We start from the raw sequence: 43,294 nt of genomic DNA on the forward strand, positions 1-43,294 counted from the left end.
CTGCCCCATGCTCGATCGGTGCTTTCAAACTGGCGCAGCGACTACAACGACCACCGACCACACTCAGGCCTTGCTTGGCTGACACAAGCCGAGTTCGCCCAGACCATCAAGCCGCGACGTGATGCCGTGCTGCGCAGCCGAAATGGCTCCGCACCGCAACCCGCAGCTACCGCCCAAAATACAGCAATCAAAAACCGCTGGAGCGAATTCAAAACTGGATAAACTTGGGGGCAAGGTCATTCATCGCAGACTTGAGGGTAGCAAATGGTGAGCCGGCAAAATGCTTCGCTTGCAATATGGTCGTTTCGCCGGCCTTCGAATGCCGGCCATCAATTCCCTGGTCTGGGCTGGCAGAAAACGCCTCGAATGTTACGCCGAAGTGTTTCCCTATTAAGTCGCGGACAAGATCCCTGAAATCTGGATGCGAAAGCGTTTTAAAATCGTAGGTCATCGTCCAGCGTTATTCTCGCAGATACAGAGCCTTGGTTAAGTTGGACGGTGCAAAATGAGATATCCAAGATCAACGGGAAATATCAATGTAAGCAACAGTTTAAAGGTATCGTTCCAGGGGCTTGGGTTCGTATCCCTTCAAGGCGCGCAAACTGATGTCGGAGCCATGCGAGCAATAAATCCACTAAAGTACTGAGATCGTATAATGCCGCAGCAGCCCCTCATGCCACGCCAGTGAAATGGCCAGGATAGAGAGGGCGATCAGGCGGCATATACGATGTGGGTGAAAGGTCCTGCGCTCGCGAGGGTATTGGTCAGCGCACCCAGATTACCAAGATCAGCTCCAAGCCACCTGGCGTGTGTTGCAAAGTTCGGCTCCTTCCGCGAGAGAACGCTGACATCCCAGTTGTCGTCGCTCTCATAGATCTCCAATGCAGCGCGCCCAACAACACCCGTTGCGCCGACGAAGAGGACGGATCCCCCGCCATCCTGATGCAATGCTATCCCTCGCAGTTTAATCTTCGTTCAGGTTTCGAAACTACTCTTCGGCTGCGAGTTCAACAGTCGTTCAAGGCGTTCGCAGGCAATCTGCAACGCCTCGACCGATGGCGGCGAGCCGATGCACAGGCGCACCGCGTGCGGCATGGAGCGTCGCCCCACCACAAAACTATGCGTTGGAGCGATCGTGATGCCCTGCGCGGCGGCTGCATCGACGAAATCTTCGGCGCGCCATTGCTCAGGCAGGGGAAGCCAGACATGGGGACTGGTGACATCCGTGCGGGCACCACCAAGTAGGGGATACGTTGTAAGCAGTGAAAGCCGCCGAATATTCTCAGCCTGCTGCCAGCGGATCATGCCTTCCAGTTGGTTGCCCGTAATCCAGCGCGAGACGATTTCAGCGGCAATCAAGGTCGCGGATCCCGTCGACATGCCAACGCCGGCCTGCGTCGTTGCAACATCCGCAGGTGGGGAGACAAGACATCCAACTTTGATGCCTGGCCCGATGATGCGACCGAAGCTGGTCAGGAAATGCGTTCGTTCCGGAGCGATGGAGAAAATCGGCGGCAGTGGATCGGCCATGGTTGTGCCGTAGATATCGCTTTCGATGATCGGCAGGTCGTGACGCCGCGCGATTTCCGCTATCTCTTTCCGGCGGTGCAGCGGCAGTGTTGCATTGGTCGGATTTTGTCCCCGTGTCGTGACATAGACGGCGCCAATTGATTGCCTCTGGCAGAGCGCTTCGAGCGAGGATGGTATCATGCCATCCCCGTCCATCTCGACGCCGATGAGCTTTCTGTCGAGATAGCTGGCGACGGACTTCATCTTCGGATCGGTGAATTCCTCCGTCGCAATCGTCTCGCCCGCATGCGTCAGTGTCGAGATGGCAGCCATTACGGCATGCTGCCCGCCATTGGTGATGATGATTTGTCCCGCCGAGGCATCCACACCGTAGCGTTTCAGCCAGCCGGCAACAGCCTGTCTGTGACTGAGTTGACCGGCCGCTGGCGATGAACCCAGAATCTGCTGCGGGTGATGTTCTGCGATAATAGCCTTGAGAGTGTCTGACAGTGCGCTGTCAAGGTCCGCCACGGGCACACGGTAGATTGAAAGATCAATCGTTTCCGCATCCGCTTGGTCTAGTGCTCCGTCCGCTCGTCGCCGTCCGCCGGCGATAAACGTCCCGCGACCGACATGGCTCTCCACGAAGCCCTGAAGCTCAAGTTGAGAATAGGCACGCCCCACGGTCGCAATTGCCACACCGAGTTTGTGTGCAAGCTCTCGTTGCGGTGGGAGCCGTTCGCCGGCGACGAGAAGGCGCCGCGCAATGGCATCCACGATCGTCGACACGATGGTCGCATAGCCCGGCTTTTCGCCAAATTGTATTACATTGTTCAGCATTTTTGTATGTCAATATATTGATTGTCATATTCCAATAACATGCTTAGGGTCACTTCGAAAGCTCAATTTGTCCACCGGCAGAGAATAAGGAGGCTCTGGCGAAAGAAGCGGCAGGTTGGCGGGAGAGTGTCATCTGGGAGGAGACCACACATGCATCTGCTTAACAGACGTCCGAAAACGGTCGAGCGCGATCTCGACGTTCTATCCAGCATCGATACGAAAGGCCTGATCTCGCGACGCGAACTGATGCGACGCAGTGCCCTGTTCGGGGCGGCCGCAACCCTTTCCACCTTCGGCGGCGTGCTGTCGGCAGCGGGACAGGAAGCCAGCGGCAAGGTCACAGTTGGCCTCGACAGCGGCGCGTTCACACCGATCCTTAAAACCTTCGCCCCCGAATTTAAGGCTGCCTCCGGAATTGACGTCGATTTTGCATCCTATCCACTCGGCAACATGTACGACCAGAACCTGCTGGCGCTGCGTCAGGGCACGGCGCGCTTTGATGTCTTCAACTTCTGGCCGAATTTCGTCGGCGATTTCGGCCCGTTCCTGACCCCGCTCGACGAGGTCGGCACGCTGGACGAGCTGAATTTCTCCGATATCGCCAAGCCGTTCCAGCAGCTCAATATTTATGAGAACAAGATCGTCGGTGTCATGATCGACGGCGACATGTTCATCAATACCTACCGGACCGACCTGTTCGAGAATGAACAGGAGATGGCGACTTTCAAGGCGAAGTACGGCTACGATCTGGCACCGCCGAAGGGCTACAAGGAGTACCGCGATACGGCGGAGTTCTTCACACGCCCCGACCAAAATCTCTACGGCCACGTCGAAGTGACCAGCTTCTTCGTCTATGCTTTCTTCATCAATCAGTTGGTGCAGCTCGGCTCAGAAAAGGGCGTGCGCTATGGCGAACTGTTCGATGAGCAGATGAAGCCGAAGCTGGTGAACGAGATCGGCGAGGAGGCTATCCGCCGCTATACCGAAATGTCGACCTTCATGCCAAAGGACCTCGCCCAGGCGATGCCGTGGGATGTGGGACGGCAGATCTTCTTCGACGGCCGCGTCGCCCAGGCGAACTGGTGGACCGACATGCCGAAGGGGGCTGCCGATCCGAAGATTTCCAAGGTCGCCGGCAAGATCAAATGTGCCCGCAGTTTTGGGGACGTGACGATCCTGCCCTACGGCCGCGCCATGGGGATTGCGGCCAACTCGAAGAACAAGGAAGGCGCGTTCAAGGTGATCGCGTGGATGCAGCAGTCGGCCAACGCCAACCGCTGGGTGGCCGAGACCTTCGAGCAGTCGCTGATGGATCCCTGGCGCAACAGCATGTTCGATGATCCGAAGAGCACCTTCCCACTGCAGTCGGAATCCGGCTTTGCCGACAACTTTGCCAGCGTCAGCAAGGAACTGCTTGCCGCCCCCAAGGCCTATCTCGATATCTCGATCCCCGGCACCAACCGCTATCTGAGCTCGATCATGCAGCATGTACCGCGCGCCATCACCGGCCAGGCAACGGCGAAGGAGGCGTTGGAGGCGATGGCGGCCGAGTTCGAGGAAACCACCGAGACCTACGGACGCGACCGACAGATCGCACATTATGACGAGTATCGTCAGCGGATGATCAAGCAGGGCTACTGGTCCTGATCCTCCCCTGTCGCTGCCGGCTTTTCCGGCGGCGACAGCCCCACCGCTGCGGCACCACCGCCGGGCGGAGAAGATTTTTCGACACAGAATCCGGATGACCTGATGACCGCGACACCTGTTCAGGGCGAAGCATTGCCGCCTGCAAAGACGATGAGAGACGACAGGGGGGAACGGCGGGCGACGCTGTTTCTGCTGGGGCCGGCACTGACCTTTCTGGGCGTGTTGTCCATCTGGCCGTTCGTCTATCTGATCTATGCGTCCTTCACGTCCTATCAGTTGGCCATTCCGATCCCGATCGAGTGGGTAGGGATCGATAACTTCACCAGGATGATGTCGAATCCACGCTTCTGGCGAAGCCTCGGCATCACCTCGATCTTCGCGCTGGTGGCGGTGCCGCTACAGATCGCAGCCGGCCTCGGCATGGCGCTGCTCCTGAACGGCGTGACGCGCGGGCGCGAATTCTATGCGTCACTGTTCCTGATCCCGATGATGGTGGCGCCGATTGTCGTCGGCTTCTCGTGGAATCTCTTTCTCAATCCGATCTACGGGCCCCTCAACAATTTCCTCAAAGCCATCGGCTTCAATCCGCCGGCCTGGGCGCAATCGCCCGACTGGGCTTTGCCGACGCTGGTGATGGTCGATACCTGGCAGTGGACGCCGTTCGTGATGATCGTCCTGCTCGCCGGTCTCAATTCCATTCCACAACGTGTCTACGAAGCCGCCAAGGTGGACGGGTCGAACCGCTGGCAGACCTTCGTCAACATCGTCCTGCCGATGCTGTTTCCCTACATGATGGTCGCCTTCGTGCTGCGCTTCATCGACAGCTTCCGGGTGTTCGACATCATCTACATCCTGACGCGCGGCGGCCCCGGCACGGCAACGCAGAACCTAGCCTACTACACCTATGACATGGGCTTCGGCCGGTTCGAATTTTCGACAGCAGGTGCGCTCAGCATCATCCAGTTAGTGCTTCTGACCGGCGGCACCATGGCGATCCTTGGCTTTGCAAAGCGCCTCGACAAGGCGCCGGTTTCCGACGCGCCGCTGCCACCGACCGTAATCAACGCCACTGCGGTGAACAATCAGGGACTGAAAGCATGACCATGCCGATCTCACTTGCACCGGCCGAAGAACCGGTCGTTGAAAAAGAGGCTCTGTCCGCGCGGTTCTCCGTCGTCATCAAGCACGTCGTGCTGGTACTGGTTCTGGCTCTCTTCCTGCTGCCGCTCGCCTGGCTGCTTCTGACCGCCTTCAAGCCCTATGCGGAGCTGTTCACCAGCCCGCCATCGGTGCTGCCGGTCAACGGCACATTGATCAATTTCAGCGACGGCTGGGCAATCGGCGGCGGCAAGGGCATCGGCGACAGCCTGATCGTCGCCTCCGTCTCGACGGTGCTGTGCCTCCTGCTCGGCTACCCTGCGGCCTATGCGCTGGCCCGACGCTTTTCCGCCCATGGGCAGCTGAGCTTCACCATCCTGTCGCTCAGGATGATGCCCCCGATCGTTCCGGTGATTGGTTTCTATCTGCTGTTCCAGCAGTTGTCGCTATTTGATACCTATACCGGCCTGATCATCGTCTACACCTTCATGAACCTGCCGCTGGTCATCTGGTTGCTGGCCGAGTTCATCCGCCAGATCCCCAAGACCTATGAGGAGGCGGCCCGGATCGACGGGGCACCGTGGTACCGCCTGTTCTGGGACGTGCTGTTGCCGCTGTCGGCCCCCGGCATTTTGACGGCCGGCATCCTGGCGATGATCTTTGCCTGGAACGAGTTCCTGTTCGCTCTCGTGCTGACCGGCGAAAAGGTCATCACCTTGCCGAAGGCTCTTGCCAGCTTCTTCCTGTTCCAGCAGCCGAACTGGGGCCAGCTCGGCGCCATCGGCATTGTCGCAATCGCTCCGCTGCTCGTGCTTTCCTACTACATGCAGCGCTTTCTCATTCGCAGTTTTTCCGTCGGCAGCGGCGGACGGTAAGGAGACCAGTCATGGCATCAGTCACCCTTTCGGGTATCAACAAATGGTATGGCGGCGCCGTTCATGCGGTGCGGGATATCTCCTTCAAGATCGAGGACGGCGAGTTTTTCGGCCTGCTTGGGCCCTCCGGCTCCGGCAAGACATCGGTGTTGCGTATGCTGGCGGGGCTGGAACGCCCGACCTCCGGCACGATCTCCTTCGATGGCCTGTCGGTCGAGGCGAAGACACCGCAGGAGCGCAACGTCGCGATGGTGTTCGAGCAGAATGCCCTCTATCCGCATATGAGTGCACGCCAGAACATCAGCTATCCGTTGAAGATCCGCGGCCTGTCCAAGCCCGACATCGAGGCGAAAGTGGCCGAAGTGGCGACCCTGCTCAATATCGGCCATCTGATCGACCGGCGGGCCTCGCAGATGTCTGGCGGTCAGCAGCAGCGTGTCGCGATCGCCCGCGCCCTGGTGAGGCGCCCCAATCTTCTCTGCCTCGACGAGCCGATTGCCCATCTCGATACGCTGTTGCGCGCCCGGCTTCGCGGCGAGCTGAAGCGCCTGCAACGGGCGCTCGGCACCACATCCGTCATCGTCACCCATGACCCGATCGAGGCCATGACGATGACCGACCGCATCGCCGTTATGCGCGACGGGTTGATGCAGCAGATCGGCACGGCTGACGAGATTTACATGCGCCCGGTCAACGCCTTCGTCGCCCAGTTCTTCGGCTTGCATTCGATGAACGTCTTCACCGTCAGCGACGTGTGCGACACGCCGGACCTGTCGGGCCAGTGCGGCACGCACAAGGTCATGCTGCCCGACTGTGTCAAGTCGCATGTCGGCAGCCAGAGTCGCAAAGTTCAAGTGGGCAGCCGCCCAAGTGGTGTCTCGGTCTATAAGCAGGGTGAGGCGCCGCGGGGCGGAGATGCGCTGACCCTGTCCGGCCGGGTCTATGTTGCCGAGCAGCTCGGCGACGCCATCCTTGTCACGGTCCAGGCCGGCGATACGACGATCCAGGCGATGACCTCGCCGAGCTACCGTTTCGGCATCGACGAACCTGTCGATATCGTTATCCGAGACGACGCGCTCTATGTCTTCGACGGCGATGACCAGCGCACGTTGCGGTTCGCCTCCGGCCAGTCTGCTCTGCAGATCGACCGTCTGGCCTCCTACGCTTGAGGCATCACGATGAGCTTTCTCCTCGGCATCGACAAAGGAACGTCCGTCATCAAGGCGGTGGTGTTCGACACATCAGGCACGGCGTGCGGCGTGGCCCAGCGCCGCGTCCAAGTTCTGCAGCCGAAGGCCGGCTGGCATGAAGAAGACCCGCGCGCCACTTGGGCGCTGTGCGTCGCGGTGGTGCAGGACGCCCTCGCCGAGGCGGGGATTTCCGGGGCCGACATCGCGGCCATCGGCATTGCCGGTCATATGGGCGGCGCCTGGCTGATCGACGCGGAGGGACAACCGGTGCGCAACGCCATTTGCTGGCCGGACAACCGCGCCCAGTCGGACCAGGTGGCGATGGAAGAGGTCGGTCTGCTCAAGGAGGTCTTTGCTCTTTCCGGCAACGGGCTCATGCCCGGGATTACCGCCATGCTACTCGGCTGGCTGTCCAGACACGAACCGGAAACGTTGGCGCAGGCACGATCGGTACTGTGCGCCAAGGACTATCTGCGGTTCTGCCTGACGGGCGTTGTCGCCACCGATCCATCTGATGTCTCCTTCGTTCCCGGCGACATCGATGGTCGGATGCATTCTCCCCGCGTCATGGAACTGTGCGGTGCGTCGGCCTGGATCGGCAAGCTACCGCAGATCCTGCCGTCTGGCGATATCGCCGGCACGATCACCGCCGCTGCAGCGGCAGAGACAGGGTTGCGGGAGGGAACGCCCGTCGTCACCGGGCTTGGGGATGCGTGTGCCAATGCGATCGGCGTCGGCGCCATCCGTCCAGGGGCGGCATTGACGGTGCTGGGGACCAGCTGCCTTAACAGCCAGGTCATGACGAGCCCCGAACGGGCTCCGGAAGGTCTCGGCTTTCTTTTTGCGATGCCGCTCGATCGCTATTTGCGGATTCTGCCCAACACCTCCGGCACCATCGCCTTCGACTGGTTTCTGGAGCGCTTTGGCGCACCGGTGACGGAACATGGGACAACTGATTTTGCCGCGCTCGAGCGGCAGGCCGCTGCCGTTTCGCGTGGTGCCGAAGGGGTGATCTTCATACCCTATGTCAATGGCAGCGGCGTGCTCGCGCCCTTCTTCGACACGCTTGCCCGCGGTAGCTTTTTCGGTGTCGGCAGCCATACCGGCTACGACCATCTGCTGCGCGCCGTCTATGAAGCATTGTGCTTTGCCACGCGTGACTGCTTTGAAGCGATGAGCACCCGGCCCCGGTCGCTTGTACTGACGGGCGGCGGCGCCAAGAGTGCTTTCTGGGCACAGATGTTTGCCGATATCTGCGGCGTGCCGATCGAGATTGCCTCCGTCGAAGAGTCCGGTGCTCTCGGTGTAGCTCTCCTTGCCGGCATGGCGGCTGGTCTCTGGCCGGATCTCGAAACCGCTGCTGCCGCAACCACGCACGTTGCGGCACGCTATGAGCCGAACCCCGGCGCCAGCAGCGATTATGATGGCTGGTTCGACCTCTACCGGCAGTCGCGCGACGTCTATCGCACCTACTCGTCCGCTCGAGCCGCTCTGGCGGCGGAAGGCGAGGTGGCGGCATGAGCTATATCCTCGGCATTGACAAGGGAACCACTACAACCAAGGCCGCGATTTTCGATGCCGCCAACGGCCGTGTGCTGGCAACCGCCCGTCGCCCTACCAAAAGCTTCCGGCCGCATCCGGATTGGCACGAAGAGGACATGGACGGCACCTATGCCGGTGTCGCGGCGGCCATCCGCGAGGCGATCACCAATGCCGGCATCGACGCGAACGACATTGCTGCGGTCGGTGTCAGTGGCCACATGGGCGGGCTTTGGACGCTCGACAGCAAAGGCCGTCCGGCCGGTCCCGCCATCGCATGGCCGGATGGGCGCACGGCGACCATGCTGGAGCAGTGGAAGGCCGAAGGTCGGGTACAGCGATTGTTCGAGATCTCCGGCAATGCCCCGATCCCCGGTCTGCCTCTGGTGCTGCTCGGCTGGTTGAAGCACAATGATCCGGAATTCTATGGCCGCATCGCCACCGTCTTCTGCGCCAAGGACTACGTGAACTACCGACTGACCGATGTCATCGCCACAGACGAATCGGACCTGTCCTTCTTTCCCTGCGACATCCGCCGGCGCCTGCCCTCCGATGAATTGTTTGAACTCGCAGGCGTTCCGGAGATGCGGACGAGGCTGGCTCCGGTTTTGGAAATCGGCGCCGTCGTCGGCAGGGTTACCACGATGGCGGCCAGCGAGACGGGGCTGGCCGAAGGAACGCTCGTGGTCACTGGTGCCGGTGATGCGGTTGCCGCCGCCATCGGCGTCGGCGCGCTGGAAAGCGGGCAGGCGGTCACGGTCATCGGCACCAGCTTCATGAACAACCTCACCGTCGACGAACCGCTTCTGGAGCCCGCGGGTGTGGGCTTCCTGTTTCTGATGCCGGAGGGGCGCTGGCAGCGTTTGATGTCGAACACCGGCGGCGGCTCGCTCTGCCTTGACTGGATCGTCTCCGCGTTCTGCGGTAAGGCGCTTGGTCCGGATTGCGGCGACCTCTTCGACCGGATCGAGAAAGAGGCGCGTGCCATCCCGCCTTTGAGCAACGGCTTGCTAATCCATCCCTATTTCAACACGTCCGGCATGACGGCACCTCGTCATGAGCCGCTCGCCAGGGGCTCGATCTTCGGCCTCGACATGGCAACCACGCCGATGGCGCTGGTGCGCGGTGTCATGGAAGGCGTCGCCTTTTCGATGATCGATTGTTACGGCGCCTTGAATGCACCCGTGCACGAAATCCGCATCACCGGCGGTGGCGCTCGTTCGCCGCTGTGGCGGGACATCTGCGCGGCAGCGATGAACCGGCCGCTCAAGGTTCCCGAAGCCGAGGAAACGGGGGCGCTTGGCGTTGCCCTGCTTGCTGCAAGGGCTGCCGGTTTCTATGCGAGCTTGCCGGATGCCGCCAGTGCCATGGTGCGGATCGCCAGTACGGTCGAGCCAGATCCGGTCCTCGCCGCCCGCTACGCCGCCGCCTATCCGCTGTTTCGCGATCTCGGCCGCGATCTTGCCCCTCTCTGGAAACTTCGTGCTGCACTTGTGGAGCGCACCCACCGCAAAAAGGACGCGCCATGACGCCGACACCCAAGAAGCATGTTTTCTTCGATCTCGATGGGACGCTGGTCGATACCCGTGCGGCCGTCGTCGGTTGTTACACGCGGGTGTTCCGCGAAAAGCTGAACAGCGATTTCCCGCCGGCGCATTTTCCGGTCGCCGATCTGTTCGCCATGCGGCCGGCCGAGGTGTTCGCGGTCGTCGCGCCGGATCGGATAGACGAGTTGCATGCCGCCTATCGCGACGCCTATCCGCTTTGCACCGGGCTGGTGAAGGTGTTCGATGGTATCCGTGATCTGATATTCGCACTTGTTCGCGATGGCCGCCAGCCGAGCGTTGTCACCAACAAGGGGCTAGAGCGCACCCTCATTGATCTCGGCGTCGCCGGCATCGCGCCGGAGACCTTCGCGGTCATCGTCACGGCTGAGGATACCGTGGATCGAAAGCCGCACCCGGCGCCTATCCTGCTCGGTCTCAAGCGGGCGGGCGCCCACGCCGCCGAGGCAATCTATGTCGGCGACGGCCCGCAGGACATTCTCGCCGCCCGTGCCGCCAGCATGGAGATGGTTGCCGTCAGCTACGGCTTTTATGACCGGACGATGCTCCAGCCGCACAGACCAGACACCCTGGTCGACAGCGTCGAGGCACTATCCGCGGCCCTCGGCATCATCCAGACGGCAGGAACGCAATCGTGAGGGCGTTCAGGGAAATAACCGCGGATCTCGCCTTTCCCGAAGGGCCGGTGCTGATGCTCGATGGCAGCATCATCCTCGGCGAAATCGCCGCCGGCCGGCTGACGCGGATCACCATGGATGGCCGGAAGACAGTTGTCGCGGAGACAGGCGGCGGACCCAACGGTCTGGCGCTTGGACCGGACGGGCATCTCTATATTTGCAACAATGGCGGCTTTTCGTGGGATCGCGGCGGCGGCAATTGGCGTCCGGTTGCGAAGGCGGCCGACAATGAAGGCGGCAGCATCCAGAAAGTGCATCCCGAAACCGGCAAGGTCGAACGGCTCTACGACCGCTGTGGCGACATCGCCCTGTCGGCACCCAACGACATCGTTTTCGACCGGTTCGGTGGTTTTTATTTTACCGATCACGGTCACCGTCAGGGCCGCAAGGTTGATTTCGGCGCTGTCTATTATGCAAGGGCCGACGGCAGCTTCATCCAGGAGGTGGCCTATCCGCTGGTCGGCCCCAATGGCATTGGTCTCTCGCCGGACGGCAAGACGCTTTATGTGGCGGAAACCTCCTCCGGGCGATTGTGGTCGTGGCGGGTGGACGCACCGGGGGTGCTTGCCAAAGCCGACTGGCCGTCACCGACCGGTGGCGATCTTGCCGCCGGCCTTCCCGGCTTCCAGCGCTACGATTCACTCGCTGTGGAGGCCGGCGGCAACATCTGCATCGCCACCTTGCGTCTCGGCGGCGTCGTCGTCGTTTCACCGGAAGGAAGAGAAGTCGAGCGCATCCGTACACCCGATCCCTACACCACCAATCTTTGCTTTGGCGGCCCCGGCATGAAGACCGCCTTCATCACCCTGTCGGGGAGCGGCCGGCTGGTCTCCATGGACTGGATGCGTCCCGGCCTGCCTGTCTGAACCGATTTCATTTTCTGCTGCATAAGGAAAATCGATTATGAGCATATTGAACCATCCGCCGTCCGAGGTTGACCTGCCGGCACTCAGGGGGCATGCGCTCAATCTGCGCCGCAAGATGATGAGCATGGCAACGGGCAAGGGCGAAGGGTACATTGCCCAGGGTCTCGGCATGGCCGATTGCCTGGCCAGCCTCTACTTCCACGAGATGCGCTACGATCCGCAGGATCCCGAATGGAACGGGCGTGACCGTTTCGTACTGTCGACGGGGCATTATTCGATCGCCATGTATGCGGTGCTGGCGGAAGCCGGGATCATCTCTCCGACCGAGCTGGCCAGCTATGGTCTCAATGGTTCGCGTCTGCCGATGAGCACCTTCGACGAAACGCCGGGCGTCGAGATGGTTGGCGGATCGCTTGGCCATGGGCTTGGTCAGGCGGTGGGCATGGCCATGGGCCTGAAGCTCGATGGTTCATCGGCGCGCGTCTTCTGCGAATTTTCCGACGGCGAACTGCAGGAGGGGTCCACCTGGGAGGCGGCCATGGCCGGCGCCACGTTCAAGTGCGACAACCTCGTTGTAATGATCGATTGCAACGGCATCCAGGCCGACGGGCCGGTAACGGTGAAGATCGAGCCCGTGGCCGACAAGATGACGGCCTTCGGCTACGAGACCGTCGAAATCAACGGCAACAGCGTAGAGGAATTGACGACGGCGCTGGCCAGTTCGCGCAGCCCCAACGGCAAGCCCAAGGCCATCGTCATGCGCACCACACCGGGCTTCGGTGTCCCCACGATCATGGCCCGAGACCGCGCCCATTTTGTGCGCATCGACAATTCGGAATGGACCGCTCTTACCGAGGAACTGGAGACACACAATGGCTGATACCCAAACCGTATCCGGCCGCACGCGCGGCATGGGCGAACTCATCGACATCGCCGGTAAGGTGACGGAAATCGCACCGTTCGGGCACACACTTGCAGCGCTTGCAAACGAACGGCCAGAGATCGTCGGGCTGACCGCCGACATGGGCCGCTACAGCGACATCCTGCCGTTTCGAGACGCGCACCCAAACCGATTCTTCAATGTCGGCATGGCGGAGCAGAGTCTCATCATGACGGCGGCAGGCCTAGCCAAAACCGGCAAGATTGCCTATTGCACCACCTATTCAGTGTTCATTACCCGCCGTGCCTATGATTTCGTGGCGCTCGCCTGCGCCCACTCGATGGCGAACGTGAAGATCTTTGCCGGCATGCCGGGTCTGGTCAATGGCTATGGTGCCACCCACCAGGCGACCGAAGACTTGAACATGATGCGCGGCATCGCCGACCTGACCATCATCGACCCCTGCGATGCCACGGAATTGAAGCAGGTGGTGCGCGCCGTCGCCGATATTCCCGGAACCGTGTATGTCCGCAGCCTGCGTGGCAAGGTGCCGGTCGAGCTGGGAGCCGACTACACATTCGAGGTCGGCAAGGCCAAGGTGCTACGGCCCGGCCGCGATGTCGGCATCATTTCAACCGGCTACATGACTTCGCGGGCCCTGGATGCAGCCAAGGTGGCACAGGATGCGGGCGTCGATGCCGGCGTCCTGCATGTCGGCACCATCAAGCCGTTCGATGCGACGTCGGTGATCGAGTTCGCCAGTCGCTTCGAACGTCTGATCGTTGCCGAAAACCACAAGACGTCCGGCGGTCTCGCCTCACTGGTGGTCGAGGCGCTCTATGAGGCCGGGATCGTCAAGCCGATGATCAAGATCGGCCTTGCCGACAGCTTCTTCGAATGTGGCTCTCAGGAGTATCTCGAAGCCAAATACGGTGTCGATCTGCCGCGGTTCACCCGCGCCATCATCGACGCGCAATAGGAGAAAACACATGTTGCTGAAAGACAGGATCGCGCTCGTCACGGGCGGCGCGAGCGGGCTAGGCTATGCCACCGCGACGGCCTTTGGCCGCGAAGGCGCCACCGTCGTCATCAATGATCTGCGTGCCGATGCGGCCAGGGAAGCGGCCGCCCGGCTTGGCGACAAACATTTTTCCGTTGGCGGTGACGTCTCCAGCGAGACGGATGTCGGCGCGATGGTCGAGACGGTGCTGGAACGGTATGGCCGCATCGACATCCTGGTCAATAACGCAGGCATGCCCGACAGTTTCACCCCGACAGTGGATCAGACGCTGACCCACTGGCAGCGGCTGATCGACGTGCACCTGACGGGCACCTATCTGGTCTCGAAGACGGTGGCGCCATCGATGATCGCGCAGAGATCCGGCGTCATTCTCAACCTGAACTCGATCGCCGGCCTGCTGGGTCTGCCGGTGCGCACAGCCTATAGCGCAGCGAAAGCCGGTATCGGCATGCTGACCCAAGTGCTCGGTTGCGAATGGGGGCCGCACAATGTCCGCGTCAATGCTGTTGCGCCCGGCTACATGCTGACGCCACTCACCGAAAAGCTGATTGCCGAGGGCAAGATCGACGAAAAGCGCATTCGCCGCCGCACACCGATGGGAACGCTCGGCTTTGCCGAGGATATCGCCGAAGCCATGGTGTTCCTTGCCTCCGACAAGGCGAAGTTCATCACCGCCATCACCTTGCCGGTCGACGGGGGCTACTGCGCCTGGGGTGCGCCCAGCGACGCATTCCCGCTCGATTGAGGCACTAGGAGGACACCATGCTCGATGCAGTTCGGGATCGCCGCGACAACACCAAGGTCGCTTACCGAAAACCACAGCCATTCGGCATGATGCCGGATACCTTCATGCCCGGCGCCCTGGATCTGGATGCCGACGAACATCTCTGGGTGCCGCAGGCCGCTGGCGTCTGGTTCAAGCCTCTCGTTCTCTGTGTCAGCCAGGGCTACTACGTCAACCTATTGCGGGTCCGCAACTCCGGTGTGCTGTCGCGTCATCGCCATGCCGGCCCGGTCCACGCCTTCACGCTGCGAGGCCGCTGGTCCTATCTCGAGCATGACTGGGAGGCTGTGCCATTGAGCTACGCCTTCGAGCCGCCCGGCGAAACCCATACGCTGGTGGTGCCTGACGACGTGCCGGAGATGATCACACTGTTCCATGTCACCGGTGGTTACGTTTATGTCGATCCGGATGGCGTTGCACTTGGCTACGAGGATGTCTTCACCAAGCTGGCGGCCGCCCGTGATCATTACGAAGCGATCGGTCTCGGCGCTGATTTTGCCGAGGGAATTACCCGATGAGCCCGCTGCGCAAGATTTTCGGTGCTCCTCACCGCTATATCCAGGGTCCGGATGCGCTGGATGAACTGGGCAAGGTCGCGGCCACCTTCGGGCCCTCTCCGGTGGTGATTGCCGATGCGTTCATCCTCGAAAAAATGGGCTCCCGCATAGAGACCATCCTGCGCGAGGCGGAGTTGACGCCGGTGATCCGCGCCTTTGGCGGCGAGATCACCTATGCGGCAATCGATGCGTTGGAGGAATCGTTGGACGGCGCCGTTCCCGGCGTCGCCATTGGTATCGGTGGCGGAAAGTCACTGGATGCCGCCAAGGGCCTGGCGCTGAAACTCGACATCGACGTCATCACCGTGCCGACCATCGCCTCCAATGACAGCCCGACCAGTGCCTCGATCGCGATGTATGATGATCATCACGTAATGATCTCGGTCGACCGGCTGAAGCGCAGCCCCGAGGCGGTGATCGTCGATACAAACCTAATTGCGGCAGCGCCGGCGCTGTTCCTGCGCGCCGGCATCGGCGACGCGCTATCCAAGAAATTCGAGGCGGACGCTTGCCTTGCGGGGACCGGGATCACTCCCTTCGGAACACGGCCACTGCTCACGGGTATCGTCATCGCCGATGCTTGTTACCGCGTCCTGCGCCAGCATTCCGCCGCCGCGCTGCAATCGGTGGAACGGGGTGAAGTCAGCGAAGCGCTCGAGGCAACCGTCGAAGCAGTGATCTTGATGAGCGGACTTGGTTTTGAGAATGGCGGATTGTCGCTGTCCCATTCGCTGACACGCGGCCTGGTCAAAGCGCGCGGTGCGAAAAATGCCATTCACGGTCAGCACGTCGCCTGGGGGGTTCTGGTTCAACTCGCCGCGGAAGGCCGTCCTGATGCCGAACTCGTGGACATGATCGCATTCCATCGCTCCCTCGAACTTGCAACGACGCTGCAGCAGCTTGGCATGGAAAACCCAACGGGACCGGAAATCGCCGAGATCGCCGATTGGACGACGACCGCGCCGCATCTCAAGAACCTGCCGTTCGCGATCACCGCTGCCGATGTCGCCGCTGCGATCAATCGCGTCGAGAGGCTGGCGGCATGACCCCGGTCAATGGCGCCCGAATACCGGGAGTTCTCCTTGGTTCCGCGCGATGTGTGATGAGACTTGGAAAAACAATGGCTGGAGACCTATGAGATGACCACAGAAAACAGGCAAACGATCGCCAGCATCATGAGCATGGGTGGCCGGCCGGCCAACAGCCGACGCGAGATCAAGATTATCGACACCACCTTGCGGGATGGGCACCAGAGCCTGTGGGCGACACGCATGCGCACGGAACACATTCTTTCCATGGCAGACGAATTCGATCATGGCGGTTTCGAACAGGTCGACCTGATGGCACCGATCCAGTTCGATGTCGCGGTTCGCTATCTGAAGGAAGACCCCTGGGAACGGGTGAGACTGGCCCACGCGAGCGCACCAAGTACCCGGTTTCGGGCGTTGATCCGTTCCAAAAACATAGCCTCATTCGACTTTCTGGCTGACGATGTCATCACGGCCTGGGTCGAGCGGCTTTACGCCAATGGCTTTCGCATCATCGGTTCATTCGACGGCCTGAACGACATCGACAATATCGCGCCAGGTCTCATCAGAGCCAAGCAACTCGGGGCCTCTACTTTCGGTGCCCTGTCATTTTGTGAAAGCCCGATCCACACGGACGAACTTTACATCGCCAAGGCCCGCGAGCTGATAGACAAGACCGACGTCGACGCCGTCATGCTCAAGGATGCGGGCGGTCTGCTGACGCCGGAACGGATTCGTACTCTGGTTCCTGCGATCAAGAATGTCATCGGCGACCGTCCACTCGAGCTTCACAGTCATTGCCTGACAGCCCTGGCACCATTGGTCTATCTCGAGGCAGTCGAACTCGGTTGCGATGCCCTGCACACGTCGATCGCGCCACTTGCCAACGGTGCCGGTCAGCCTTCGACGCAGCGCATCGTTCGAGATCTGCGGGCACTGGGATACAGGGTGAACGTCAACGACGATGCCATCGATGCCATTTCACAAAAACTGAAAACAATTGCAGAGGACGAAGGCAAGCCTCTGGGTATCCCGGTTGAATATGACGGCCTTCATTACATGCACCAGCTTCCCGGCGGTATGCTTTCAAATTTCCGGTCCCAACTGGAAACGGCAGGTCTCTCGCATCGATTTGATGAGCTTCTCCACGAAGTTGCCAGGGTCCGCGCCGAGCTGGCCTTTCCGATCATGATCACGCCCTTTGCCCAGTTCGTCGGAACCCAGGCCGTCATGAACATGATTTCCGGTGACCGGTACGGCGTGGTGCCGAACGAGATCAAGAAATATGCGCTCGGTTACTACGGCAAACTTCTCGCTCCGATCGCGCCAGAGCTGCATGAGCGGATCATTGCCAATGGGGCATCCAACATTGCGCACGAGCCGACACCGATCGCGCCGATGCTGCCGGACATCCAGGCGCGTCATCCTGACGACAGCATCGATCATGTGCTCCTGCGGGCCATGTTTGCCGGCACGCAGGTCGACGACATGAAGAAGGTCGTGGAATCCGCGGGTAGGGCTGACAATGTGCCGTCCTCTCTTCTGGACCTGATCAAAGGCCTTCACAGGAAAAAGAGCACCGGAACCATCGTCTTGAAGACTGCTGATGTGCACATCAGCCTAGAAAAGGGAGAACGTGAAAATGTCGCTTAAAGCTATCGATCTGAAAGAAGTAAAGGCGATCGTCGACTGGGTAAACGTTACTGAGGATGTGCGCGAATTCTCGCTGAAGCTCGGCGAACTGGAGCTGTTCATCTCGCGTAACAAGCAGGCAGCAACACAGCAGCCGGCTCAGCAGGCTGCGCCCTCGTCCGTGGCAACGGTGTTCGCAGCGCCTCCCGCGATCGACACGGCAGCGGTGGTGGTTGCCCCTGCTGGCGTTCCGAAAAGTGAGCTGGCCGCCGACGAGGTCCTTATTAAGGCACCGATGGTCGGTACCTTCTATGCTGGACCCAATCCCGGAGCGCCGAATTTTGTGAGGACAGGCGACGCGGTTGATGCGCAAACCGTGCTGTGCATCGTCGAGGTCATGAAGTTGATGAACAGCATCGAGGCCGGTGTCGCGGGGACCGTTACCAAGATCTTTGTCGATAACGAACGGCCTGTCGAATACGGCCAACCGCTGATGATCATCAAGAAACACGGATGACCGCCGACATCGGAGACGAACAATGCCAGTACTCATGAAGAGCGTTCTGATCGCCAATCGCGGCGAAATCGCTCTGCGGATCATTCGCGCGTGCAAGGAGCTTGGTATCCGCAGCGTGATTGCCTACTCCGAAGCGGATGCCGGCTCCCTGCCGGTCAGGCTTGCCGATCAGTCCATTTGCATCGGACCTGCTCAAGCGAAGTTCAGCTATCGCAACCAGCAGGCCATCATCGGCGCGGCTTTGGCTTTCAAAGTTGAGGCTATTCATCCCGGCTATGGGTTCCTGGCGGAGAATGCGGAGTTCGCCGAGAGATGTGAAAAGGAGGGCCTCATCTTCGTTGGCCCTTCCGGGCACGTCATTCGCCAGATGGGCGACAAGATAGAGGCGAAGAAGATCGCTCGCCAGGCGGGGGTTCCGAATGTTCCGGGCTCGATCGGGGCGATTTCGGACGCTGCGGAAGCCCTTGCCGTCGCAGACGAGGTCGGCTTCCCATTGCTGATCAAGGCGGCTGCAGGCGGCGGCGGGCGCGGAATGCGTGTCGTGCAGCGGCGCGAGACCCTCGAACGCGATCTCTCGGAAATCATGTCCGAAGCGGAGGTCGCCTTCGGTGATGCTTCCGTCTATATCGAGCGTTATCTGACCGACATCAGGCACATCGAAATTCAGGTGATTTCTGACGGCACTCGGACGCTCCATCTGGGGGAGCGTGACTGCTCGGCACAAAGGCGCAATCAGAAGCTCATCGAAGAAGCGCCGTCGCCCGTTCTCGACGAGACCTTGCGAAGCGCACTCGCCGATGCGGCCATAGCACTTTGCAATGCTGTCCAATACAAGAACGCCGGAACGGTGGAATTCGTCTTCGATAACCGCGAACGAAAATTCCATTTCATCGAGATGAACACCCGCATTCAGGTCGAACATCCGGTCTCGGAAATGGTGACCGGCATCGATCTGATCAAGATGCAGCTCCAAATCGCAAGCGGAATGCCGATCGAGTTGCGTCAAGAGGACATCCGCATTTCAGGGCATGCCATTGAATGCCGCATCAACGCGGAAAATCCCGAGCGGGATTTTGCGCCGAGTCCCGGGAAAGTGGGTCGCTATTATCCGCCGGGCGGCTTCGGCATTCGGATGGAAACCCACATCGAGACCGGCTACGTGATCCCGCCATTCTACGATTCCATGGTCGGCAAGCTGATTTGCTGGGGCAAGGATCGCGACGAGGCCATTGCGAGGATGCTCCGGGCGCTGGACGAAGTCGTAATCGAGGGCGTGACCACCACTGCCAGCTTCCATAAAGCGGTGTTGAGCCATCCGAAATTTCAGTCGAGTGATTTCAATACCGCGTTTGTAAGCGAACTCATGGAAACTGCAAAACATGGTGTGTAGTTGACCACGTATTGCAAAGACGCTGCGCAATGATCTTTGTCTTTATCAGATAGATAGCGCACCCAGTCAGGCGCGCTATCTATCTGTGTGAAGCTCGAACAGCGCCGCGGAGAGGTCCGGCCGCACGACCGCGGTCGGAGGGAGCGTGCGGTCAGATCATGCCCGCGGCCATTTGCTGGGAGATGTGTTCAGCCTGTCTGATCGCAAGGGACACGATCGTCAATGTCGGATTCTCGGCGCCGCCCGTGGTGAACTGGCTACCGTCAGAGACGAACAGGTTTTTGATGTCGTGGGTCTGACCCCACTTGTTCACCACGCCATCCGAAGCCTTGGCGCTCATCCGGTTGGTGCCGAGATTGTGGGTAGACGGGTACGGTGGTGTTGGGAAGGCGCGGTTCGCACCGACCGCCTCATAAAGCGCGATGCCCTGCTTGTAAGCATGGTTGCGCATGGCCTCGTCGTTCGGATGGTCGGTAAACCATACGTCCGGAATTGCCATTCCGTACTGGTCCTTGAGTTCGGCATGCAGTTTGACGGCGTTCTGCTCCTGCGGCATGTCTTCGCCCACGATCCACATGCCCGCCATGTGCGAGTAGCTGTCGAGCGCTGACGAGAACGAGCGGCCCCAGCCGCCGGGATCGAGGAACGCCGCCATGAATGGCAGGCCGAGCGCCAGCGTTTCCAACTCGTAGCCGCCGACAAAACCCCGTGAGGGATCGTGCTTCGCCTCGTCGCGGATGATGCCGGCCATGGTCGTGCCGCGATACATATGGACGGGCTTTTCGAACACACCGTAGACCGAACCGGTCGTATGACGCATGTAGTTCTTGCCGACCTGGCCGGAGGAATTGGCGAGGCCGTCGGGGAACATCGCGGAGTGCGAATTCAGGAGCAGGCGCGGGCTTTCGATCGAATTTCCGGCGACGGCGACGATGCGTGCCTTCTGCTCGTGCAGCTTCCCATCCTTGTCGGCATAGACGACGCCCGTGACCTTGCCTGTCTTGTCATGCTCGATCTTTACGACATGCGAATTGGGTCGGACCTCAAGCTTGCCCGTCGCCTCTCCTTTGGGGATTTCCGTGTAGAGCGTCGACCATTTTGCGCCCCACTTGCATCCCTGGAAGCAGAAGCCCGTCTGCTGACAGCCCATCCGGTCATCGCGGTCGGCGGAGTTGATCGCCATCTGTCCGGTGTGACATTCCGTGTAACCGAGCTTGTCGGCGCCGGCCTTCAGGACCTTGAAGTTGTTGTTGCCAGGTAGGCCCGCGATCCCGTTGGTGCGGGTCACACCCATCTTGTCCTCAGCCTTGGCGTAGAATGGCTCGAGGTCTGCAAGCGTGATCGGCCAGTCCAGCAGGTTTGCGCCCTCGACCTTGCCGTAGTGGGTAAGGCCCTGGAACTCGTGTTCCTGAAAGCGCAGTGACGCGCCAGCCCAGTGGGTGGTGGTGCCGCCGACAGCCTTGACGATCCAGGCAGGCAGGTTCGGAAAATCCTTATGGACCCGCCAACCGCCTCCCGTCGTCCTGTGGTCGAGCCAGGCGAGCTGGGCGAAGCTCTCCCATTCGTCATTGATGAAATCCTCGTACTCGATGCGGCTACCTGCCTCGAGTATCACGACGTCGACGCCCTTCTGGGCGAGTTCATTGCCCAGCGTGCCGCCGCCGGCGCCGGACCCGATGATGACGACAACGCTGTCGTCGTTGAGCTGATATGGAGCTGCCATTGTTTCCTCCCGGAATTGCAAAGTCGTCCTTCTTGGCCAGCGCCTCCTCCGGCACGGCCCGTATTTTTGTCATAGCCACTCGATATCGTCGAAGCCGCGCGCGATGTAGCCGCCCTTGGAATAGGACTCGCCCTCGTAGCCGAAGACAGGCCAAATCTCCTTCTGATTATAGAGGCTGACCACTAGGTCGCTGCGAACGGCTTGGAAGAAGGCGCTCTTCTCGACGTCACGAAGGATGGCGACGCGATCGTCTTCCCACTTCAGTCCGCGATAGCCTCCGGTCCCTGCGCGTTTGTCGAGATCGGCAACGCCGTCTTCGAGCAGGGTCTTGTAGGCGGCGTCCTTGCCGGCCTTGGCGTCATGGCCCTTGATGGCGATGGCGTAGTAGCGGTCGGCCAGTTGATCATGCGGGTAGGTGTCGCGCGCCATCTGGATGAGGGTCGCCATCGTGTCGGGCTTGAGCGTGGTGGTTTCCAGGGCCCAGGCATTATCGGGGCTGATGACCGCTCTTCCAGAGACGATGAGCGCAGCACCGATCGTGCCGCGTTTCAGAAGCTCGCGGCGTGACAGGCCGCGCTGTTGGTAGATCGTCGTCATTTCGGTTCCTCCCTTGGGTCGAATGCCTGCGTCAGGCAGGCACGTGGTCGTGCGCTCCTCCTCAGGCGCGCTCGGTTACTTGTAGCGGCCCCCACGTTGCAGGACCTCGATCTTGTAGCCGTCCGGATCGGTTACGAAGAAGAAGCGGGCGAGCAGGCCGCCGTCGCGATTGAACTCTACGATCTTGTTCGGGTTGAGCCCGGCTTCCGTCATGCGGGCGTGCTCGGCATCGAGATCGGAAACCGATACGGCGAGATGTCCGTACCCATCTCCAAGAGTGTACGGTTCGGTGCGACCTTTGTTGATTGTCAGCTCGACTTCGAATTCGCATTCGCCATTGCTCATGTAGACAAGGGTGAAGGTCTCGAAATCGAACCGCTGGGCAACCTTGAGGCCGAATGCCCTATTGTAGAACTCGACGGAGCGGGCGTCGTCGAGAACCCGGATCATGGAGTGAATTGCTTTCGCCAAAACTACGTCTCCCATTGCTGGAACGAATCTAGATCAGGCGAAGCGAGTGTGGGTAGCAACCGATTACCGCATGCGAAAATGTGTACGGAATCCACGACAGTACGGCCTTGAAACGCGCCTTGAGCGTCAAGATCGTTTGACGATCTGCGCGCGTCCGGGCATTCTCACAGAAAATAATAAGAGGTGGATTCAATGTGTGAAATTTATGCAGGCCAGAACCCGGAACGGTATCGTCCGATAAACCGATCGGTCCGGATCGGAGGCCACTCCACCAGCATCCAGCTCGAAGCGGCCTTCTGGGTCTTGATCGATGAGATCGCCGATGGCCAGTCCATGTCGACGGCGCGGTTCCTGTCGACGATGTACGACGAGGTGCTGGAGATCAACGGTTCGATCTCGAACTTCACTTCGCTCCTCCGCACGAGCTGTCTTATCTACCTGATGAACGCGGACAAATCAGAGACCGCTCCACGCTTCCGCATCGTCGCCGCCGCCGAGTAGACTGAAGGTGGACGCTGGGGAACGAGACCCATCCCCGGTACACCACTTCGCTGTCTGTCCAACGAGCGGATTGAAGCATCTGCAGGGAACCAGCGCGCGATAGTGAGCGGACACCGCTTCTTCCGCTCTATAGAGGCGTCCGACGGTGTGTTCGGGGCGGTATCTTACCTTGCGCCCGTCCTGCACCCCAAGGATTTTATGCTCCGTCTCCAACCAGTTCACGCCCTTGGCGATCATGCAATCCTGGTGGAAGACGCGGCAGAAGAAGTGCCGTGGAGCTATGCCTCACCGGTCGTTCGCACATGCTTGTAGACCGTGGTGCGCGATAGCCCGAGTTCCCGCGCCGTGCGAGAAATGTTCTGGTGGGTCTTTTCATACACCGAACGGATTTCCTGGCATTTGGCGCGGCTGAGCGGGCGGTCCTGGCATTCTTCGCAGCAATCGCACGCAAGGTCGGGGCCGAGGTTGACCTCGTCAAAGCAGCTTTCATCAATGTAGTCGGCGCTCCGACGCACCAAAGCGCGCTGCAGGGTGGTCCTGAGTTCGCGGATATTGCCCGGCCATTTCTTTAGAGAGAGCGTGGCGATCGCCGCATCGGTCACCGGTGTTCCGGGCGCCATCTTGTCCATGAGGTGGCGCACGATGCTTGCAAAATCGGTCCGGCTGCGCAGCGGCGGCAAGCGGATGGAGAAGGCGTTCAGGCGGTAGTAGAGGTCAGCGCGGAACTGCCGTTGCGACACCATGCTTTCCAGATCGCGATTGGTGGCCGAGATGATCTGAACGTCCACTTTCTGCGTCTTCTGTGCGCCGACGGCGCGGATTTCCATGCTGTCGAGAAACCGCAGCAACGAGGTCTGCGCTGCGAGCGGAATATCGGCGACCTCGTCGAAGAAAAGCGTGCCACGATCAGCCACGCGTGCCAGCCCGATAGAACCTTCGGCGCGCGCATTGGTGAAGGCGCCGCGTTCGTGGCCAAAGATTTCCGCGATGAACAACTCTTCCGGCACAGCGCCGCAATTGAGGGCGACGAACTCGCCCTTGCGTGCGCTGACCTTGTGAACATGCTGCGCCATCAGTTCCTTGCCGGTGCCCGTCTCGCCGGTGATGTGAACGGGCATGCAGAGTGTCGCCGCCTCGGCAAGGTCGTCGAGCGACCGCTTGATGGCCGGGTCGTGTGAGATGAAGTCCGGCGCACTTTCCCGTCGGATCAGCGCTGGCATGGATGGGGACGCGTGTTTGCGCACCGGGGCGTGGTGTTCACCGATCTGCCGGCAGACCATGAAGACGCCGCTGCCCGCCCGATCGCGGATCCGGATGACGCCACCCTTCAGGAGGCCGTCGACCGCTTGGCTGAAGCCTGCTTCGAACAGCATGTCGAAATGGTTGCCCAGCAGCGCGGGCAAGCCGTCCAGCAAGGTCTTACCCGGGCGGTTGATCGACAGGATCTCGCCGTCGAGCGAGACGGAAACCAGGCCGGCGGAGAGCGTGTCGAGATATTCCACGCGCGGATGGAAGGCGAAGACGAAGCTTTTGGAATGGTTTTGGTAGAGGAGGCCGTTTTCGATCTGGGCCGCGGCCATGCGGACAAGGGCATGGGTGTGCTCTTGGCGGGCTTCATTGGCGCAGGATGCGTCGAGCAGGCCAAGAACCCTGCCATCCGAATTGAAGATCGGGGCTGCCATGCAGCTCAGATGGCCGTGGCAGGTAAAGTAGTGCTCCCGGCCATAGATCGCCACCGGCTTTTCGACGAGGGCGGCAAGCCCCAGCGCATTGGTACCGCGCTCGCTTTCGTTCCAGATACTGCCGGGAATGATGGCGCGGCCGGCATCGCTGTCGGCGAAGTGCTGGTCGCTGATCGTGTCCAGCACGACGCCGTTCGCATCGCCGAGCGCGATCATGAAATTGGAGCCGGCGATCTGGGAATGCAGGAGTTGCATCTCGGCCAGCGCCAGCAGGCGCATGGCGGCATTGACCTCACGCCGCTGTTTCACGTCGGTGAAGGCAATGACGTTGTGGCGTGGCGTGCCGCGTGGATCGAGGTCGAAATCGCGGCATCGCTGCCAGCTGTCGGCAACGATCGGTTGCAGGGTGCCGATTAGAAAACGCTCGCCCTTTTCGAGCGCGTTGCGAGCGCGGTCCATTCCGGATAGATGCTGCATGTCTCCTCCTCAAGCAGGATAACTGCTTTCAGCGCGCTTGCGCAATGAACAGAAACTGGACAGGTCCACTGTCCGCACCGTTCAGTCGGTGAACAGTCGCCGCGCGGCGTACTCTGCTTATCATGTTGGTATCGCTTGTATTTTCTGTATGGCATGGCGCTTGCTGCTTATCCCCGGCAACGGGCACTCGCCCGCCGAAGGAGGAGACACCAGCATGAAGGCGCAAGTTCTGACGCAATATGACGATAAGCTCGAAACGGGACAGTGGGTCTCGCTTCAGGATGTCCCCGACCCGACGATCAAGAAATCGACCGACGTGATCGTGCGGATCGGTGGGGCCGGGGTGTGCCGCACGGACCTGCACATCATTGAAGGCATCTGGCGCCCGCACATGGACCCGAACGGTAACGCGCTGCTGCCGCTGATCATGGGCCATGAAAATGCCGGCTGGGTCGAAGCCATCGGCAAGGAAGTCGAGGGCATCAAGGTCGGTGATCCGGTGATTGTGCATCCGAAGATCTCCGGGGGCACCTGCCTTGCCTGCCGTCGTGGTTTTGACATGCATGGTCCCGGAAAATTCCCCGGGCTCGATTGTGACGGCGGCTATTCCGAATACCTCTGCACCTCCGAGCGCAACATCGTGCCGCTGCCGAAGACGCTGGCGCCCAAGGAGGTCGCGCCTTACGCCGACGCCGGCCTCACCGCCTATCGCGCGGTCAAGAAGGCGACCCGCCATCTGCTGCCCGGTGAATCGGTCGTCGTCATCGGCGCCGGCGGGCTCGGACATATCGGCATCCAGTGCCTGAAGGCCATGTGCGCGGCCGATGTGATTGTCGTCGATATCTCCGACGCTTCGCTGGCGCTTGCCGGCAGGATCGGCGCGGACAAGCTGGTCAAGGCCGACGGCAATGAGGTGGAGGCCGTGCTCGAACTGACCGGCGGGCAGGGGGCTGAAGCCGTCATCGACTTCGTCGGCGAGAAGGGGACGACGCTCAAGGGCCTGAAGATGACCCGGCCGATGGGGAGCTATTATGTCGTCGGCTATGGCGAGGATATCCGCATTCCGACGGTCGACATGGTGATTTCCGAAAAGAACATCATCGGCAATCTGGTCGGCACGTGGGCGGAATTGACCGAACTGATGGCGCTCGCTGACCGAGGGCTCGTGGATCTGACGACCGTCGAATACCGGCTCGCCGATGCCAACCAGGCGCTCAAGGATCTGCGCGACGGCAAGATCCACGGGCGCGCCGTGCTCATTCCCTGAAATGCCGATCAGTCGCAAACCTTCTGCCACTCCCTGCCGAAACAAACGGCGGGGAGTGTTTGTTGACGGTGCGAGGAACCGAAGGAACAGACCATGATGTGCAGGGTATTGACAGACCAGAGCCCGCGACGGTTCGCGAAGGTCAGCCGGTCGGTGCGGATCTCGGGACATTCGACCAGTGTCCGGCTCGAGACGGCGTTCTGGCAGGTTCTGGAAGGCATAGCGAAGACGGAAGGGCTGACCACCTCCAAGCTGATTTCGCAGCTTTACGCCGAGGCGATGGACTTGCCCGGCGGCATCTCCAATCTGGCGTCCATGCTGCGGACCGTCTGTCTCCTCTATCAGGAGGAATGCCGGGACGGGATCCAGGCGGCAAACCGGGCCTGAAGGCCGGTATCGGCAGACGGGCAACATCTGCTGATACCGGCCTCGCCGGATGCTGTCCGCGAGATGGTGTTGCGCGGCGCTCAATTGTCCTTGCGCTCGGGTTCGACGCGGCCTTCGGCGATCCAGCGCGCGCCGAGCACCAGCGCGCCCATGCTGAAGTCCTTGCCATGCACGGCGATCATTTCTTCCGACAGTTTGGCGATCCGCTCGAAAAAGGCGTCCTTGCTGGTGTCGTCCGTTGTGCGTTGTTCTGCTTGCATGATGTCCTCCTGCTGTTTGCTATTTGAAGATTTCATTGGGGAAGGTGATGATGGCAGTGTTGCCCAATGCATCGCCCGCCGCGAGATAGCGGCCGCTTGCTGACCATTCCAGCGCCGTGACGGGTCCGCCGATGTCCCGGATGGTCAACTCCTCCGGTGATCCGATCTCGGCGACGGCAATCCGGCCGTTTGCATAGCCTGCCGCAACCAGTGCCTTCACCGGATGCGCGGCCACGGCCTCCACCGGGACGAAGCCCGCGCGTCCCGTTGCTAGCGGCTTGGCAAGCGCCGCCGTCATCGACCAGCCGGCGATGCGATAGGCGCCGGATGCAAGAATGGTGTTGGTCGCCTCACTCCAGTCCACCGACCCGACCTGGCCTGGAAAATCGCCGAACACGATGCTCTCGCCGGTTTCAACATCCAGCAGACAGAGGACGCCGGCGTGTTGCCCGCAGCCGAGCCATCTGCCGTCCGCGCTCCATTTCAGCGACAGCGGCGGTGATGAAAGGCCGGTTTCCCATAGCGGGCCGGAATCGTCGCCGATGCGCCGAACGCTCAACTTGTCCGGGCCGGCAAGGGCGATCAGGCTGCCATCGTCCGATAGCGAGATGAGCACGGGCGCCAGATCGCCAAGATCGATCTCTCGGATCGAGGTGGGTTCGCCGGATTGCAGGCGCAACCGCCGTCTGACGACCGCCGTTGTCAGGCCTGCCGCATGGTTGTGGGCAAAAGCCGAAATCGGAGTTCTATCGGACAGGACTTTTCCCGAAATCTCGCCGGAACGCGTGACGTGGAGAAGTTCGCCGCTGGCGGTCGAGACAAGGAAGGTGCCGTCCCGATAGGCCGAAAGGGTAGCGCCTTCCTGGATGCGGGTGCTGATTAACGGCGAGGGATTGCCCTGGCGCGGTGAGATCGTCGTCTGCCCGTTGTCGATCACGATGCGTGATTCCGGCGGTTCGTTGTCGCCGATGCGGGCAAGGGCCACCGCGCCATCGGTGGAACCAATCGCCAGGATTGTGTCGTCCTCGTTGAAACAGAGCTGGCGGACTGGCGCCGGGCGCTGCCAGTTGCGCGCCAGGAGATCGAACAGGGTGACGTTGGGAATGGTCTGCTGGTTCATTTCATCCTCCCTTTGCGGCCGCGATCAGCGCATCCAGTGCGGCGACCTCCCGGTCTGCCGCTGCGATGTCTTGCGCGCAGCCGGTCTGTTCCTCGCGGATCGCGGCGGCGCTCTCCTCCCGGTCATGCAATTCCTGCACCAGTTGCTCGTTTGCGGGATCGCGGCCGATTTCCAGCTCGAGGCGCAGGATGTCCATCTCGGCCCCGGAGACCGCCTGGGTCAGCTTCAGGGCCTTCGCGGTCAGGGCCGATACGGCACCGACGAGATCGACGCGGTGGCGCATGAGATCGAGAGCGGAACGGTTTTGAATGGACATCGAAATCCTCCTGACTATGACGGCGTGTTCAGCGGCGGGTGCTGCCGCCGGTCTTCGGCGCTTTCCAGGCTTCCAGGATGGTCGGCAGGTCCGGCAGTTGCGTTCTGAACTGCCGTTCCGCCATGGAAACGTGACTGCGCAACTGATCCCAGACATCGACCCGGATCATCGTGTCGCCGGTCAGTTGCTCCATCTCTTCGACGCGGAATTGCCGGGAAAGCGAGACGCCGGAGAAGACAAAGTCGCGCAGCATGAGCGCGTGTTTTTCCGCAAAGATATGAAGCATCGGATGGGTTTCGGGGGTGATACTGGCCATCGCCAGTTCCTGGAGAATGAACTGCTGGAAGTGGGCCTGCATCAGGTGCTGCCTCTCCCCCACGAAGCGCATTGCGAAAACCAGATCCCGCTGCATGAGCCGTGCGAGTGCGGTGCTGACATCCTCGCCGGCGCTCATTCCTGCGGCCGGATCATCGTCGTCTGCCATGGCTGTCTTCCGAATTGAGAATGAAGTGGTTTATATAGGTAAAGAATAAATTCATGTCCAATGGTGTTTTATTTTCGATTCAAATGAATTTATGCTGCATGTGCTAAGTATTTAATGCGTTACATGTTGTAATTTACGATTGTAAAATAACGTTACACTTTTGATTGTCCAATTGTTGCGAGACGTGGATTGTCGGGCGTTTTTAAACTGGCACGGGCTTTGCAACGTCTATTTCACAAGAAGCCATCGCGCTTGAAGCGACGCCAGAAGAACGAAGGAGTGGGGGTACAGGTTCGCAACAGTCCGTGTTCGGAGTGACTGGGCCTTTCCCCCAAAAACCTTTGCCGTGATCCACTTGAATGGTCGGACCTTGGTCGCGCCCCGGGCGCCACCCTTTGCCGTGCCATGTCAACTTTCGCTCGCGGTGCTGATGGCGCCGTTCCAGCCGGAGCCGGGAGGCTCGCGGTTCAAACACAGTGGAGGCAAATAACGATGTCGTCTTTGACGCTCAACAAGATTACTTCGCAGCGCGGCATATCCGTCGGCGAGGCGACGAAGAAGATTTCCGACCTCGGTTGGAACCCGACCTATGTCCAGGAAGCCATGACGTTTCCGACGGACTACAAGATCACCAAGGCGCCGCGCGATCCGATGAAGCAGGTCCTGCGGTCCTATTTCCCGATGCAGGAGGAAAAGGACAACCGCGTCTATGGCGCGCTCGATGCCGCCCTTCGCGGCGACATGTTCCGTAACGTCCAGCCGCGCTGGGTGGAGTGGATGAAGCTGTTCCTCGCCATCATCCCCTTCCCGGAAATCTCGGCCGCCCGCTCCATGGCGATGGTGGCGCGCATCGCGCCCGGCGAAGACCTGCGCACCGGCTTCACCATGCAGATGGTCGACGAGTTTCGTCACTCGACCATCCAGATGAACCTCAAGAAATGGTACATGGAGAACTACATCGACCCGGCGGGCTTCGACATCACCGAGGAAGCCTTCGGCAAGTGCTACGCCACGACCATCGGCCGCCAGTTCGGCGAAGGCTTCATCACCGGCGACGTGATGACGTCGGCCTGCATGTACCTGACCGTGGTCGCCGAAACGGCGTTCACCAACACCCTGTTCGTAGCCATGCCTTCGGAAGCCGCGCGTAACGGCGACTACGCGCTGCCGACCGTGTTCCTGTCGGTCCAGTCCGATGAAAGCCGCCATATCGGCAACGGCCACTCGCTGCTGATGGCCGCCCTGAAGGAGCCGGAAAACCACCTGCTTCTGGAGCGCGACCTGCGCTACGCCTTCTGGCAGAACCACGCGATCGTCGATGCCGCCATCGGTACGCTGATCGAATACGGCACCACCAACCGCGACAAGAACAAGGAATCCTACGCGGAGATGTGGCACCGCTGGATCTTCGAGGACTACTATCGCACCTACATGCTGCCGCTCGAAAAATACGGCATCAAGGTTCATCATGATGACGTCCACGAAGCCTGGAACCGCATCACCAAGAAGAACTACGTCCATAAGGTCGCCCAGTTCTTCACGGTCGGCTGGCCGCTGAACTTCTGGCGCATCGAAGCCCAGACCGACAAGGACTTCGAGTGGTTCGAGCACAAGTATCCTGGCTGGTATGCCGAATTCGGCGACTTCTGGAAGTGGCATGCCAAGCTTAGCAAGCGCGGCGAGAAGATCATCACCTTCAACGAGGATGTCGGCTACGTCTATCCGCATCGCTGCTGGAGCTGCCTGGTGCCCTGCCTCATCCGCGAGGACATCGTGGTCGACGAGATCGACGGGCAGATCCATACCTTCGCCCATGAACTGGACCGCTGGACCGCCGTCGAGGCGTTCTCCGACGAGTACCAGGGCCGGCCGACGCCTGCCATGGGCCGCTTCAGCGGCAAGCGCGAATGGGAAACCCTCTATCACGGCTGGGATCTCGGCGATGCGATGAAGGACCTGAACTTCATCCGCTCCGATGGCAAGACGCTCATTCCGCAACCGCATCTGAGCTTCGACGCCAAGGACATGTGGACCCTCGACGATATCCGCGGGCACACCATCCAGTCGCCGCTGACCTTGCTGCGCGAAATGTCGCCGGCCGCCCGTGAGCAGCACCTCGCCGAGTATCGCGCGGGCTTCAAGATCAACGCCATCAACTGAGGCCTTTTAACCGGGTTACGACCCGCGGAGGCCGGTTTCGGCCGGCCTCCGCATCAGTCCGGGATCGGGAATTGGGAGGTTCCAGCATGGCAGAAGCTCAAAAACGACATCAGGAAGCACATAAGGTCCGTCTTGAACCGGTCGGCGTCGAGTTCGAGGTCGAACATGGCGAGACGGTTCTCAACGCCGCGTTCCGCCAGGGGATCGCGCTGCCGCACGGCTGCAAGGAAGGGCAATGTTCCGCCTGCAAGTGCGTGCTGCTCGACGGCGAAGTCGAGATGCTCAAGTATTCGACCTTCGCCCTCAACGACATGGAGAAGGATACCGGCCACATCCTGTTGTGCCGGTCGATCGCCTATTCCGACATGGAAGTCGAACTTCTCAATTACGACGAGGAGGTTCTGGCGAAATCGATTGCCGTCAAGACATTCAGCGGCCGGATTTCCGCCAAGGAAAACCTGACCCACGATATCCGCGGCATCGAGATCGAGCTCAGCTCCCCGATGAAGTTCTGGGCGGGGCAATATGTCGACATCACAGTCACCACGGAAAAAGGGGAGACGATTACGCGCTCGTTCTCCATGGCAAATACGCCGCACGAAACCCAGAAACTCTCCTTCATCATCAAGAAATACCCCGAAGGAAAGTTCTCCGGAGAACTCGATTCCGGAGGCATCCGGGTTGGAGCCGAAGTCACAGTCGTTGGACCCTATGGAACCTGCTTCCGGCGGGAGGAACGACAGGGAGCGCTAGTGCTGGTCGGTGCCGGCTCCGGCATGTCGCCGGTCTGGTCGATCCTCAACGACCATGTGAAGAGCGGCGAGACGCGTCCGGTCTACTTCTTCTACGGCGCCCGCACGCCCGACGACCTGTTCTATCTCGACCGGATAGAGGAACTCCTCAGCGCCTATCCGGACGTGACCTTCATCCCGGTCCTGTCGCATGCCGATGAGGCGAGCGGATGGGAGGGCGAACGGGGTTTTGTCCATCAGAGCGTCGACGCCATTCTGAAACAGCTCGGTATCGACGGCGAGGGTGACGTCTATGCCTGCGGCCCGCCTCCGATGATCGACGCCTTGCAGCCGGTTCTCTTCATGAACGGCTTCGAGCTGGAGCGCATCTTCTTCGACAAGTTCACCACCTCGTCCGGCGCCACCACGCCTGGCCACTGAAACGACCATCGAGGTCCGAAAGCCAACTGCAAAAAGGGAGTGAGAAACCATGACAGCGACAGCGACTTCAACAGGATCGGGTGCGGCGGGTTCCGCGGTCTTCGCCGATTCCGACAGCCGGAAATACCGCTATTACGACCCGAAGGGCCAGCGCGCCACCCATTACGAGGACGTCACCGTCGACGTTCAGCCCGATCCGGAACGCTACCTGATCCAGGACTGGATCATCTCGTTCGCCGATGGCAAGGGCGCCTATGTCAAGGACAACACGGCGGCCAGGAGCTCCAACTGGCATGCCTTCCGCGCGCCGGACCAGGAATGGGAGCGTACCCATTACCAGCGCCAGTCGAAGATCGAGACGATGGTGCAGAGCGTGATCGCCAATGCCCGCCGGGCCGGCGCGCCGAAAACCTTCGACAAGACCTGGGTCAAGATCCTGCAGGCGCATCTGGGCGCATGGAAACATGCCGAATTCGGGTTGGGCACCTCGCTGATGCAGGCGCAGCGCTACGGCTACACCCAGATGATCAACAACGCCACGCTGACCAACTCCTCCTACAAGCTCCGGCTCGCGCAGGACATCACGCTGTATCTTGCCGAAATCGGCATGGATATTCCCGGCTGGGACGACGAACTGGGTAAGAAGCACTGGCTGGAAGACAGCGTCTGGCAGGGCACGCGCGAAGCCATCGAAACCATCATGGGCGCGACCGACTATCTGGAACAGTATTTCGCGATCAATATCGTCTTCGAACCGCTGGTCGGTGAACTGTTCCGCTCCGGTTTTCTGATGCAGGCGTCGGCCGCCAACCACGACTTCATCACCCCGCCGGTGGTGTCGGCCGCAGAAGCCGACTACGAGCGCAACCTCGCCAACACGATCGACCTCATCTACCTGCTCGCCAATGACGAGATCCATGGTGCCGCCAACAAGGCGCTGTTCCAGGGTTGGGTCAAGAAGCACGGCGCGCTCGCCGACAAGGCAGCCACCGGTCTCCAGCCGATCTGGTCGATGCCGCATTCCAAGCCGATTTCCTTCCAGGACGTGCGGGCCTCTTCCGAAGAGCGCATCGCACAGATCCTCGGCGAACTCGGCCTCAAGCGCTAATCAAGGGAGAATTCAGCATGTCTACCGCAGCACGCGACGCGTCGCAGTCCAACATCTTCAAGGCGATGAAGGACATCACCTTCGAACAGACGATCTCCCACCAGTGTGGTGTCACCATGAATGACTCGGTCGAGGCGAGGGCCATCGCCGAGTTCATGGGCAAGAAGCCCGGCGTCACCGTTACCTACCAGCCGGCGATGATCCGCATCGACGGCAACGGCAAGCTGATCTTCAAGATGGACGACATCAGCGAATATCTCGGCCGCGAGATGACCGCGGAAATCTTCGAGGTGAACACGTCCACCCACTACGGCCGGATGGTGCGCATCGACGACAACGAGGTGATCCTGTTCGGCGATATGGACGAGGTCTTCGAATACATCTGACGACCCCTTGACCGGCGCACCACCATCCCGGTGCGCCGGATTGCTCAACACATTTGTTTTTGGAGGCAGACAATGTTCAAGACACCGGAAGGCAAGGAAATCTTCATCGTCGACGGCCACGTCCATTTCTGGGATGGGAGCCCGGAAAACCAGCGCAACATTCACGGCAAACAGTTCGTCGAATGTTTCTACGCCTATCATACGGCGCTCAGTCCCAAGGAACAGCTTTGGGAAAAGAGCAAATTCGAAAAATACAGCGCCGACGATCTCTATCACGACCTGTTCATCGACGGGCCGGACGATATCGCGATCGTGCAATCGACCTATCTGAAGGACTTCTACAAGAACGGCTTCAACACGGTGGAGAAGAATGCCGAGATGGCCAGGCGCTATCCCGAGCGTTTCATCGTCAATGGTTCCTTTGATCCGCGTGACGGCGAAAAGGCGCTGGAATACATCCATTTCATGAAGGAGACCTACGACATCAAGGGCGTGAAGATGTACACGGCCGAGTGGAACGGTGCCTCCAAAGGATGGAAGCTCGACGACCCGGCGGCCTATAAGTGTTTCGAGCTGTGCGAGAAGCTCGGCATCAAGAATGTCCACGTCCACAAGGGACCGACCATCCTGCCGCTCAACAAGGATGCGTTCGACGTGCATGACGTGGATCATGCGGCAACGGATTTCCAGAAGCTCAACTGGATCGTCGAGCATTGCGGGCTACCGCGCCTCGACGATTTCTGCTGGATCGCCGTGCAGGAGACCAATGTCTATGGTGGCCTTGCCGTGGCGCTACCCTTCATCCACTCGCGACCGCGTTATTTCGCGGAAGTGATCTCCGAGCTGCTGTTTTGGGTGGGTCCCGAAAAGATTCTGTTTGGATCGGACTACGCGATCTGGACCCCACGCTGGTTGGTCGAGAAGTTCTGGGCCTTCGAACTGCCCGAGGACATAAAGCAGGAGCGTGGCGTCGATCTCACGCCGGAGATCAAGGAAAAGATCCTCGGCCTGAATGCAGCCCGTCTCTACGATATCGACATCGAGGAGAAGAAGGCGGCGTTCGCCAACTCGCCCTTCAGCGTCGCGGCGGAGTAGGGATGATGACGCAGACCCGTATGTCCGCAGCCCGCCGGAGCGAGGAGCTCTGGCGGCGTCTCGAACAGGTGAACGATCCGGAACTGGACGAGCCGGTCACCGCGATGGGGTTCGTCGAGCGCGCCGTTTTTGCGCTCGATGGCAGCGTGCACATCGATTTCCGCCTGCCCACTTACTGGTGCTCTCCGAACTTCGCCTTTCTGATGCTCGACGGCATCCGCAATGCGCTCGATGGGCTTTCGTGGTCACCCGCCTACCGGGTGACGCTGCACGATCATATGTTTGCTGAAGAGGTGAACAGGGGCATCGCCGATGGAAAGTCTTTTGGTGAAATCTTCGGCGAACTTGCCGGCGATCAGGATCTTGAAAGCTTGCGCGCGATATTTCGGGCAAAGGCTTTCAAGCGGCGCCAGGAAGCCGTATTGCTGGGCCTGCGTCAGCAGGGCCTTACGGATGGCGAGATTGTCGGCATGGACCTGTCCGAATTCGACGCCGCCGGCTTTGATGCCGGCGAGGCGACAAAGCAGAAGCCGCGCTATCGCGACGCGCTGCTCGGCCGCTGGCCTGACAGGCAACCGGGTTCTGCGGCCTTCGTCACCTGGGAGGGAGATCGGATCGCGGTGGAGGCACTCGCCGCCTATCTCGCGGACCTGCGCAGCGTGCGCATCAACATGGAGTTCAGCGGCGCGCTTTGCCGGGGACTGAAGCACACGCGATACAAGGAAATGGATGTGATCGACGGTGAACCGACGCTTGTCGACTTCATCATGGACCGCGTGCCGGCTCCCTCGCACGCGACCTGAAACGCCTGCACTGAAAACAACGCCTTTCTGCAAGAGGCGCCAAATCAACAAACCGCCCGTAAGGCGGAAGGAGGACCTATGCCCAAGATTATGCTCCACAATTCCGATGCCCGGCGCGCGCTTGCCCGCGGTGTCGGCAAACTCGCCGCCGCGGTCGAGCCGACGCTCGGCCCGAAAGGCATGAATGCCATGATCGACCGGCCGCTCGGCACGCCTATGGTCACCCGCGATGGCGTCAGCATCGCCTCGGAGATCGAGTTGCACGACCGTTTCGAGAATATGGGCGCACAGGTCGTTCGCGAAGTCTCGATGCAGACCAACGAAATCGCCGGCGACGGAACGACGACGGCGATCGTGCTGGCCAATGCGCTCGTCCAGAAGGGCATAGAGGCCGGCGAACGCGGCGCCAAATCCGTCGATCTGTGCCGGGGCATCGACCTGGCCGTGGCAAGGATCGTGGAAGCGCTGAAGGCGAGCGCCAAGCCGGCGCGCAACGGCAGCCTCGCCGCCGTCGCCAACATCGCCGCCACCGACCCCGCGCTCGGCGCGCTGGTAGCCGAAGCCTATGAGCGCGTCGGCACCAGGGGCGCCATTTCGACCGAGTTCAGCGTGACGACAGAAACGACGCTGGAGGTCGTGGAGGGTATGTCGTTCGAGCGCGGATATCTTTCCCATCACATGGTCACCGACCAGGAGAAGATGGAGGCGGTTCTCGACCGGCCCTATATCCTGATGACCGACCTGAAGATCAAGGATCCTCGCTCCCTTGATGCCGTCCGGCGTCTAGCCGAAGCGGCTAGACGGCCGCTCCTGATCGTGGCGGAGGAAATGTCGCCTGAGGCCGTGCTTGCGCTTCTCGGCAAGCAGGAGACCGGCAAATACCTCGTCGTTCATCCGCCGGAATACGGCCATTGGCGCAAGGGCATGATGGAGGACCTGGCGATCCTGACGGGCGGACGCGTTATTGCGCGCGACCTTGGTGGGCGTATCGAGGATGTGACGGCTGAGGATCTCGGCACGGCGGAACGGGTGAGAACCAGCGCCTCCTACACGACCGTCGTGCGCGGTGGCGGCAACGAGGCGGCGATCGCCGCGCGCCGCGCTCAGGTACAGCGCCAGTTCGAGGCGGCCCCGCCGAATATCGAGCAGGACAAGCTGCGCGAGCGGCTTGCCAAGCTCTCCGGTGGCTCCGCCATTCTTTATGCCGGCGGTGTGACGCCCGTGGAGCAGAAGCGGACTATCCAGCTGATCGAAGATTCGCTGCATGCGGTGCGCGCGGCGGCCGAGGAGGGTGTAGTGGCCGGTGGCGGTTCGGCGCTGGCGCAGATCGCCCCTGTGCTCGATGCGATGCTTGCGACCGTCAGCGGCGATGTCGCGGAAGGGGTGAGGCTCGTCCAGTCCGTCCTGTCGCGTCCGCTATGGCGCATCGCCACCAATGCGGGCGGCGATCCGGATGCCATCATCGCGGAAGTGACGCGGGTCAACAGCGGATACGGCTACAATGCCGCTGTCGGCAAATACCAGAACATGATCGAGGCCGGCATCATCGATCCCGTCCGCGTCACCTATACGGCGCTTCGAAACGCTGCCTCGGTCGCCACGCTGATCCTAACCACCGAGACCCTGATCGGTGATCTGGAGGAGGATGAAGATCCGACCGAGGGACCGGCGCTCGGCGGCGGTGCGGAGAAGCTCGGCCGAGCGTGACACATGGCGTCGAGGGTTTCGTCGGACAGCGTGCCGCGAGATCCTCGATTTGGCCGGAAAGACAAACGCATGATTTACGCAACCTGGAGAAGATGATGACGACGCGTCCACCCCTCACGACGACCGCAGGTTCAGCGGTCCCGGACAACCAGAACTCCCTGACGGCCGGCCCGCGCGGCGGCATCATGCTGCAAGATTACCAACTGCTCGAAAAACTCGCCCACCAGAACCGCGAGCGTATTCCCGAGCGCGTTGTCCACGCGAAGGGCTGGGGTGCGCATGGGACGCTGACCATCACCGGAGATATTTCCAGATACACGAAGGCAAGCTGCCTCCAGCCCGGTGCCGTCACGCCGATGCTCGCCCGCTTCTCGACCGTTGCCGGCGAGCAGGGCGCCGCCGACCACGAACGCGATGTTCGCGGCTTCGCGCTGAAATTCTATACGAAGGAAGGCAACTGGGATCTGGTCGGCAACAACACGCCGGTGTTCTTCATCCGTGACCCCTACAAGTTCCCCGATTTCATTCACACGCAGAAGCGCCACCCGAAGACCAACATGCGCTCCGCGACGGCCATGTGGGACTACTGGTCGCTGTCGCCCGAGGCGCTGCATCAGGTCACCATCCTCATGTCGGACCGCGGCTTGCCGGTGACGCCGATGAACATGAACGGCTACGGCTCGCACACCTATTCGTTCTGGAACGATGCCGGCGAGCGCCACTGGGTGAAGTTCCACTTCAAGACCCAGCAGGGCCACAAACATTATACCAACGAAGAGGGTGAAGCCGTCATTGGAAGGACGCGTGAGGGCTATCAGGAAGCCCTCTATGGCGCAATCGAGGACAAGGCCTTCCCGCGCTGGACCGTCCAGGTGCAGATCATGCCGGAGCTGGATGCCGAAAAGACCGGCTACAACCCGTTCGACCTGACAAAGGTCTGGCCGCATGGCGACTATCCGCCGATCGAAATCGGCGTGATGGAACTGAACCGCAACCCGGATAACTATTTCGCTGAGATCGAGAGCGCCGCCTTCTCGCCGTCGAACATCGTCCCAGGCATCGGGTTTTCGCCGGACAAGGTGTTGCAGGCCCGCATCTTCTCCTATGCGGATGCGCATCGCTACCGCCTCGGAACGCACTACGAGCAGCTTCCGGTCAACCAGCCGAAATGTCCGGTCCATCACTACAACCGTGATGGCAACATGAACCATTTTGGTCTCAGAAGCGGCAATCCCGATGCCTACTACGAACCCAATACGGTTTTGGGTTCACCTGCGGAAGTGCCCTCTGCCAAGGAGCCGCCGCTCCGGATCGACGGCGCCATGGCGCGCTTCAACCATCGCGACGGCAATGACGACTACGGTCAGGTCACGGCCCTCTTCAACCTGTTCGACGCGGACCAGAAGGCGCGGCTGTTCTCCAACATCGCAGCCGCGATGAATGGTGTGCCGAGCGATATCATCGAGCGTCAGATGGTGCATTTCGTGCGTGTTCACGCGGACTACGAAGCCGGCGTCCGTACAGCCCTCAAGGCCGCGCATGGTTACGAAGCCAACACGATCAGCGAAGGTGAGGCGGCCGAGTAACAACAGACGACATCCCGCGGCAAGCGATTGCCGCGGGATGTCCTTATTCAGATGAAACCGCGCTTGATGCCGAATTGCTCCAGCTTGCGGTAGAGCGTCGGCCGTGACACGCCAAGGCGCTGGGCAACTTTGCTGAGATTACCGTGTTCGGCCCTCAGCGCAGAACGGATCGCCTGGCGTTCCGCATCCTCTAGGCTGAAGACGGCGTCGTTTGCATCCGTGTGGGGCTTTGTCCGGTCCTGCGCCGGTTCGATTACATCGGCGGGCAAATCCTCGACACCCACCAGCCCGGTGTTTGAAAGCAGGTGCAGCCGTTCGACAAGGTTACGCAGTTCGCGGACATTGCCCGGCCAGCGATAGGCGAGCAGGGCGTCCAGCGCCTGGTTCGAGAACCGGAGCGGCAGGCTCCCTCTGCGATCTGCCAGTTTGCGATTGAAATGCTCGATCAGCAGCAGGCTGTCGCTGCCGCGCGCCCTCAACGGTGGAACGCAGATGGACACCGTGCTGATGCGGTAGAAAAGATCCTTGCGAAAGCGACCGTTTGCGACCTCCACCTTGAGGTCGCGGTTCGTGGAGGCGACAAGCCTCACATCAACTGGCCGCAGCCGGCTGTCGCCCAGCCGGTTGACTGCTCTCTCTTCAAGCACGCGCAATAGGAAGGGCTGCATGTCCATCGGCATCTCGCCGATTTCATCGAGGCTGAGCACGCCACCGCTGGCGAGTTCGAAGACGCCGGGTTTGCCCTCACGCGATGCGCCCGTGAACGCCCCCCCGACATGGCCGAACAGTTCGCTGCCGAAAAGCTCCTTGGTGACGGCGCCGCAGTTGAGTGCGATGAAAGGACTGTTTTCCGATTTACGGCTTGCAGCATGGATGAGCCGGGCGAAGAGTTCCTTGCCGACACCTGTTTCGCCTTCGATCAGAAGCGATGTCACATCCTCCGTCTCGCCGATCTTGCAGGCGATCTCCACGGCCGTTCGCAGGGCTTCGCTTTCCCCAATGATCAGCGCGCGTTCGTCCTTCACCCGCTGGGACTGAGGTCTGCTGCCGATCGAGACCGTTCTGCCGTCGTCGGTTTTGGGAAAGACAAATGCCGCGCCGCGCACCTCCCCATCCAGCTCCAGAGGGCAAATGTGGCAGGATTGCATATCCTTGGGCAGCGTGGTCGCGAGGCTGTCGAGAAAGCCGGAGTTGCTCAGCTCCGGCAACCGACAGTTCCCCGAGCCTCCGCGGATCGTCTCGCCAAACCGCTGTTTTTCCGCTGCCGGTACGTTGCTGCTGTAGATGGCGCGGCCATGACGATCGATGATCATGACGCCATCGTTCGAACGATACCGGCTCGCAGAGGCAATGAAGGCTTCAAGCAATCGCATCCGCTCTTCATTCTGTGAATCGGCGAGTGCCTGCTCGATTTCCCGCGCGGCGGCCGTGACCAGAGCGATGTTGTGCGGCCGGAAAATATCGGGATAGCCCGACAGATCGACGACCCCGATGACCTTGCCATCATACGGATCGCGGATCGGCGCCCCGGCACAGGTCCAGGCCTTTATCCCCGCGCAAAAATGCTCGGCGGCATGGACGAACACAGGCTCTCCTGTCCAAAGAGCCGTCCCGATACCGTTGGTTCCGACTAGATCTTCGGTCCATTTTCCGCCAACGCCGAGATGAATGTCCATCCCATCGGAGATCGTCTTCTTGTCGCCGATGACGTTGATCAAGACACCTTCGCCATCGGCAAGCATCAGCATCGCGCCCGTGCCGCCGAGCAGCTTGCCGATCTCCCCGAAGGGCCGGGCAGCGGCGGCCAGCAGTTCCGGCCGGCTTCTGGCAAGGGCTTCGACCGCATCCTTGTCCGTCTCGATCGGCGCCCCGTTGCGCTGTGCGTCGATACCGCCCTTGGCGCAGCGCTGCCAGGAATCGTTGATCGCCGAGCGAACCGGCAGCGAGGAGCGGGCCGACGGGCTCCTGCCCTCCACCAACGATTCCCACGCGCGCATGGTGACGCGCTCATCGTAGATCGACGCCAACATAACATCGCCAGCGAGGCCGTCGGCGACAGGCAGGCGGGCCCTTGTCGGCTGTCGTGGCGTTTCGACATTTCGGCTCATACGGCTGTTCACATTCCACGTTCGAGGGAACTTGATGCCAAAATGGGTCGGCGGTGGAGGGAGGCGTGTGCCTCGTCCTCAAGTCTCAGGAGGGATGCCAAGCCGCAGACCGATATCAGCTGCCAGGTCCGTGGTGCCGTAGGACGGTCCGACGGGAACGCCGTTCATATCCGAGAGCGCCTCGGCCATTTCGTCGTCGAGCGGCGCAATGAAGCCGTTGGCCTTGATCGCCAAGGCAAACAGCCTCACGCCCTTGTGGTCGCGAATATCGCCGAAATGTTGCAATTGCCGCCCGGTGCCAACATCGACGGCGATCACACGGCCATTGGCTGTAACGCGGATTTTCGGCTCCGGCGCGTGGACCGGTGCCGTGCCGCCGATATGGATGATAAGGCCTTCCGCCTGCGGGGCCGTCTTCGGCTTTCTTGATTCCGAGTAACGGCCGCCGCTCAAGTGATCTGCAAGCTTCGTGATGACCCCGCGGTTCTGCTCTATCAGTCGCCTGGCTTCCACGTCCTCCCGACGCGGTCCGTCCCGCTTCGAAAATATTTCGACCATGAACCCTCCCAGATTCAGTCCAAATGCATTTTCTCACCCGATTATGGCAAAAGCGTACCACATTTTCACGCCCCTACCAGCGGGCAATATAGACCACGGGAAGGTCTCGGTGGTGGTATCGGGCTGCTGCATAGCGAGATTGTTGGTCCACACCAAGCGGAGCGTGGGTCTTGGGCGGATGGTTTGGCGCGGGGAACTGATCGGTGCTGAACCCGCAGTAAATTTTTGCCAAGACGCGGGGTCTCACCACCGTTGATGTCAAGAGGGAGAATTACACCTGCAGCCAAGCTCCTCCCATAGATCTTATCTACATGCTACCTTGGGGATCGGTGCGGTTTTGCGATTGAACCGCTCGAGCGACCGCGGCGCGACGTGAATGCTCCGGCGATGCGCTGTAGAGTGATCAACGCGTACGGCTCACGGCGGATACCAGGAAGCACGTGGAAAAATCACTTTTTCCCAATGCCTTAGAACTTGCAGATTCGCGCCAGCCGTTCGAATCCCATCAAAAGCTCATAGCGATAACCGCTGTCTAGCTTGCGGCTCGAAACCACTCAGTAATCTCGCACAGGCGGCAGTCGGACCGGCCTGCGCCGGGTGTAGACGATTCCGTAGCCACCGGTGATGGGGCGAGTTACGGTTGCGACCGAGCGTCGTTAGATTGCTTCAAGGCGGTCGGATGCTTAAAGAAGTGGCACGAACATCGCCGGGACACCGACAACAATGGCAAGGCTCAGAAGCACTGTAGAAGCCAGTTTCGAGCGGTTTTTTCTCCGGGTTGCCTCGCCGGTCCAATCATAAGCCATGCGTGTCCTCTCATAGGCATACAGATCGCGGTCATACTCGCGAACGCGCGACTTTGTCGCCGTTGCGTGTGTGTCGCAACCCGTAAAATTTTGAAGTTCGGGCAATTGAAGGCGCGGGAGCGCCTCGTAACGCTCGATCAGGCCCCTGTACGATCGGCGCGGTTTGAAGTCCGCAGCCACAGCCGCCCCCGCTCTGGTTGCTTGTGGGCACTTTCAGCCCCTCCCGCCGCCCTTCCCAGCGAAGCGCCGGTGTCCGTGTGCAGCCCGGCGATGGGCACCTCCGGGCTTCCCCATGGTGAAGTGACGCCGATGCAATGGTGGTGCATGTCCGACATCAGCGCCCATGCGACAGAATTGGTTTAATTGAGAAGAGAGGATTTTCGGCACATCGTAGCTCACCCAAAGGAAGCGAAGATGAGACAAAATCCGGGCCGCAGAAACCGGAGGCCGAACGGGTTCTCAAAGACATCCGCCGCGCCACCCGCGAGCACCATTCGGCTGAGGACAAAATCCGCATCGTGTTGGACGGCCTGCGCGGCGAGGACAGCATTGCTGCGATCTGCCGCCGTGAAGGGATTGTCGAGAGCCTGTATTATAGCTGGTCGAAGGAATTCCTCGAAGCAGGCAAGAAACGGCTTGCTGCGATCCCGCTCGCTCAGCGACCGGCGACTAGGTGAAGGTATTGCGCCGTGAAAGCCGCGACCTGAAGGAGGCGCTGACCGAACTCACCCTGGAAAACTGCCTGCTCAAAAAAAGCATGACTGGGCATGGGGGCGACGAGGAGTGAGATATCCGGCAAACGAAAAGCTTGAGATCATCCAACTTGTCGAGCAGTCCCATCTGCCAGCCAGACAAACACTCGGCAAGCTTGGCATCCCCCGGCCCACCTTCTATCGCTGGTATGA

41 protein-coding genes and 1 pseudogene are annotated in these 43,294 nt (G+C 60.6%); 29 read left to right on the top strand and 13 right to left on the bottom strand.

The annotated features are described in order from the left end of the window. On the top strand, positions 1-222 hold a 222-nt coding region (locus tag ACT6VE_RS30175; protein WP_444801943.1), incomplete at its 5' end, for an integrase core domain-containing protein. Here the strand turns inward: ACT6VE_RS30175 and ACT6VE_RS30180 are convergent. Together ACT6VE_RS30180 and ACT6VE_RS30185 are read right to left on the bottom strand one after the other, a co-directional pair. Beyond that, a complete protein-coding gene (locus ACT6VE_RS30180) occupies positions 209-451 on the bottom strand; it encodes a restriction endonuclease (RefSeq protein ID WP_444801944.1) in 243 nt (80 codons plus the stop codon). The genes ACT6VE_RS30175 and ACT6VE_RS30180 overlap by 14 nt on opposite strands. Positions 452-975: 524 nt before the next feature. After that, positions 976-2,349 (bottom strand): aminotransferase-like domain-containing protein, encoded by a 1,374-nt coding sequence (locus ACT6VE_RS30185; protein ID WP_444801945.1) that lies wholly within the window; start codon positions 2,347-2,349, stop codon positions 976-978. A gap of 150 nt (positions 2,350-2,499) precedes the next feature. Between ACT6VE_RS30185 and ACT6VE_RS30190 the strand changes: the two genes are divergently transcribed. From ACT6VE_RS30190 to accC, 16 genes are all read left to right on the top strand, one after another. Continuing rightward, a complete protein-coding gene (locus ACT6VE_RS30190) occupies positions 2,500-3,996 on the top strand; it encodes an ABC transporter substrate-binding protein (protein WP_444801946.1) in 1,497 nt (498 codons plus the stop codon). A 102-nt stretch (positions 3,997-4,098) separates the two neighbouring features. After that, positions 4,099-5,097, top strand: coding sequence for a carbohydrate ABC transporter permease (locus ACT6VE_RS30195; protein WP_444801947.1), 999 nt, complete (start codon positions 4,099-4,101; stop codon positions 5,095-5,097). Further along, a complete protein-coding gene (locus tag ACT6VE_RS30200) occupies positions 5,094-5,969 on the top strand; it encodes a carbohydrate ABC transporter permease (RefSeq protein ID WP_444801948.1) in 876 nt (291 codons plus the stop codon). The genes ACT6VE_RS30195 and ACT6VE_RS30200 overlap by 4 nt, the downstream gene beginning before the upstream one ends. Positions 5,970-5,980: 11 nt before the next feature. Continuing rightward, a complete protein-coding gene (locus ACT6VE_RS30205; RefSeq protein WP_444801949.1) occupies positions 5,981-7,138 on the top strand; it encodes an ABC transporter ATP-binding protein in 1,158 nt (385 codons plus the stop codon). Between the two features lie 9 nt (positions 7,139-7,147). Next, complete coding sequence (locus tag ACT6VE_RS30210; RefSeq protein WP_444801950.1) at positions 7,148-8,680, top strand: FGGY-family carbohydrate kinase; 1,533 nt, start codon at positions 7,148-7,150, stop codon at positions 8,678-8,680. Next, complete coding sequence (locus ACT6VE_RS30215; protein ID WP_444801951.1) at positions 8,677-10,227, top strand: FGGY-family carbohydrate kinase; 1,551 nt, start codon at positions 8,677-8,679, stop codon at positions 10,225-10,227. Before ACT6VE_RS30210 ends, ACT6VE_RS30215 begins: the two co-directional genes overlap by 4 nt. Beyond that, complete coding sequence (locus tag ACT6VE_RS30220; protein WP_444801952.1) at positions 10,224-10,901, top strand: HAD family hydrolase; 678 nt, start codon at positions 10,224-10,226, stop codon at positions 10,899-10,901. The genes ACT6VE_RS30215 and ACT6VE_RS30220 overlap by 4 nt, the downstream gene beginning before the upstream one ends. Next, positions 10,898-11,806, top strand: a complete 909-nt coding sequence (locus ACT6VE_RS30225) for an SMP-30/gluconolactonase/LRE family protein (protein WP_444801953.1) — start codon at positions 10,898-10,900, stop codon at positions 11,804-11,806. The genes ACT6VE_RS30220 and ACT6VE_RS30225 overlap by 4 nt, the downstream gene beginning before the upstream one ends. A gap of 37 nt (positions 11,807-11,843) precedes the next feature. Continuing rightward, positions 11,844-12,686 (top strand): transketolase, encoded by an 843-nt coding sequence (locus tag ACT6VE_RS30230; protein WP_444801954.1) that lies wholly within the window; start codon positions 11,844-11,846, stop codon positions 12,684-12,686. Next, the gene (locus ACT6VE_RS30235; RefSeq protein ID WP_444801955.1) at positions 12,679-13,665 is read left to right on the top strand and encodes a transketolase family protein; all 987 of its coding nucleotides are present in this window, start codon (positions 12,679-12,681) and stop codon (positions 13,663-13,665) included. The genes ACT6VE_RS30230 and ACT6VE_RS30235 overlap by 8 nt, the downstream gene beginning before the upstream one ends. A gap of 10 nt (positions 13,666-13,675) precedes the next feature. Further along, positions 13,676-14,452, top strand: coding sequence for an SDR family NAD(P)-dependent oxidoreductase (locus ACT6VE_RS30240; RefSeq protein WP_444801956.1), 777 nt, complete (start codon positions 13,676-13,678; stop codon positions 14,450-14,452). Between the two features lie 17 nt (positions 14,453-14,469). Continuing rightward, positions 14,470-15,009, top strand: a complete 540-nt coding sequence (locus tag ACT6VE_RS30245; protein ID WP_444801957.1) for a 2,4'-dihydroxyacetophenone dioxygenase family protein — start codon at positions 14,470-14,472, stop codon at positions 15,007-15,009. Beyond that, positions 15,006-16,094 (top strand): glycerol dehydrogenase, encoded by a 1,089-nt coding sequence (locus ACT6VE_RS30250; RefSeq protein WP_444801958.1) that lies wholly within the window; start codon positions 15,006-15,008, stop codon positions 16,092-16,094. The genes ACT6VE_RS30245 and ACT6VE_RS30250 overlap by 4 nt, the downstream gene beginning before the upstream one ends. Positions 16,095-16,187: 93 nt before the next feature. Next, a complete protein-coding gene (locus tag ACT6VE_RS30255; RefSeq protein WP_444801959.1) occupies positions 16,188-17,729 on the top strand; it encodes a hypothetical protein in 1,542 nt (513 codons plus the stop codon). Beyond that, positions 17,719-18,225 (top strand): acetyl-CoA carboxylase biotin carboxyl carrier protein, encoded by a 507-nt coding sequence (gene accB, locus ACT6VE_RS30260; RefSeq protein WP_444801960.1) that lies wholly within the window; start codon positions 17,719-17,721, stop codon positions 18,223-18,225. The genes ACT6VE_RS30255 and accB overlap by 11 nt, the downstream gene beginning before the upstream one ends. Positions 18,226-18,247: 22 nt before the next feature. After that, a complete protein-coding gene (accC, locus tag ACT6VE_RS30265; RefSeq protein ID WP_444801961.1) occupies positions 18,248-19,615 on the top strand; it encodes an acetyl-CoA carboxylase biotin carboxylase subunit in 1,368 nt (455 codons plus the stop codon). Positions 19,616-19,766: 151 nt separating this feature from the next. Here accC and ACT6VE_RS30270 read toward each other — a convergent pair whose 3' ends face one another. The 3 genes from ACT6VE_RS30270 to ACT6VE_RS30280 form a co-directional block, all read right to left on the bottom strand. Next, positions 19,767-21,338 (bottom strand): GMC family oxidoreductase, encoded by a 1,572-nt coding sequence (locus tag ACT6VE_RS30270; protein ID WP_444801962.1) that lies wholly within the window; start codon positions 21,336-21,338, stop codon positions 19,767-19,769. Positions 21,339-21,407: 69 nt separating this feature from the next. Then, positions 21,408-21,935, bottom strand: coding sequence for a gluconate 2-dehydrogenase subunit 3 family protein (locus ACT6VE_RS30275; protein WP_444801963.1), 528 nt, complete (start codon positions 21,933-21,935; stop codon positions 21,408-21,410). A 75-nt stretch (positions 21,936-22,010) separates the two neighbouring features. Next, positions 22,011-22,406 carry a VOC family protein gene (locus ACT6VE_RS30280; RefSeq protein WP_444801964.1) on the bottom strand — a complete coding sequence of 132 codons (396 nt, stop codon included), beginning with the start codon at positions 22,404-22,406 and terminating at the stop codon, positions 22,011-22,013. Positions 22,407-22,598: 192 nt separating this feature from the next. Here ACT6VE_RS30280 and ACT6VE_RS30285 point away from each other — a divergent pair, with 192 nt between their 5' ends. Then, positions 22,599-22,907 (top strand): ribbon-helix-helix domain-containing protein, encoded by a 309-nt coding sequence (locus ACT6VE_RS30285; protein ID WP_444801965.1) that lies wholly within the window; start codon positions 22,599-22,601, stop codon positions 22,905-22,907. Here ACT6VE_RS30285 and ACT6VE_RS30290 read toward each other — a convergent pair. Continuing rightward, entirely contained in the window at positions 22,863-23,189 is a 327-nt protein-coding gene (locus tag ACT6VE_RS30290; RefSeq protein ID WP_444801982.1) for a hypothetical protein, read from the bottom strand. The genes ACT6VE_RS30285 and ACT6VE_RS30290 overlap by 45 nt on opposite strands. Further along, complete coding sequence (locus tag ACT6VE_RS30295) at positions 23,186-25,066, bottom strand: sigma-54-dependent Fis family transcriptional regulator (protein ID WP_444801966.1); 1,881 nt, start codon at positions 25,064-25,066, stop codon at positions 23,186-23,188. The genes ACT6VE_RS30290 and ACT6VE_RS30295 overlap by 4 nt, the downstream gene beginning before the upstream one ends. A 214-nt stretch (positions 25,067-25,280) precedes the next feature. Here ACT6VE_RS30295 and ACT6VE_RS30300 point away from each other — a divergent pair, with 214 nt between their 5' ends. Together ACT6VE_RS30300 and ACT6VE_RS30305 are read left to right on the top strand one after the other, a co-directional pair. Continuing rightward, a complete protein-coding gene (locus ACT6VE_RS30300) occupies positions 25,281-26,333 on the top strand; it encodes an NAD(P)-dependent alcohol dehydrogenase (RefSeq protein WP_444801967.1) in 1,053 nt (350 codons plus the stop codon). A gap of 93 nt (positions 26,334-26,426) precedes the next feature. Beyond that, on the top strand, positions 26,427-26,720 hold the full coding sequence (locus ACT6VE_RS30305) for a ribbon-helix-helix domain-containing protein (protein WP_444801968.1): 294 nt from the start codon (positions 26,427-26,429) through the stop codon (positions 26,718-26,720). An 80-nt stretch (positions 26,721-26,800) separates the two neighbouring features. On the opposite strand, the gene ACT6VE_RS30310 is transcribed toward ACT6VE_RS30305, so the two are convergent. From ACT6VE_RS30310 to ACT6VE_RS30325, 4 genes are read right to left on the bottom strand one after another with little or no spacing between them, the layout of a single operon-like run. Continuing rightward, the gene (locus ACT6VE_RS30310; RefSeq protein WP_444801969.1) at positions 26,801-26,980 is read right to left on the bottom strand and encodes a hypothetical protein; all 180 of its coding nucleotides are present in this window, start codon (positions 26,978-26,980) and stop codon (positions 26,801-26,803) included. Between the two features lie 19 nt (positions 26,981-26,999). Then, positions 27,000-28,100, bottom strand: coding sequence for a WD40 repeat domain-containing protein (locus tag ACT6VE_RS30315; protein WP_444801970.1), 1,101 nt, complete (start codon positions 28,098-28,100; stop codon positions 27,000-27,002). A gap of 1 nt (position 28,101) precedes the next feature. After that, positions 28,102-28,416: a hypothetical protein gene (locus tag ACT6VE_RS30320; protein WP_444801971.1), complete on the bottom strand. Its 315-nt coding sequence runs from the start codon at positions 28,414-28,416 to the stop codon at positions 28,102-28,104. A gap of 28 nt (positions 28,417-28,444) precedes the next feature. Beyond that, positions 28,445-28,900, bottom strand: a complete 456-nt coding sequence (locus tag ACT6VE_RS30325) for a hypothetical protein (RefSeq protein ID WP_444801972.1) — start codon at positions 28,898-28,900, stop codon at positions 28,445-28,447. Between the two features lie 492 nt (positions 28,901-29,392). Here ACT6VE_RS30325 and ACT6VE_RS30330 point away from each other — a divergent pair, with 492 nt between their 5' ends. From ACT6VE_RS30330 to katA, 8 genes are all read left to right on the top strand, one after another. Continuing rightward, on the top strand, positions 29,393-31,060 hold the full coding sequence (locus ACT6VE_RS30330) for an aromatic/alkene/methane monooxygenase hydroxylase/oxygenase subunit alpha (protein ID WP_444801973.1): 1,668 nt from the start codon (positions 29,393-29,395) through the stop codon (positions 31,058-31,060). 86 nt (positions 31,061-31,146) lie between these two features. Continuing rightward, entirely contained in the window at positions 31,147-32,232 is a 1,086-nt protein-coding gene (locus ACT6VE_RS30335; RefSeq protein WP_444801974.1) for an NADH:ubiquinone reductase (Na(+)-transporting) subunit F, read from the top strand. 49 nt (positions 32,233-32,281) lie between these two features. Continuing rightward, entirely contained in the window at positions 32,282-33,340 is a 1,059-nt protein-coding gene (locus ACT6VE_RS30340; RefSeq protein WP_444801975.1) for an aromatic/alkene monooxygenase hydroxylase subunit beta, read from the top strand. Between the two features lie 17 nt (positions 33,341-33,357). Then, positions 33,358-33,726, top strand: a complete 369-nt coding sequence (locus tag ACT6VE_RS30345) for an MmoB/DmpM family protein (protein WP_256115241.1) — start codon at positions 33,358-33,360, stop codon at positions 33,724-33,726. 72 nt (positions 33,727-33,798) lie between these two features. Next, positions 33,799-34,821, top strand: a complete 1,023-nt coding sequence (locus tag ACT6VE_RS30350) for an amidohydrolase family protein (protein WP_444801976.1) — start codon at positions 33,799-33,801, stop codon at positions 34,819-34,821. Positions 34,822-34,826: 5 nt separating this feature from the next. After that, entirely contained in the window at positions 34,827-35,624 is a 798-nt protein-coding gene (locus ACT6VE_RS30355) for an iron-sulfur cluster assembly protein (protein ID WP_444801977.1), read from the top strand. A 78-nt stretch (positions 35,625-35,702) separates the two neighbouring features. Further along, complete coding sequence (locus ACT6VE_RS30360; RefSeq protein ID WP_444801978.1) at positions 35,703-37,331, top strand: molecular chaperone GroEL; 1,629 nt, start codon at positions 35,703-35,705, stop codon at positions 37,329-37,331. A gap of 95 nt (positions 37,332-37,426) precedes the next feature. Further along, positions 37,427-38,917 carry a catalase KatA gene (gene katA, locus ACT6VE_RS30365; RefSeq protein ID WP_444801979.1) on the top strand — a complete coding sequence of 497 codons (1,491 nt, stop codon included), beginning with the start codon at positions 37,427-37,429 and terminating at the stop codon, positions 38,915-38,917. Between the two features lie 47 nt (positions 38,918-38,964). On the opposite strand, the gene ACT6VE_RS30370 is transcribed toward katA, so the two are convergent. Together ACT6VE_RS30370 and ACT6VE_RS30375 are read right to left on the bottom strand one after the other, a co-directional pair. Further along, positions 38,965-41,025 (bottom strand): sigma-54-dependent Fis family transcriptional regulator, encoded by a 2,061-nt coding sequence (locus tag ACT6VE_RS30370; protein ID WP_444801980.1) that lies wholly within the window; start codon positions 41,023-41,025, stop codon positions 38,965-38,967. A 78-nt stretch (positions 41,026-41,103) separates the two neighbouring features. Next, positions 41,104-41,583 carry a hypothetical protein gene (locus ACT6VE_RS30375; RefSeq protein ID WP_444801981.1) on the bottom strand — a complete coding sequence of 160 codons (480 nt, stop codon included), beginning with the start codon at positions 41,581-41,583 and terminating at the stop codon, positions 41,104-41,106. Between the two features lie 1,273 nt (positions 41,584-42,856). Between ACT6VE_RS30375 and ACT6VE_RS30380 the strand changes: the two are divergent. Next, positions 42,857-43,294: pseudogene (locus tag ACT6VE_RS30380) on the top strand (transposase); the annotation flags it as partial.

The organism is Shinella sp. (assembly GCF_052438155.1).
GTDB lineage: Bacteria > Pseudomonadota > Alphaproteobacteria > Rhizobiales > Rhizobiaceae > Shinella.

Excerpts from the sequence above, each read along its gene's own strand:
- accC (WP_444801961.1), top strand. The coding sequence starts at position 18,248 with ATGCCAGTACTCATGAAGAGCGTTCTGATCGCCAATCGCGGCGAAATC.
- ACT6VE_RS30320 (WP_444801971.1), bottom strand. The coding sequence starts at position 28,416 with ATGTCCATTCAAAACCGTTCCGCTCTCGATCTCATGCGCCACCGCGTC.
- ACT6VE_RS30240 (WP_444801956.1), top strand. The coding sequence starts at position 13,676 with ATGTTGCTGAAAGACAGGATCGCGCTCGTCACGGGCGGCGCGAGCGGG.
- ACT6VE_RS30270 (WP_444801962.1), bottom strand. The coding sequence starts at position 21,338 with ATGGCAGCTCCATATCAGCTCAACGACGACAGCGTTGTCGTCATCATC.
- ACT6VE_RS30220 (WP_444801952.1), top strand. The coding sequence starts at position 10,224 with ATGACGCCGACACCCAAGAAGCATGTTTTCTTCGATCTCGATGGGACG.
- ACT6VE_RS30355 (WP_444801977.1), top strand. The coding sequence starts at position 34,827 with ATGACGCAGACCCGTATGTCCGCAGCCCGCCGGAGCGAGGAGCTCTGG.
- ACT6VE_RS30335 (WP_444801974.1), top strand. The coding sequence starts at position 31,147 with ATGGCAGAAGCTCAAAAACGACATCAGGAAGCACATAAGGTCCGTCTT.
- ACT6VE_RS30185 (WP_444801945.1), bottom strand. The coding sequence starts at position 2,349 with ATGCTGAACAATGTAATACAATTTGGCGAAAAGCCGGGCTATGCGACC.
- ACT6VE_RS30360 (WP_444801978.1), top strand. The coding sequence starts at position 35,703 with ATGCCCAAGATTATGCTCCACAATTCCGATGCCCGGCGCGCGCTTGCC.
- ACT6VE_RS30340 (WP_444801975.1), top strand. The coding sequence starts at position 32,282 with ATGACAGCGACAGCGACTTCAACAGGATCGGGTGCGGCGGGTTCCGCG.
- ACT6VE_RS30190 (WP_444801946.1), top strand. The coding sequence starts at position 2,500 with ATGCATCTGCTTAACAGACGTCCGAAAACGGTCGAGCGCGATCTCGAC.
- ACT6VE_RS30295 (WP_444801966.1), bottom strand. The coding sequence starts at position 25,066 with ATGCAGCATCTATCCGGAATGGACCGCGCTCGCAACGCGCTCGAAAAG.
- ACT6VE_RS30180 (WP_444801944.1), bottom strand. The coding sequence starts at position 451 with ATGACCTACGATTTTAAAACGCTTTCGCATCCAGATTTCAGGGATCTT.
- ACT6VE_RS30325 (WP_444801972.1), bottom strand. The coding sequence starts at position 28,900 with ATGGCAGACGACGATGATCCGGCCGCAGGAATGAGCGCCGGCGAGGAT.
- accB (WP_444801960.1), top strand. The coding sequence starts at position 17,719 with ATGTCGCTTAAAGCTATCGATCTGAAAGAAGTAAAGGCGATCGTCGAC.
- ACT6VE_RS30195 (WP_444801947.1), top strand. The coding sequence starts at position 4,099 with ATGACCGCGACACCTGTTCAGGGCGAAGCATTGCCGCCTGCAAAGACG.
- ACT6VE_RS30315 (WP_444801970.1), bottom strand. The coding sequence starts at position 28,100 with ATGAACCAGCAGACCATTCCCAACGTCACCCTGTTCGATCTCCTGGCG.
- ACT6VE_RS30215 (WP_444801951.1), top strand. The coding sequence starts at position 8,677 with ATGAGCTATATCCTCGGCATTGACAAGGGAACCACTACAACCAAGGCC.
- katA (WP_444801979.1), top strand. The coding sequence starts at position 37,427 with ATGACGACGCGTCCACCCCTCACGACGACCGCAGGTTCAGCGGTCCCG.
- ACT6VE_RS30255 (WP_444801959.1), top strand. The coding sequence starts at position 16,188 with ATGACCACAGAAAACAGGCAAACGATCGCCAGCATCATGAGCATGGGT.
- ACT6VE_RS30370 (WP_444801980.1), bottom strand. The coding sequence starts at position 41,025 with ATGAGCCGAAATGTCGAAACGCCACGACAGCCGACAAGGGCCCGCCTG.
- ACT6VE_RS30350 (WP_444801976.1), top strand. The coding sequence starts at position 33,799 with ATGTTCAAGACACCGGAAGGCAAGGAAATCTTCATCGTCGACGGCCAC.
- ACT6VE_RS30235 (WP_444801955.1), top strand. The coding sequence starts at position 12,679 with ATGGCTGATACCCAAACCGTATCCGGCCGCACGCGCGGCATGGGCGAA.
- ACT6VE_RS30310 (WP_444801969.1), bottom strand. The coding sequence starts at position 26,980 with ATGCAAGCAGAACAACGCACAACGGACGACACCAGCAAGGACGCCTTT.
- ACT6VE_RS30200 (WP_444801948.1), top strand. The coding sequence starts at position 5,094 with ATGACCATGCCGATCTCACTTGCACCGGCCGAAGAACCGGTCGTTGAA.
- ACT6VE_RS30245 (WP_444801957.1), top strand. The coding sequence starts at position 14,470 with ATGCTCGATGCAGTTCGGGATCGCCGCGACAACACCAAGGTCGCTTAC.
- ACT6VE_RS30305 (WP_444801968.1), top strand. The coding sequence starts at position 26,427 with ATGATGTGCAGGGTATTGACAGACCAGAGCCCGCGACGGTTCGCGAAG.
- ACT6VE_RS30300 (WP_444801967.1), top strand. The coding sequence starts at position 25,281 with ATGAAGGCGCAAGTTCTGACGCAATATGACGATAAGCTCGAAACGGGA.
- ACT6VE_RS30250 (WP_444801958.1), top strand. The coding sequence starts at position 15,006 with ATGAGCCCGCTGCGCAAGATTTTCGGTGCTCCTCACCGCTATATCCAG.
- ACT6VE_RS30345 (WP_256115241.1), top strand. The coding sequence starts at position 33,358 with ATGTCTACCGCAGCACGCGACGCGTCGCAGTCCAACATCTTCAAGGCG.
- ACT6VE_RS30330 (WP_444801973.1), top strand. The coding sequence starts at position 29,393 with ATGTCGTCTTTGACGCTCAACAAGATTACTTCGCAGCGCGGCATATCC.
- ACT6VE_RS30375 (WP_444801981.1), bottom strand. The coding sequence starts at position 41,583 with ATGGTCGAAATATTTTCGAAGCGGGACGGACCGCGTCGGGAGGACGTG.
- ACT6VE_RS30230 (WP_444801954.1), top strand. The coding sequence starts at position 11,844 with ATGAGCATATTGAACCATCCGCCGTCCGAGGTTGACCTGCCGGCACTC.
- ACT6VE_RS30275 (WP_444801963.1), bottom strand. The coding sequence starts at position 21,935 with ATGACGACGATCTACCAACAGCGCGGCCTGTCACGCCGCGAGCTTCTG.
- ACT6VE_RS30285 (WP_444801965.1), top strand. The coding sequence starts at position 22,599 with ATGTGTGAAATTTATGCAGGCCAGAACCCGGAACGGTATCGTCCGATA.
- ACT6VE_RS30205 (WP_444801949.1), top strand. The coding sequence starts at position 5,981 with ATGGCATCAGTCACCCTTTCGGGTATCAACAAATGGTATGGCGGCGCC.
- ACT6VE_RS30210 (WP_444801950.1), top strand. The coding sequence starts at position 7,148 with ATGAGCTTTCTCCTCGGCATCGACAAAGGAACGTCCGTCATCAAGGCG.